Origin of the sequence: Pseudovibrio sp. Ad5, from assembly GCF_001623095.1 — a bacterium.
Taxonomy (GTDB): Bacteria; Pseudomonadota; Alphaproteobacteria; order Rhizobiales; family Stappiaceae; genus Pseudovibrio.
The window spans coordinates 1-57,671 of the sequence record NZ_LMCH01000003.1 but is presented as its reverse complement, the minus strand read 5'-3'; the positions used below and the strand labels follow the sequence as shown (position 1 = coordinate 57,671).

50 protein-coding genes (1 of these 50 running past the window's edge) are annotated in these 57,671 nt (G+C 51.0%); 32 read left to right on the top strand and 18 right to left on the bottom strand.

Annotated features, from left to right (window positions below):
- On the bottom strand, positions 1-76 hold the 5' portion of the coding sequence (locus tag PsAD5_RS01630; RefSeq protein ID WP_057466267.1) for a MarC family protein. 557 nt of this gene lie to the left of the window's left edge; the window shows 76 of its 633 coding nt (coding positions 1-76); the start codon lies at positions 74-76; the stop codon falls past the left edge of the window.
- A 408-nt stretch (positions 77-484) separates the two neighbouring features.
- Here PsAD5_RS01630 and gyrA point away from each other — a divergent pair, with 408 nt between their 5' ends.
- The 6 genes from gyrA to tgt all read left to right on the top strand — a co-directional run bounded on the left by gyrA (position 485) and on the right by tgt (position 7,787).
- The gene (gene gyrA / locus PsAD5_RS01625; RefSeq protein ID WP_373456212.1) at positions 485-3,208 is read left to right on the top strand and encodes a DNA gyrase subunit A; all 2,724 of its coding nucleotides are present in this window, start codon (positions 485-487) and stop codon (positions 3,206-3,208) included.
- A 315-nt stretch (positions 3,209-3,523) separates the two neighbouring features.
- Complete coding sequence (coaD, locus tag PsAD5_RS01620) at positions 3,524-4,027, top strand: pantetheine-phosphate adenylyltransferase (RefSeq protein WP_063290837.1); 504 nt, start codon at positions 3,524-3,526, stop codon at positions 4,025-4,027.
- Between the two features lie 199 nt (positions 4,028-4,226).
- A complete protein-coding gene (locus PsAD5_RS01615; protein ID WP_063290901.1) occupies positions 4,227-4,733 on the top strand; it encodes a peptidylprolyl isomerase in 507 nt (168 codons plus the stop codon).
- A gap of 55 nt (positions 4,734-4,788) precedes the next feature.
- Complete coding sequence (locus PsAD5_RS01610) at positions 4,789-5,250, top strand: peptidylprolyl isomerase (RefSeq protein WP_093521872.1); 462 nt, start codon at positions 4,789-4,791, stop codon at positions 5,248-5,250.
- A 273-nt stretch (positions 5,251-5,523) separates the two neighbouring features.
- Entirely contained in the window at positions 5,524-6,609 is a 1,086-nt protein-coding gene (gene queA, locus PsAD5_RS01605) for a tRNA preQ1(34) S-adenosylmethionine ribosyltransferase-isomerase QueA (RefSeq protein ID WP_063290836.1), read from the top strand.
- Positions 6,606-7,787, top strand: coding sequence for a tRNA guanosine(34) transglycosylase Tgt (tgt, locus tag PsAD5_RS01600; protein WP_063290835.1), 1,182 nt, complete (start codon positions 6,606-6,608; stop codon positions 7,785-7,787). Before queA ends, tgt begins: the two co-directional genes overlap by 4 nt.
- A gap of 56 nt (positions 7,788-7,843) precedes the next feature.
- Here tgt and PsAD5_RS01595 read toward each other — a convergent pair whose 3' ends face one another.
- Genes PsAD5_RS01595 through galU form a run of 3 tightly spaced genes read right to left on the bottom strand, consistent with a single transcriptional unit; the run spans position 7,844 to position 11,064 of the window.
- On the bottom strand, positions 7,844-9,130 hold the full coding sequence (locus tag PsAD5_RS01595; protein WP_063290834.1) for a nucleotide sugar dehydrogenase: 1,287 nt from the start codon (positions 9,128-9,130) through the stop codon (positions 7,844-7,846).
- A gap of 21 nt (positions 9,131-9,151) precedes the next feature.
- Positions 9,152-10,162: an NAD-dependent epimerase gene (locus tag PsAD5_RS01590; RefSeq protein ID WP_063290833.1), complete on the bottom strand. Its 1,011-nt coding sequence runs from the start codon at positions 10,160-10,162 to the stop codon at positions 9,152-9,154.
- Between the two features lie 17 nt (positions 10,163-10,179).
- On the bottom strand, positions 10,180-11,064 hold the full coding sequence (galU, locus tag PsAD5_RS01585; protein ID WP_057466274.1) for a UTP--glucose-1-phosphate uridylyltransferase GalU: 885 nt from the start codon (positions 11,062-11,064) through the stop codon (positions 10,180-10,182).
- 261 nt (positions 11,065-11,325) lie between these two features.
- Between galU and cysQ the strand changes: the two genes are divergently transcribed.
- From cysQ to eno, 6 genes are all read left to right on the top strand, one after another.
- Complete coding sequence (gene cysQ / locus PsAD5_RS01580) at positions 11,326-12,135, top strand: 3'(2'),5'-bisphosphate nucleotidase CysQ (protein WP_063290832.1); 810 nt, start codon at positions 11,326-11,328, stop codon at positions 12,133-12,135.
- A gap of 71 nt (positions 12,136-12,206) precedes the next feature.
- Positions 12,207-13,115 carry a sulfate adenylyltransferase subunit CysD gene (gene cysD / locus PsAD5_RS01575; RefSeq protein ID WP_057466276.1) on the top strand — a complete coding sequence of 303 codons (909 nt, stop codon included), beginning with the start codon at positions 12,207-12,209 and terminating at the stop codon, positions 13,113-13,115.
- A complete protein-coding gene (cysN, locus tag PsAD5_RS01570) occupies positions 13,116-15,041 on the top strand; it encodes a sulfate adenylyltransferase subunit CysN (protein WP_063290831.1) in 1,926 nt (641 codons plus the stop codon). It abuts the gene before it with no gap.
- 215 nt (positions 15,042-15,256) lie between these two features.
- Positions 15,257-15,847 carry a hypothetical protein gene (locus PsAD5_RS01565; RefSeq protein ID WP_063290830.1) on the top strand — a complete coding sequence of 197 codons (591 nt, stop codon included), beginning with the start codon at positions 15,257-15,259 and terminating at the stop codon, positions 15,845-15,847.
- Between the two features lie 488 nt (positions 15,848-16,335).
- Complete coding sequence (gene kdsA / locus PsAD5_RS01560; RefSeq protein ID WP_057466280.1) at positions 16,336-17,184, top strand: 3-deoxy-8-phosphooctulonate synthase; 849 nt, start codon at positions 16,336-16,338, stop codon at positions 17,182-17,184.
- A 190-nt stretch (positions 17,185-17,374) separates the two neighbouring features.
- Positions 17,375-18,649 carry a phosphopyruvate hydratase gene (eno, locus tag PsAD5_RS01555; protein ID WP_057466281.1) on the top strand — a complete coding sequence of 425 codons (1,275 nt, stop codon included), beginning with the start codon at positions 17,375-17,377 and terminating at the stop codon, positions 18,647-18,649.
- A 481-nt stretch (positions 18,650-19,130) separates the two neighbouring features.
- Here eno and PsAD5_RS01545 read toward each other — a convergent pair whose 3' ends face one another.
- The 4 genes from PsAD5_RS01545 to PsAD5_RS01530 all read right to left on the bottom strand — a co-directional run bounded on the left by PsAD5_RS01545 (position 19,131) and on the right by PsAD5_RS01530 (position 24,795).
- On the bottom strand, positions 19,131-19,787 hold the full coding sequence (locus PsAD5_RS01545; RefSeq protein ID WP_057466283.1) for a DsbA family oxidoreductase: 657 nt from the start codon (positions 19,785-19,787) through the stop codon (positions 19,131-19,133).
- A 105-nt stretch (positions 19,788-19,892) separates the two neighbouring features.
- Positions 19,893-21,134 carry a hypothetical protein gene (locus PsAD5_RS01540; protein WP_063290829.1) on the bottom strand — a complete coding sequence of 414 codons (1,242 nt, stop codon included), beginning with the start codon at positions 21,132-21,134 and terminating at the stop codon, positions 19,893-19,895.
- An 8-nt stretch (positions 21,135-21,142) separates the two neighbouring features.
- Positions 21,143-22,816: a class I adenylate-forming enzyme family protein gene (locus PsAD5_RS01535; RefSeq protein WP_063290828.1), complete on the bottom strand. Its 1,674-nt coding sequence runs from the start codon at positions 22,814-22,816 to the stop codon at positions 21,143-21,145.
- A gap of 116 nt (positions 22,817-22,932) precedes the next feature.
- Positions 22,933-24,795, bottom strand: a complete 1,863-nt coding sequence (locus PsAD5_RS01530; RefSeq protein ID WP_063290827.1) for an extracellular solute-binding protein — start codon at positions 24,793-24,795, stop codon at positions 22,933-22,935.
- A gap of 300 nt (positions 24,796-25,095) precedes the next feature.
- Here PsAD5_RS01530 and PsAD5_RS01525 point away from each other — a divergent pair, with 300 nt between their 5' ends.
- Positions 25,096-25,710 (top strand): invasion associated locus B family protein, encoded by a 615-nt coding sequence (locus PsAD5_RS01525; RefSeq protein ID WP_057466286.1) that lies wholly within the window; start codon positions 25,096-25,098, stop codon positions 25,708-25,710.
- A 114-nt stretch (positions 25,711-25,824) separates the two neighbouring features.
- Here the strand turns inward: PsAD5_RS01525 and hspQ are convergent, their stop codons facing one another.
- The 3 genes from hspQ to PsAD5_RS01510 form a co-directional block, all read right to left on the bottom strand.
- Positions 25,825-26,157, bottom strand: a complete 333-nt coding sequence (gene hspQ, locus PsAD5_RS01520) for a heat shock protein HspQ (protein WP_057466287.1) — start codon at positions 26,155-26,157, stop codon at positions 25,825-25,827.
- Positions 26,158-26,369: 212 nt separating this feature from the next.
- Positions 26,370-27,407, bottom strand: a complete 1,038-nt coding sequence (locus PsAD5_RS01515) for an HpcH/HpaI aldolase/citrate lyase family protein (RefSeq protein WP_063290826.1) — start codon at positions 27,405-27,407, stop codon at positions 26,370-26,372.
- Between the two features lie 203 nt (positions 27,408-27,610).
- Positions 27,611-28,504: a lysophospholipid acyltransferase family protein gene (locus PsAD5_RS01510; protein ID WP_063288783.1), complete on the bottom strand. Its 894-nt coding sequence runs from the start codon at positions 28,502-28,504 to the stop codon at positions 27,611-27,613.
- A 201-nt stretch (positions 28,505-28,705) separates the two neighbouring features.
- Here PsAD5_RS01510 and PsAD5_RS01505 point away from each other — a divergent pair, with 201 nt between their 5' ends.
- Positions 28,706-29,656: an AEC family transporter gene (locus PsAD5_RS01505; RefSeq protein WP_063290825.1), complete on the top strand. Its 951-nt coding sequence runs from the start codon at positions 28,706-28,708 to the stop codon at positions 29,654-29,656.
- On the opposite strand, the gene PsAD5_RS01500 is transcribed toward PsAD5_RS01505, so the two are convergent.
- Positions 29,653-30,915 (bottom strand): UbiH/UbiF family hydroxylase, encoded by a 1,263-nt coding sequence (locus tag PsAD5_RS01500; protein ID WP_063290824.1) that lies wholly within the window; start codon positions 30,913-30,915, stop codon positions 29,653-29,655. The two genes, PsAD5_RS01505 and PsAD5_RS01500, sit on opposite strands and share 4 nt — an antisense overlap.
- A gap of 271 nt (positions 30,916-31,186) precedes the next feature.
- Between PsAD5_RS01500 and PsAD5_RS01495 the strand changes: the two genes are divergently transcribed.
- The 15 genes from PsAD5_RS01495 (at position 31,187) to PsAD5_RS01425 (ending at position 48,484) form a co-directional block, all read left to right on the top strand.
- Positions 31,187-32,092 (top strand): DUF2182 domain-containing protein, encoded by a 906-nt coding sequence (locus tag PsAD5_RS01495; protein WP_063288780.1) that lies wholly within the window; start codon positions 31,187-31,189, stop codon positions 32,090-32,092.
- Between the two features lie 38 nt (positions 32,093-32,130).
- Positions 32,131-32,826 (top strand): CDP-alcohol phosphatidyltransferase family protein, encoded by a 696-nt coding sequence (locus PsAD5_RS01490; protein WP_063290823.1) that lies wholly within the window; start codon positions 32,131-32,133, stop codon positions 32,824-32,826.
- Positions 32,827-32,986: 160 nt separating this feature from the next.
- Positions 32,987-33,964: a quinone oxidoreductase family protein gene (locus tag PsAD5_RS01485; RefSeq protein ID WP_063290822.1), complete on the top strand. Its 978-nt coding sequence runs from the start codon at positions 32,987-32,989 to the stop codon at positions 33,962-33,964.
- 26 nt (positions 33,965-33,990) lie between these two features.
- Entirely contained in the window at positions 33,991-34,920 is a 930-nt protein-coding gene (locus PsAD5_RS01480; protein ID WP_063290821.1) for a LysR family transcriptional regulator, read from the top strand.
- Between the two features lie 116 nt (positions 34,921-35,036).
- Positions 35,037-35,390 (top strand): hydroxyisourate hydrolase, encoded by a 354-nt coding sequence (gene uraH, locus PsAD5_RS01475; RefSeq protein WP_063290820.1) that lies wholly within the window; start codon positions 35,037-35,039, stop codon positions 35,388-35,390.
- 4 nt (positions 35,391-35,394) lie between these two features.
- The gene (gene xdhA / locus PsAD5_RS01470) at positions 35,395-36,882 is read left to right on the top strand and encodes a xanthine dehydrogenase small subunit (protein WP_063290819.1); all 1,488 of its coding nucleotides are present in this window, start codon (positions 35,395-35,397) and stop codon (positions 36,880-36,882) included.
- A complete protein-coding gene (gene xdhB, locus PsAD5_RS01465; RefSeq protein ID WP_063290818.1) occupies positions 36,872-39,217 on the top strand; it encodes a xanthine dehydrogenase molybdopterin binding subunit in 2,346 nt (781 codons plus the stop codon). The genes xdhA and xdhB overlap by 11 nt, the downstream gene beginning before the upstream one ends.
- Positions 39,217-40,200, top strand: a complete 984-nt coding sequence (xdhC, locus tag PsAD5_RS01460) for a xanthine dehydrogenase accessory protein XdhC (protein ID WP_063290817.1) — start codon at positions 39,217-39,219, stop codon at positions 40,198-40,200. Before xdhB ends, xdhC begins: the two co-directional genes overlap by 1 nt.
- 51 nt (positions 40,201-40,251) lie before the next feature.
- Positions 40,252-41,844, top strand: coding sequence for an ABC transporter ATP-binding protein (locus tag PsAD5_RS01455; RefSeq protein WP_193778125.1), 1,593 nt, complete (start codon positions 40,252-40,254; stop codon positions 41,842-41,844).
- Positions 41,834-42,922, top strand: a complete 1,089-nt coding sequence (locus PsAD5_RS01450) for an ABC transporter permease (protein ID WP_057466297.1) — start codon at positions 41,834-41,836, stop codon at positions 42,920-42,922. The genes PsAD5_RS01455 and PsAD5_RS01450 overlap by 11 nt, the downstream gene beginning before the upstream one ends.
- Positions 42,915-43,844, top strand: coding sequence for an ABC transporter permease (locus PsAD5_RS01445; protein ID WP_082827144.1), 930 nt, complete (start codon positions 42,915-42,917; stop codon positions 43,842-43,844). The genes PsAD5_RS01450 and PsAD5_RS01445 overlap by 8 nt, the downstream gene beginning before the upstream one ends.
- 374 nt (positions 43,845-44,218) lie before the next feature.
- Complete coding sequence (locus PsAD5_RS01440) at positions 44,219-45,292, top strand: BMP family ABC transporter substrate-binding protein (RefSeq protein WP_063290816.1); 1,074 nt, start codon at positions 44,219-44,221, stop codon at positions 45,290-45,292.
- A gap of 118 nt (positions 45,293-45,410) precedes the next feature.
- A complete protein-coding gene (locus PsAD5_RS01435; RefSeq protein ID WP_063290815.1) occupies positions 45,411-46,592 on the top strand; it encodes a urate hydroxylase PuuD in 1,182 nt (393 codons plus the stop codon).
- Between the two features lie 4 nt (positions 46,593-46,596).
- Positions 46,597-47,133 carry a 2-oxo-4-hydroxy-4-carboxy-5-ureidoimidazoline decarboxylase gene (gene uraD, locus PsAD5_RS01430; protein ID WP_063290814.1) on the top strand — a complete coding sequence of 179 codons (537 nt, stop codon included), beginning with the start codon at positions 46,597-46,599 and terminating at the stop codon, positions 47,131-47,133.
- Positions 47,134-47,272: 139 nt separating this feature from the next.
- Positions 47,273-48,484: an ArgE/DapE family deacylase gene (locus PsAD5_RS01425; RefSeq protein WP_063290813.1), complete on the top strand. Its 1,212-nt coding sequence runs from the start codon at positions 47,273-47,275 to the stop codon at positions 48,482-48,484.
- A gap of 33 nt (positions 48,485-48,517) precedes the next feature.
- Here the strand turns inward: PsAD5_RS01425 and PsAD5_RS01420 are convergent, their stop codons facing one another.
- The 5 genes from PsAD5_RS01420 to PsAD5_RS01400 form a co-directional block, all read right to left on the bottom strand.
- The gene (locus tag PsAD5_RS01420; RefSeq protein ID WP_063290899.1) at positions 48,518-49,141 is read right to left on the bottom strand and encodes a LysE family translocator; all 624 of its coding nucleotides are present in this window, start codon (positions 49,139-49,141) and stop codon (positions 48,518-48,520) included.
- A gap of 177 nt (positions 49,142-49,318) precedes the next feature.
- On the bottom strand, positions 49,319-49,942 hold the full coding sequence (locus tag PsAD5_RS01415) for a LysE family translocator (RefSeq protein WP_063290812.1): 624 nt from the start codon (positions 49,940-49,942) through the stop codon (positions 49,319-49,321).
- 209 nt (positions 49,943-50,151) lie between these two features.
- Entirely contained in the window at positions 50,152-50,877 is a 726-nt protein-coding gene (locus PsAD5_RS01410) for a hypothetical protein (protein WP_208981902.1), read from the bottom strand.
- Positions 50,878-50,929: 52 nt separating this feature from the next.
- Positions 50,930-51,973 carry a MaoC family dehydratase gene (locus tag PsAD5_RS01405; protein WP_063290810.1) on the bottom strand — a complete coding sequence of 348 codons (1,044 nt, stop codon included), beginning with the start codon at positions 51,971-51,973 and terminating at the stop codon, positions 50,930-50,932.
- 17 nt (positions 51,974-51,990) lie between these two features.
- The gene (locus tag PsAD5_RS01400) at positions 51,991-53,394 is read right to left on the bottom strand and encodes an acetyl-CoA hydrolase/transferase family protein (protein ID WP_208988450.1); all 1,404 of its coding nucleotides are present in this window, start codon (positions 53,392-53,394) and stop codon (positions 51,991-51,993) included.
- 72 nt (positions 53,395-53,466) lie between these two features.
- Here PsAD5_RS01400 and PsAD5_RS01395 point away from each other — a divergent pair, with 72 nt between their 5' ends.
- Entirely contained in the window at positions 53,467-54,312 is an 846-nt protein-coding gene (locus tag PsAD5_RS01395; RefSeq protein ID WP_208981901.1) for an HpcH/HpaI aldolase/citrate lyase family protein, read from the top strand.
- A gap of 534 nt (positions 54,313-54,846) precedes the next feature.
- On the top strand, positions 54,847-55,863 hold the full coding sequence (locus PsAD5_RS01390; protein WP_057461165.1) for a zinc-dependent alcohol dehydrogenase: 1,017 nt from the start codon (positions 54,847-54,849) through the stop codon (positions 55,861-55,863).
- 94 nt (positions 55,864-55,957) lie between these two features.
- Here PsAD5_RS01390 and PsAD5_RS01385 read toward each other — a convergent pair whose 3' ends face one another.
- Positions 55,958-56,422, bottom strand: coding sequence for a MarR family winged helix-turn-helix transcriptional regulator (locus tag PsAD5_RS01385; RefSeq protein ID WP_063290808.1), 465 nt, complete (start codon positions 56,420-56,422; stop codon positions 55,958-55,960).
- A gap of 163 nt (positions 56,423-56,585) precedes the next feature.
- Between PsAD5_RS01385 and PsAD5_RS01380 the strand changes: the two genes are divergently transcribed.
- Complete coding sequence (locus PsAD5_RS01380) at positions 56,586-57,425, top strand: SDR family NAD(P)-dependent oxidoreductase (RefSeq protein WP_084405886.1); 840 nt, start codon at positions 56,586-56,588, stop codon at positions 57,423-57,425.
- Positions 57,426-57,671: the final 246 nt, after the last annotated feature.

Here is a 57,671-nt window from a genome sequence, read left to right as displayed (position 1 = left end):
AAATTGGAGCCAGGCCAATCGGGTCGATGGTGACAAACAGCATGGCAAATGCATTGATGAGGAACTCAATGAGCATTGCGCTTTACCTTGTATGTGGTTTAGCCCATCTTTGGGCGCTTTTACCCGCATTTCTGCGGTTCTTGAGAGGGCGCTACCAGACAATGTTGTATTTGGCAAGGGTTTGATAGGATTTTGCACTGCCTGCGTATAGCTTAGTATTTTTATGAGGAAGAGCGATGCTTTTGAGCAACGAAACTGTGTAGAAAGGCCTAGTAACCGGTGGTCGATGAGGCCGTGGGGTAAGGTAGTTGTTATTAGGTGTCTTTTCAGGGCTTGTGGCGTTTGGTTCTGCGGTTTGAATCGGCTATAAAGGCTAGGAATTCTGACTTAAAATTGATGAGAATAATCCTTGGCAGATCAGGACTTAAGTACACCACCAGGTGGCCTACCTAGCGACATTCGGCCCGTCTCTATCACAGATGAAATGAAGCGCAGCTATCTCGATTACGCAATGAGCGTGATTGTGAGCCGTGCGCTTCCCGATGTTCGTGATGGTTTGAAGCCGGTTCACCGCCGTATTCTGTATTCTATGCATGAAAACGGATATGAGTGGAACAAGCCCTATCGTAAATCCGCCCGCGTCGTTGGTGACGTTATGGGTAAATATCACCCACATGGTGATAGTGCGATTTATGATGCTCTTGTTCGTATGGCGCAAAATTTTTCCATGCGCCTGCCACTCATTAATGGGCAGGGCAACTTTGGCTCGGTTGATGGTGACCGTGCTGCAGCGATGCGTTACACAGAGTGTCGCCTCGAAAAAGTTGCTCAGACACAGCTTTCGGATATCGACAAAGATACGGTGAACTTCAATGAGAACTACGATGGCTCCGAGACGGAACCTGAAGTTCTCCCAGCACGCTATCCGAACCTACTGGTAAACGGTGCTGGCGGTATTGCTGTTGGTATGGCAACCAACATTCCGCCACACAATATGGGTGAAGTGATTGATGGCACGATCGCAATGATCGAACGCCCTGAAATCACTCTGCCAGAGCTGATGGAAATTATCCCGGGTCCGGACTTCCCGACCGGTGGTATTATTCTAGGCCGTGCTGGCATCAAATCAGCTTATGAGACCGGACGTGGTTCCGTTCTTATGCGCAGCCGGGTTGAGACGGAAGAAATTCGCTCAGGCCGTATGGCATTGATTGTCACTGAAATCCCTTATCAGGTGAACAAATCCTCTATGATCGAAAAGATCGCAGAGCTTGTTCGTGAAAAGCGGATTGAGGGCATCTCTGATATTCGCGACGAATCAGATCGTCGTGGCATGCGCGTTGTTATTGAGCTGAAGCGTGATGCGGTTCCTGATGTTATCCTGAACCAGCTCTATCGTTATTCTCAGCTTCAACAGAGCTTTGGCTGTAACGTGGTGGCTCTGAATGGTGGTCGTCCTGAGCAGCTTGCTCTGCAGGATATGCTGAAAGCGTTTATTGCTTTCCGTGAAGAGGTTATTGGTCGCCGGACCCGGTTCCTTCTGAACAAAGCGCGTGATCGTGCTCATGTTCTTGTAGGTTTGGCTGTTGCGACTGCCAACATTGATGATGTTATTCATCTTATTCGCACGGCACCTGACCCTGCGACTGCGCGCCGTCAGCTGATGGAGCGTAACTGGCCAGCGAAAGACATCGAGCCGCTGATCCAGCTGATTGATGATCCACGCTACGCTATTCAGGAAGATGGTACGTTCAAGCTTTCTGAAGATCAGGCTCGCGCCATTCTGGATCTGCGCTTGCAGCGTCTGACTGCTCTGGGCCGTGACGAGATTGGCGATGAACTCGACAAACTGGCGACGGAGATCAAGGATTATCTTGATATTCTGCGTAGCCGTGAGCGTATTCTTCACATCGTTCGTACCGAGCTTGAAGAAGTACGTGATGAGTTTGCGACACCGCGCCGGACAGAAATTACCGATGGTGGTGGAGATCTGGATGATGAAGATCTGATCCAGCGTGAAGATATGGTCGTGACCGTATCTCATACCGGCTACATCAAACGCGTTCCTCTGGACACCTACCGTGCGCAGCGTCGTGGCGGTAAGGGCCGGTCTGGCATGCGGACGAAAGACGAAGATTTTGTAACCCGTCTGTTCGTTGCCAATACGCATACGCCGGTTCTGTTCTTCTCTTCTCGCGGTATTGCTTACAAGATGAAAGTCTGGCGTTTGCCTCTGGCCAGCCCTCAGGCACGTGGTAATGCTTTGGTCAATATGCTTCCTCTGGAGCAGGGTGAACGCATCACATCTATTTTGCCGCTTCCTGAGAACGAGGAAACGTGGGCAGAGCTGGACGTGATGTTTGCGACCAAGCGTGGAACCATCCGCCGGAACAAGCTTTCAGACTTCGCTCAGATCAACAAAAACGGCAAGATCGCCATGAAGTTGGAAGAGGGCGATGGCATCGTCAACGTTATGACTTCGACGGAAGATGATGATGTTCTGCTGACGACCTCGTCGGGTATGTGTATTCGCTTCCCGGCAACGGATGTTCGTGTGTTCTCTGGCCGTAACTCCGTTGGTGTTCGTGGGATCAACCTTGCTGAGAGTGATCACGTCATCTCTATGACGATCCTTGGTCACTTCGAGTGCGATTCAGAAGAGCGGACGGCTTATCTGAAGCTTTCCCGTGCTATGCGCGGTGAGGAAGCAGAAGATAATGTGTCCTTTGAGGACGCGGGCATCTCCGAAGAACGCTTTAAAGAGATGGACGAGAGTGAAGAAGTCATTCTTACTGTTTCTGAAAAGGGTTATGGCAAGCGCACAAGCTCGTACGAGTACCGCACTACCGGTCGTGGCGGTAAGGGTATCGCGGCGATGACGGTGAATGATCGTAATGGCCGCCTGGTTGCGTCTTTCCGTAGTGAGGACAGCGACGAGATTATGCTGGTGACCGATGGTGGACAGCTGATCCGTTGCCCGGTTAACGGCATCCGCATTGCAGGTCGTTCGACACAAGGTGTGACTGTGTTCAATACCTCTGCTGAAGAGCAAGTTGTTGCAGTGGAGCGCATTAGCGAAGCTGACGACGATGAAAACGCTGACGTAGAAGGCGCCGTCGAGACCGGTGCAGACACCGAAGGAGCAGACGCAGAGAGCGCTGCTCCGACACCTGAGGGTGACGGTGGTGAAGCGCCAAGCACTGAGTAAGTGATGTAGATTCTAGAAAAAGGCGGGGCATATGCTCCGCCTTTTTTGTTTCTGGTTATTTCATTCTGAGAGAGGGAATTGCACTTTTGTGAGTGATATGGATTTTGCGACTTTCATTGTGCTTTTCTAGAAGCACGTCTTGGGTAGATCCAACTATCGATCCAATTCTGCATGATCTGTCCTAAATGGTATGGCCTAATTGTCAGAAATAGCTTGAAACGCATGGGTAAAATGAGTTCAATCTCGCCAAAGCCCAAAAGGTAAGTGTCATTTATGATGCTTATGGGGAGAGGCATTTGTGACGCGAGAGATTATATGAAGCGCATTGCACTTTATCCGGGGTCTTTTGATCCTATGACACACGGCCATCTGGACATTCTGGAGCAATCATTGGTTTTGGCTGATGAAGTGATTGTAGCTATTGGTATTCAGGCTTCCAAGGCTCCGTTGTTTTCCTTTGAAGAACGTGTGGATTTGATCCGCCTTGCTTGTGAAGAGCAGTTTGGTGCAGAAAATGCTGCTCGTATTCGTACAGTCTCCTTTACTGGGCTGGTAGTGGATGCGGCGAGAGAGCATGGCTCTAATATTCTGGTGCGCGGACTTCGAGACTCGACTGATCTCAATTATGAAATGCAGATGGCTGGAATGAATGGGGCGATGGCATCTGACATCAAGACCGTATTTTTTCCAAGCTCACCAGTGATGCGCCCCATTACGGCTACACTGGTGCGCCAGATTGCAAAGATGGGGGGAGATTACAGTTCGTTTGTCCCCAAGTGTGTTGAGGCTGCGCTTAAAAAGCGCTTTGAGATTGCTTAAAAACAACGCAACAGAAAAGACTGCCTATTTGATAGGGTTAGACTTTTTTAGCGCGTCGCGTTTATGTGCAATCACATAACACCCGCTAAATTTTGTTTTGTGTGCGTATCTCTTTTCGAAAGCCAATTGGGAGTTTGAGAGGTACGCCTTGGCTAAGACAAGGACAGAAATCTTGCTACGTATCCTGACAGCATGTGCGATGGTTGTGGGCGCATTTATGATGCCATTCACTGCTAGCGCGAAAGATCTTGAAAACACGATTTATCTGGACCTGAAAGACGGACGCGTTGAAATTGCGCTGCGTCCTGATCTTGCACCTGAGCATGTGAAGCGTATTAAACAGCTTACACGTGAAGGCTTTTATGATGGCATCGTATTCCATCGTGTGATTGACGGTTTCATGGCGCAGACTGGCGACCCAACCGGCACAGGCATGGGCGGCTCTGAAATGCCTGACCTGAAGGCTGAGTTCTCCAAGGCTCCGTTCAAGCGCGGTACTCTTGGCATGGCACGTTCCCGCAGCCCAAACAGCGCGAACTCTCAGTTCTTCATCATGTTCAATGATGGGTCCTGGCTTGATGGTCAGTACACTGTATTTGGTGAAGTGGTTTCCGGAATGGACGCTGTAGACAAGATCAAACGCGGCGAACCTGTTCGTAACCCTGATAAGATCATCAAAATGCAGGTTGCGGCAGACGCCAAGTAGAGGCTATGTCTGCACTCAGACTTATTCTAAGATAAAGGACAGTCCCGTGGCTGATATCAAAGATCCAGAAAACACACTGCTGCTGGAAACTACTCAGGGTAACGTTGTTATTGAACTGCGTCCTGACCTGGCACCTAACCACGTTGCTCGTATTAAAGAGCTCGCACGTGAAGGCTTTTACGACGGCATCGTGTTCCACCGTGTGATTGACGGCTTCATGGCTCAGACCGGCTGCCCTCAGGGCACAGGTACTGGCGGCTCCGGCAAGAAGCTGAAAGCTGAGTTCAACGATGCGAAACACGTTCGGGGCACATGCTCCATGGCTCGCTCTATGGATCCAAACTCTGGCGACAGCCAGTTCTTCATCTGCTTCGGCGATGCATCCTGGCTCGACGGTCAGTACACCGCATGGGGTCAGGTTGTTGAAGGTATGGACAACGTTGACAAGATCAAACGTGGTGAGCCTGTTTCCAACCCAGATAAGATTGTCTCTTTGAAGGTTGCTGCGGACGCTTAATAGCGAACGCACTGCGAATTATAAAAGGCTCGGCATTTTGCCGGGCCTTTTTGTTAGGGCTATGCAAATGGACGCAGCGCTCTTCTAAACAGGTTGACCTAAATCGCATCAAGGGGTATCTCCCTCTGGCTTCAATCGTTTGACTGCGGGACAGGTGACAGCAAGGCCTGCAGAATACAAACGGATTTGGCAATAATTCCAATAAGACAGCACGGAGATGGCGACCACATACTGTGCGGCGCTGATTTGCTGTTTTGTAAAACTGGATACCCTATGCTGGTTGATGATTTTGATTTTGATCTGCCACCGGAAAACATTGCGCTCCGCCCGGCAGTTCCGCGTGATAGTTCACGGATGTTGGTGGTGCGCCCTGATGGTGAGCAACTGCTGACAGATGATCAGGTGCTGTCTCTGCCTGATCTTTTAGAGCCGGGTGATGCGCTCGTCTTTAATGATACAAAAGTTATTCCGGCACAGCTGCTTGGCTTCCGCTCGCGCGATGGCGTGACGGCAAAAGTTGGTGTGACATTGCACCAGCGTGCCAGCGCGAAGGAATGGCGTGCCTTTGTTCGTCCAGCTAAGAAACTGAAAGTTGGCGATACTGTTCGTTTTGCTTTTGATGAGGAAAGCAAAGATACTGCAGAGTTTTCTGCTGTTGTGACTGAGAAGTCCGAGGCTGGCGATATTCTGTTTAAGTTTGACCGTTCTGCCGGTGAGCTGGATGCTGCGATTGCACAGGTGGGGCACATTCCGTTGCCGCCATACATTGCAGCTAAGCGGGCTGAAGATGATCAGGACCGCAAAGATTATCAAACCATCTACGCAAAATATGAAGGTGCTGTTGCTGCACCCACTGCTGGTTTGCATTTTACAGATCAATTGTTTGCTGCCCTTGAAAAACGCGGTGTTGAGAAGCACTTTGTGACGCTTCATGTGGGCGCTGGCACGTTTTTGCCAGTCAAAGCTGACAAGACTGAAGACCATAAAATGCACTTTGAGTATGGCGAGATCAGCGGTGTGACAGCTGCAGCGCTCAACGCTGTTCGTGCCCGTGGCAACAAAATTGTTTCCGTTGGTACAACTTCACTGCGCATTCTTGAGAGCTCAGTTTCTGAGGACGGCGTGATTAACCCGATTTCTCAGAGCACCGACATTTTTATTACGCCGGGCTATCAGTTCAAAGCCATTGATGCGCTGATGACCAACTTCCATTTACCGCGCTCAACGCTGTTTATGCTTGTGAGTGCGCTGAGTGGTATGGACGAAATGCGCGCTGCTTATGAGCATGCGATCAGCACTGGCTACCGTTTTTACAGTTATGGAGACAGCTCGCTGCTGTTCAAGAAGGCTTCCAAATGACCGAAACATCTCGTGAAACACAGCAGGGCACCAAGCCGTTTTCCTTCAAGCTGCTGAAAACAGATGGCATGGCGCGCCGCGGTGAAATTACAACGCCGCACGGCAAGGTTCGTACGCCTGCGTTTATGCCGGTTGGTACACAGGCGACTGTAAAGGCTATGTATCCGCAGCAGGTGCGTGATCTGGGGGCGGATGTTGTTCTCGGTAACACATACCATTTGATGCTGCGCCCGACTGCTGAGCGGATTGCCAAACTTGGTGGCCTGCACAAATTTATGGGATGGGATCACACGATCCTGACAGACTCTGGTGGGTTTCAGGTGATGTCTCTGTCTGGTCTTCGCAAGATGACCGAAGAAGGCGTAACCTTCTCGTCTCATCATGATGGGTCAAAGCATTTCATGAGCCCGGAGCGTTCTGTTGAAATTCAGGGCCTGCTTGGCTCTGATATCCAGATGCAGCTTGATGAGTGTATTGCTCTTCCTGCTGAGCGGGATGAAGTTGAGCGCGCCATGCAATTGTCTTTGCGTTGGGCTGAACGCTCCCGTGCTCAGTTTGAGAAGATGGGCGGCCCAGAAAAAGGGCAGGGCCTTTACGGTATTGTTCAGGGCGGGGATGTGCCGGATCTGCGTGTTGAATCAGCTCAGCGGCTTGCTGAGCTTCCGATGGAAGGTTATTCCGTTGGTGGTCTGGCCGTTGGTGAGCCTCAGGCCGTCATGCTGAAGATGCTGGAGATCACGACGCCTGCGATGCCAAAGGACAAGCCGCGTTATCTGATGGGTGTTGGCACACCAGAAGATATTCTGGAAAGTGTCGCGCGTGGTATTGATCAGTTTGACTGTGTGATGCCAACCCGTGCTGGCCGTCATGGTTTGGCCTATACCCGATTTGGTAAAGTGAACCTGAAGAATGCGCGCCATTCTGAAGATCCGCGCCCGTTGGATGAGCAATCCAACTGTGAAGCAACTTCCAAATACTCCCGCGCTTACCTACACCATCTGGTGCGTGTGAATGAAGGTCTGGCTGCGATGCTGTTGACCTGGAACAACCTTGCTTACTACCAGTACCTGATGCAGGGCATCCGTGATGCGATTGATGAAGGTCGATTTGAAGAATTCCGCCAGCAGACCAAAGAAGACTGGGCACGTGGTGACAGGGAGCCTTATGTTTGGTCATAGGGTTCAGTGAGTATAAAAACTACGAAGGCTTGGGCGTGTGAATGCCCAAGCCTTTTCTATAGGCGCCATAGAAGCACATGTTCTGGTGTCTTCTCTCTTTCCAAGAGGCCATGAAGATCGGCCACAAAGACTTTTTCTGCACTTAAGTACCGCTCCATCACATGCCAAGGTTCTTCGTTTTCGAAGAAAGCATGATGGGGGACAGCCAGAATAACTGCATCACAGTCACCTGGCGGAGTTTCCTGATAGAGTTCAACGCCAAAGTGCTCTTTCGTGTGTTCCGGATCGGCTAAAGGATCAACAGCGAAGATATGGGCACCGAAGCGCTCCAATTCTCTAATCAGGTCGATTACTTTGGAATTTCGCGTGTCAGGCACGTCTGCCTTGTATGTGATGCCTAAGATGGCAATGCGAGGTGGCATAGGGCGTGCAAGCTTTACGCAGCCTTGAATGACTTCTGTTGCAATGAACCTGCTCATACTTTCATTGGTTCCTCGTCCTGCAAGGATAACCTGAGGGGAGAAGCCAAGCTGATGTGCTTTATCTGTCAGGTAGTAAGGGTCAACGCCGATACAGTGTCCGCCGACCAAACCGGGATGAAATGGCAGGAAGTTCCATTTGGTTGAAGCGCCTTCAAGTACATCGCGTGTATCGATATCCATGGCATGAAACAGCATGGAGAGCTCATTCATGAGCGCTATGTTCAAATCACGCTGTGTATTTTCAATGACCTTTGCAGCTTCAGCGACTTTAATGGATGAGGCTTTGTAAACACCTGCTTTGACAATCTTTCCGTATAGCTCGGCCAGTGTTTCAAGTGCATCCTCTGAACTGGCTGAAACGATTTTGAGCAGATTAGAAAGCGTGTGCTTTTTGTCGCCGGGATTGATCCGCTCGGGTGAGTATCCAATCTGGAAATCCTTCTGAAATCGCAGGCCGGATTCTCGTTGCAAAAGGGGGATCGCGATCTCTTCGGTGGCGCCGGGATAAACTGTAGATTCGAACACTACAATATCGTTGGGCTTCATGAAGGCCCCAACGATTTTTGAGGCTTTTTTTATTGGGCCGAGATCAGGGCGTTTGGAGATGTTTATTGGAGTGGGGACAGCAACAATGTGGATCCGCGCCTGTCTGATATCAGGCGCGGAATACGTGAGCGTTAGGTTTTTGGAAGAAAGAGCCGTCTTGCTGACAGAGGCAGTTCTATCATTTCCCTCGAGAAGTTCTTGGACCCGGTGACGATCTATGTCGTAACCAATGGTTTTGATACCTGCATGCGCCAGCGCACAAGCAACAGGCAAGCCTACATAGCCAAGCCCGACAACTGAGACGATTTCTTCCATAAAATGGCACCTTGGGATGTCCTACACATTGTAGTAATCCCGATACCATTTGACGAAGTTTGCAACCCCTGCCTTTACGGAGGTTTGCGGTTTGAAGCCCGTTGTCTCAATCAGATCCGTAACATCAGCGAAGGTGGCTGCAACGTCTCCAGGCTGGAATGGTAAGAACTCTTTCTTTGCGGTCATGCCCAGCGCGTCTTCGATGGCGGCAAGATAGTCCATTAGCTGAACCGGATCGCTGTTGCCGATGTTGAAGACCTGATACGGTGCGCTGGAGGTCGCTGGATCAGCTGCTTTTCCATCCCAATCATCCGTACGTTTGGGCGGAAGGTTTGCAACCCGCACAATACCTTCCACAATATCATCCACGTATGTGAAATCACGGATCATATTGCCGTGGTTGAACAGCGGTACAGGTTTACCCTCCAATATGGCCTTGGTGAATTTGAACAAAGCCATATCCGGACGTCCCCAAGGACCGTAAACGGTGAAGAACCGTAGACCTGTGCAAGGGATGTCAAAGAGGTGGGCGTAGGAATGGGCCATGGCCTCGTTGGCTTTTTTGGTTGCAGCATAAAATGAAACCGGATGATTGCCGCCGCGATGTGTCGACAACGGCATCGTTTCATCGAGCCCGTAGACAGAGCTGGTGGAAGCATAGACCAGATGCTTTACATCATGCGCGCGAGCGCCTTCCAGTATAGATAAAAAGCCAGTGACGTTTGCATCGATGTAAGACTGAGGACTTTCCAGTGAGTAGCGCACGCCTGCCTGAGCAGCAAGGTGAATGACCTTTGTCGGTGCATGTTGCTTGAAGATGCGCATAACAGCTTCGGCATCTTCAAGCCTGATCCGCTCTTCTGTGAAATGGTTAGAGGATGTGAGGCGTTTCAGTCGCTCTTCCTTCAGCGTCACATCATAGTAGTCTGTGACACAATCCAGGCCGATGACATGATAGCCATCTTGTAACAGACGGAGGGCTACAGCGTTGCCGATAAAGCCGGCAGTGCCTGTTACAAGTACTTTTTCCATTTCACGTTTCCCGATACTCAGCTGGTTTTTACAAGAAGCTTGTCTAGCATTGGGCGTAGCTGAGCAGCCAGCTCCGAATCATCCAATGCATAAGCGACATTTGCCGACAAGAACCCTGAGCGAGAACCACAGTCGTATGTTTCTCCACGGAATTCGACGCCGTGGAAGTCCTGCTGGCCCATCAGTGTGAGCATGGCATCGGTGAGCTGGATTTCACCACCAGCACCGGTGCTCTGGTTTTCGAGAAGTCCAAAAATCTCTGGCTGCAGGATATAGCGGCCATTGATGTAAAGGTTTGATGGCGCGGTTCCTTCTGCTGGCTTTTCAACCATGCCGGTGATGGAGAAGGTGTCGTCAGTGCGTGGAGCATCCCGCTCGATAATACCGTATTTGTGTGTTTGATCCCACGGCACTTCCTCAACTGAGATGATATTGCCGCCATGGTTCTCATAGGCCTCTACCATTTGCGACAGGCAACCTTTTGGTGCTTTCATCAGCATGTCTGGCAGCAAAATAGCGAAGGGTTCATTGCCGATGATGTCGCGTGCACACCAGATCGCATGCCCCAGGCCGAGAGGTTCTTGCTGACGGGTAAAACTGGTTGTACCTGCGGAAGGGCGGATCTTTTCAAGAAGTTCCAACGCATGGTCTTTGTTTCTGCGACGCAGAGTTTCTTCCAGCTCGTAAGCAATATCGAAGTGATCTTCGATCACCTGCTTGTTTCTGCCTGTTACAAATACGATGTGCTCAATCCCGGCAGCGCGAGCTTCATCAACCACGTATTGGATGATAGGCCGATCCAGAATGGTCAGCATTTCTTTTGGAACGGCTTTTGTTGCAGGAAGGAAGCGGGTGCCCAGACCTGCAACCGGGAGAACAGCTTTTCGTATCGCACGTGTCATATATTTGAATTCCTTAGGTCAAGGAGATCGAAACAGTCATTTTCTTAGCACTTATCTGCAGCGAATTAGGCTCGTCAATGGTACCAAATGAATTTGTCCTAGGACATAATGCTTCGATTGCCCGAAATTTGAATTACTCATTCTTTAGAGATGTTCATTCGCAGTCAATTATCGCGAAATTGTGAAGCTCTCTTGTTTCTCCAGAACATGCTGTTTTAAAAGTTACTCCAAGATGAACAGAAAGCTATCAAGGGTGTAATTGTGATTGAAGGTTTTAAGCTTGCAGCGCTGGAAGCAGGGCAACGAATTCTGGGGATTTATGAGGAAGGCTTTCAGTCGGTGACCAAAGGAGATGGTTCTCCGGTCACAATTGCAGACCAGCAAGCTGAAGAAATTATCCTCAATCACCTGTCTGTTCTCTGCCCAGATGTACCTGTGATTGCTGAAGAAGCAATGGCAGCAGGAATTATGCCAGAAATCGGTTCCCGCTTTATTCTTGTAGACCCTCTGGATGGGACGCGAGAGTTCATCAGCCGGAATGGCGAGTTCACAGTCAATATTGCATTGATCGAGAACGGAACTCCCACCAAAGGCGTTATCTTTGCCCCTGTGACTGGTGAGCTGTTTTGGGGAGAGGTTGGGCAAGGTGCTTATCGATCAGAAGCCAAAGGACTTGAGCCGGGAAAAGCTACAGAGATGAGTTGCACGTTTTTTTCTAAAGAACTGCGGGTTCTGGCAAGCCGATCGCATCGCAGTGAACGGACCAATGCTCTATTAGAAAGATTGGAGAACTCATCGATTGTTGCTGCGGGTTCATCTTTGAAATTTTGCCGCCTGGCAGAAGGGAAAGCCGATTTTTATCCACGCATGGAGCCAACGATGGAGTGGGATACTGCTGCCGGGCAAGCGATCCTTTGTGCTGCCGGGGGAGCGGTTGTTGTCGAGGGGGGAGCGCCACTTGCATACGGCAAGCTCAAAACGCCTCAAGACAAGCCTTTCGCAAATCCGTGCTTTTTAGCAGTCGCGGACGAAAAAATTATTTCCCATTATGGCTTAAGGTCGGGTTGGTAAGCTTCGGCGCATCAATGCTCAACCGTTAAACTCTGGATCAAGACTTAACGACACGTCCTTTGGAGACCGTGATGGGCATTGATAGCCAGTCGCATTTGCGACGACTAGAAAACGAGAGCATTCATATTATTCGCGAGGTAGCGGCAGAGTTTGACAACCCTGTGATGCTTTACTCCATTGGTAAAGACAGCGCGGTGATGCTGCACCTTGCTCTTAAAGCCTTCTATCCTTCCAAGCCCCCATTTCCTCTACTGCACGTGGATACCACGTGGAAGTTTCAGGAGATGATCACTTTCCGTGATTACACGGTAGATAAGTATGGACTGGATCTGATCGTTCACACGAACGAAGAGGGCGTCAAAAACAACATCAATCCATTTGATCACGGCAGCTCCAATTATACGCACATCATGAAAACGGAAGCGCTGAAAGAAGCGCTTACGCAATACAAGTTTGATGCAGCTTTCGGTGGTGCGCGGCGTGATGAAGAAAAATCGCGCGCAAAAGAACGCGTTTTTTCGTTCCGTTCTGCGAGCCATGGTTGGGATCCTAAGAACCAGCGCCCGGAACTGTGGTCACTTTATAACGGTCGGATCGCCAAGGGTGAATCTATTCGCGCATTCCCGCTCTCCAATTGGACTGAGCTGGATATCTGGCAGTACATTCTGGCTGAAGGCATCGAAATTGTACCTCTCTACTTCTCTGCCAAGCGACCCGTGGTTGAGCGGGATGGCACTTTGTTGATGTTAGATGATGATCGCTTTCGTCTGGAACCAGGTGAGAAAGTTGAGCAACGGGATGTTCGTTTCAGAACTCTTGGATGTTATCCGCTGACTGGAGCTGTGGAATCCACTGCTGACACTCTTGAAGATATTGTGAGTGAGATGCTCATTGCGCGCACATCTGAGCGCAGTGGTCGCCTGATTGATCATGACAGCTCCGGCTCAATGGAAAAGAAGAAGCGTGAGGGGTATTTCTAAATGAACAAGATCGCGCCAGTGGCAGAAGCATTTGATCTGTCCACCTATATCAACTCACAAGAGTCTAAAAGTTTCCTGCGGTTTTTGACTTGCGGCAGTGTCGATGATGGAAAGTCCACGCTTATTGGTCGCTTGCTCTACGACACCAAGCTGATTTTTGAGGATCAGCTGGCAGCGCTTGAGAAAGATAGCCGCAAGCACGGAACTGTTGCAGACGAAATTGATCTTGCACTACTCGTGGATGGCCTTGAGGCTGAGCGGGAGCAGGGGATCACAATTGATGTTGCTTACCGCTTTTTCTCGACTGAAAAACGGAAGTTTATTGTTGCTGATACACCTGGGCATGAACAGTATACGCGGAACATGGCGACCGGGGCGTCAACGGCAGATCTTGCAATTTTGTTGGTTGATGCGCGCAATGGACTGCTAACGCAGACACGTCGCCATGCGTTTATTGCGTCTTTGTTGGGCGTGCGTCATGTGGTTCTGGCGGTCAACAAGATTGACCTTGTTGACTATGACCAAAAGCGGTTTGAAGAAATCAAGGCGGATTTTGAGAGCTTCTCATCTGGGTTTGATTTTGACAGTAGCGAAGTCATTCCGCTTTCAGCGCGTTTTGGTGACAATGTAACCACCAATAGCGAGAAACTCAGTTGGTTTACTGGTCCGACTTTGCTTGAACACCTTGAAAATGTTGAACTTGGTGAAGAGCACAGTGAAGCAGCGTTCCGTTTTCCAGTTCAGTGGGTGAACCGTCCAAATCTGGATTTTCGCGGATATAGCGGCACTGTTCGTGGCGGATCTGTTAATTTGGGTGATGAAGTTGTCGTTGCCCAGTCTGGCAAAACCAGTCGCGTTGAAAAAATTGTCACCATGGATGGTGATCAGCTGCGAGCTGATGATGGACAGTCGGTTACTCTGACCTTGGCCGATGAGATCGATATTTCTCGTGGCGATGTTCTGGCGCCGGCGCACTCACGACCTGATGTAAGTGACCAGTTTGCCGCTCATCTGATCTGGATGTCTGAAAGTGCAATGCTGCCGGGGCGTCCATACCTTTTGAAGTGTGGTACTAAAACCATCGGGGCAAGTGTTACTGAGATCAAACACAAGGTAGATGTGAACACGTTTGATCATCATGCGGCAAAGCAGCTGGCTCTTAATGAGATCGCATTTTGTAATTTGGCGCTTTCTGAAGCAATTGCCTTTGATCCATATGAAGCAAACCGGGATACTGGCAGCTTTATTCTTATCGACAGAATGACGAATGAGACTGTTGCTGCTGGTCTGATCTGGTTTGGACTGCGACGGGCAACTAATGTCCATCGTCAAGCCCTGGATGTGAACAAGAAAGCGCGTGGCGGTCTTAAAGGGCAGAAGCCTGCAGTTCTCTGGTTTACAGGGCTTTCAGGTTCCGGGAAGTCGACCATCGCGAATGCGGTGGAACAGAAGCTCCTGAGCCTAGGACGGCATACATATTTGCTTGATGGTGATAATGTTCGCCACGGTCTGAATAAAGATCTTGGATTTACCGATGCTGATCGCGTTGAAAACATCCGCCGAGTTGCTGAGACATCGAGACTCTTTGTGGACGCAGGGTTGATCACACTGGTTTCCTTTATCTCGCCATTTAAGGCTGAACGTCAGCTTGCTCGTGATTTGCTGGATACGGATGAGTTCTTTGAAATCTTTGTCGATACAACTCTGGAAGAGTGTGAAACACGTGACCCTAAGGGACTTTATGCCAAGGCCCGGAAAGGTGAGATTTCCAACTTTACCGGGATAGATAGCGCTTATGAAGCCCCTGAGGCTCCGGAACTGCATTTGAAAACCGCAGGGCGCACTGTTGAGGCTCTGGCTGATGAGATCGTCGACCGCTTGCTTAAAGATGGCTATATTGGCTCGGACAATACCTGGGTCATCTAAAGCACCAGTAAGTTTTTGGAATTTGAAGCCGGGGACGAGAGTTCCCGGTTTTTCAGTTTCAAGTGAGTGTTTTATCAGGCATGGTTTATGCTAATCTTTCCGAATTGCTCTAAGAATTTTTTACCAAGGTGAGACCTCGTAATTTTTCGCAGGGTCGATATCAGGTAGTTTCTCGCTGCGTTTGTGCTGTCATGGCAAAACAGTTGGAGGAATAAATGCCAAAGGCTCTCAAAAAATATAAGAATGTCAAAGAGTTCTTGAGCGGTGTGTCTGCTTTCCAGAAAGAAATGGAAAAGAAACATAAGCTCCCGGCTAAAGATGTCGCTAAATACGGCAAGTTGACGAATGATAAAGCGGCTGTCGAAAAGGCCTACATGAAACTCGTCGAGGATGAACCGAAGCTAAAGAAAATTTCTGCTGATATTGAAATAGGTCAGAAAGCCCTCAAATCTCTTGCGAAAGCGCAGGACGACTATATCAAGGCACATAATTTGGTGGAGCAAATCACCAAGGGAATGAAAACTTTGGAAGCTGAAGCTGGTGGAGACAAGAAAAAGCTCATTGGCGTTGAAAAGTATCAAAAACTTCGCCAGCATTTAGATACTGCGAACAAAGGTTATGATGCCGCTGAGAAGAAGATTGCTCAGGTGGCCACGCTCCAAAAGCAAGTTGAGCGGTTTCAGGATACCTATGAGAAAGAGCGAGACAAAATAGCAAAGAGTTATGGAGTTACCTTAACAACAGATGCGAAGAGTTTGATTGTTCTTATGGGGAAGACTGCCGAGATGTCTATGGTTATTGGATGACGCTGTTTTAGCCTGGTGGATGGTTCGCGTGGCTGCACAGTTTCTGATGGATCGCTTTTGTGTTGGCGCTGTTATGTTTCATTTAAGCTCAGTGTGGGCGGCAACGTATAGATTGGCCGGTTGCCACTCTTTCCAATTCAATATGAAGCATCAATGTGCTCATCAAAGAATGTGGTTTGAACCACAGGCTTTGGCTAGTGAAAAGGTCGCCATCCAAGTTGAGGCGCAGCACTCATCTACTCACAGATGAGATGCATTCTATGTAGTGCGTGCTGTTGTTAGATATGCATTGGACCAAGTAAGGCGGTGATTGGTGCTCCCCTATGAGCCTTAGGTATAGCATTCACGGACTTGGATGACTGGTTGCAAGACCAGCGTATGCCAAAGGTCTCTCTGGAACGCATCGCATCGTTCCTGCTCTTGTAATTTGGAGCCAAAGCGCCTAATCAACTTTTGGATTATATTCACGCCTTTAAGGAGATCTCTTCGTGTCTCAACCAAATTCAGAAGTTTCAGTTGGAAACGCTGTCTTTTCAAATGATAAGCCGTTTTCTCTTATTGCTGGACCATGCCAGATGGAGAGCCGCGCACATGCCATGGAAATGGCTCAGGCTGTCAAAGAAATTGCAGAAGAACTGAATATAGGTTTGGTTTTCAAAGCGAGCTACGACAAGGCGAACCGGACTAGTCTGTCTGCCAGCCGCGGTATGGGCATGGCCAAAGGTCTGGAGGTTTTTGCGGAAATCAAAGAAACCTACGGCTTGCCGGTGATTACCGATGTGCATGAGCCAAACCATTGTGCACCAGTTAGTGAAGTTTGCGATATTTTGCAGATTCCAGCTTATCTGTGCCGCCAAACTGACCTTCTTGTTGCTGCCGCTAAAACTGGCAGAGCATTGAACGTGAAGAAGGGGCAGTTTCTCGCGCCCTGGGACATGAAAAACGTCATGACCAAAGTGGTTGAGAGTGGCAACTCCAATGTGATGCTGTGCGAGCGTGGCGCAACATTCGGCTACAACACACTTGTTTCAGACATGCGCGCTCTGCCGATTATGGCGGACATGGGTGCCCCTGTGGTGTTTGATGCAACTCACTCTGTACAGCAGCCTGGCGGCCTTGGTGGCACATCTGGTGGGCAGCGCGAGTTTGTTGCAACACTGGCACGTGCGGCTGTTGCCGTTGGCATTGCAGGCCTGTTTGTGGAGACGCATGACGATCCTGACAACACCACGTCATCTGATGGTCCGAATATGATCCCTCTAAACCGACTCAAAGACTTGCTGCTGTGGCTGCAAGAGTTTGACCGGATCGCGAAAAACGGAAGTTTTACGCTTTAGATATTTCACGGCACCTAAGGAAAGTGACACAATACTGCGTTTTTACGTAGAGGTGCGACAAAATACATTCGTTTATTCCCAAGGATTTACAGAAGGGTACGGTCTCTTCTCTTCCTTGGGGGCAGTACCTCGGGTAAAAGCTCTTAGAGCCAAAATTCCACACTCTACAAGTACATTGGAGTACTCTTAGATGACTGCTATCATCGACATTATTGGTCGCGAAATCCTTGACAGCCGCGGCAACCCAACTGTTGAAGTTGATGTGCTTTTGGAAGACGGCTCCTTCGGTCGGGCTGCAGTTCCGTCCGGCGCCTCCACTGGCGCATTTGAAGCTGTTGAACGCCGCGATGGCGGTGAGCGTTACCTTGGCAAGGGTGTTGAGGACGCTGTAGAAGCTGTAAACGGTGAGATCTTTGATGCTGTCGGCGGTATGGACGCCGAAGACCAGATCAAAGTTGACCGTGCTATGATCGAACTTGACGGTACCGAAAACAAAGGCCGTCTTGGTGCAAACGCTATTTTGGGCGTTTCTCTTGCTGTTGCGAAAGCTGCTGCTGAAGCGGCTGCGATGCCACTTTACCGCTATGTGGGCGGTTTTGGTGCACGCACGCTGCCAGTTCCGATGATGAACATCATCAACGGTGGTGAGCATGCTGACAATCCAATCGATTTCCAGGAATTCATGATCATGCCAGTGGGCGCAAGCTCTCTGCGTGAATCTGTTCGCATGGGTTGTGAAATCTTCCATACGCTCAAAAAAGGTCTTTCCGCTGCTGGCCACAACACCAATGTGGGTGATGAAGGCGGTTTTGCTCCTGGTATCGGTTCTACTGATGAAGCGATCGGTTTCGTTCTGAATGCTATTGAGAAAGCTGGTTACACCCCTGGTGACGACGTGATGCTTGCATTTGATGCAGCTTCCACCGAGTTCTACAAGGATGGCAAGTATAACCTGAAGGGCGAAGGCAAAATCCTTGGTTCTGATGAAATGGTTCGCTACCTTGAAGATCTGGTGAGCAAGTACCCAGTATTCTCCATCGAAGACGGTATGGCTGAAGAAGATTGGGATGGCTGGAAGTCTTTGACCCAAGCGATCGGCAACAAGTGTCAGCTGGTAGGTGACGATCTGTTCGTGACCAACTCCGAGCGTCTTGCTCGCGGCATCAAAAACGACACTGCAAACTCCATCCTCGTGAAAGTGAACCAGATCGGTTCCCTGACTGAGACCATGGAAGCTGTCGATATGGCGCACCGTGCAAGCTACACTTCTGTCATGTCTCATCGTTCAGGTGAAACCGAAGACAACACCATTGCTGATCTGGCAGTTGCATTCAACTGTGGCCAGATCAAAACTGGTTCTTTGTCCCGTTCTGACCGTATGGCTAAGTACAACCAGCTTATCCGTATCGAAGAAGAACTGGGCCTCCAGGGCGTGTTTGCTGGTCGTTCTATCCTGCGCGGATAAGACCTTCAGCATTTGCTTGAAATTAAGAAAGCCGGTCCATTTGGGCCGGCTTTTTTGCTTTCTACATCCTGATGAAAATGCCGTACAAAAAGGTTCCGACTTTGAATATGAACCACCCTGCAAACAGATAACCCCACATATACGGGACGGCTAGGAATCCCCATGCCGCCATCAGACCGAGATCATACAAAGAGTGCCCAATATCAATCCCATAAATGATGCAGGGGCTTATACCTTTCGATGAAAATGAACAGTCAGTGCTCGAACTAATCACGAAGAGTGCTGCAATACTTGCAAGCCAAATGGCAATGGGAGTTAGTAGCAGCGCGATGAAAGTCCTAAGGCTCATGCATGCAAGGTTATACCTGCAAGCAAAACAGAGCCACTATTGAAATCCAGCAGTTGAATATGTGGCTTTGTTGTTGCGCTTGGAATTTATCTTCAGAAGCTCGTTGAGCGCATAAAGACGCGGCTACTTCTTTTAATCGCCAGTTTTTGTTTCCTCGGCGTGGCGGATTGCTGCTGCGAGTGTTTCGGGATTTTCTGCTCCTGCCACTGCAAAGCGGCCATCTATGATGAAGAAGGGAACGCCTGTTACGCCAATTTCATGAGCACGGACCACATCTGCTTCAACTTCTTTTACGTCCTGATCTGTATTCAGTAGATCAGAAACGAGTTTGCTGTTGAGGCCTGCGCGTTCGGCGGCGTTGGTCAGGACTTGTTTATCGGTCAGGTCAGCGCCTTCTGTGAAGTAAAGCTTGAACAGCTCTTCGACCATCGCGTCCTGCATGCCTTCAGAACGGGCCCAGCGGATCAGCCGGTGGCTGTCGATTGTGTTTGGGGATTTCGTGATTGCCTCAAACTTGAAGTCAATTTCTTCTGCTGCACCGGCATTGCTTACCTGAGCGTAGATCTCTTTTGCCCGTTCAGCTCCACCAAACTTGTCTTCAAGATATTTTTTGCGATCTTTGCCTTCTTTGGGAAGGGTCGCATCAAGTTGGTAGGGGTGCCATTGAACTTTTACGGTGCTGTCTGGTAGCAGCATCAAGGCTTTCTCCAGTCGGCGTTTGCCGATGAAGCACCATGGGCACATGACATCGGAGATAACATCAATGACAATCGGGGCAGTAGTAGACATCAGTATTCTCAGTTATGGGTTTGTCGCGTTAGCTCTACAATCTATCAGGAATATCCGATAGTTTTCCATGAAAACTCTCACAGTTTCGTGAGGAGGTGGAAGAGCTTATCCGTTGCCCAAGCCTGTGGTGCGTACCATGACGAGCACGCGGTTGGAGAGCTGTTCCATGCCTTTTTTGCTGCGTAGAACGGCGACAGGTCCACGGCCTTCAATGTTAGCAACGAAGTCTTCATCACGGCAAACGGCCATTGCTATGGAAAGGACAGTTCCGCTCCAGTACATTTGATGCTGTGCAAATGCTTGAGGATTGCTGCCAGTGAAACGTTCTATGAGTTCAAGAAGATTAAGTTCGTAGATGGACTCACCACGGCGTTTTGTGGATTCTTCCAAGAGTTTCAGGTAGTTGAGATATTTTTGTTCGGAAAGGAAATCATCATTATCCTGACGTGCAAGCCATTGGCTGGAAACAGTCAGGATTGCATCGGTCAAACGCTGGCGTCTGCCCGCGCGCAAGGCGCTGATGATATGACCCGTGAGCGCTTTATCTGAGACCTCACCGAGCAGGACATCAGTTGCACCTGCTGAATAGAGAAGGTGTGCGGACTCCTCGTCAATGCTATGGGCAAGTATGGGCAAGTTGAAATATCGTGGATCAGCTCGCAGGCGCTCAATCTCTTCGCAAGCTTGCCATGCGGGCATGTCGATCAAGACAGCTTCAAATCGGCGCGCTGTCAGATAATCCTCTGTCATATCGGAGGAGAAACCGCTGACGATTTCTACAGGCATATCCAACAGAGCTTGTGTGCGTCCAAAGTGCTTGCCAAACCCGGCAACGAGTAGTCCCGCAGATTTTAGCGGGCCGAATTCGATCTTATACTCTGGCAATGGACCAAATAGGCCACGGCGCAGGCGCGCTTCCTCAGCTCTGTTGGCAAGACGCCTCAAACCGGCAATGCGTGGCAGCAGAACATCTGGTGGTATTGCATCACTCACAGTTGCGCTTGGCTTTAAATCCAGCGGAACAGGCGCACTGCCACTTGTAATAATAAGAAGTGGAACTTCGACACCGGGACCTTTTCGGAATTGCCTAATGGTTTGCGTGAGTTCATCTAGCTCAGGAGGATTATCTTCCTGCCAGGGCAAAAGAATGCATATGGGAAGAACGTTTGCACCCTGTAGCTCGTCAATAAGCTGTGCGCTGGTTCGAACTGCGACCAGACGATCAGATAGCACGGTCAAAGGCTCCAACATATCAAAGACATGATTTTGCACCGGTGCGATCAGCAGGATTTTGCCCCAACTGGAATCGTGCGTTTCAGTCTCTAATGGTTGGCTATGATCGGCCATTCATCCTCTCAGGCAACCGCTTCCACCGGTTTTGGCTGGGAGCGTCTGGTCAATTTCTGTCGGTCTACAGTACCACCTTCTGTCATTGGCAATGCGCGGAGTGACAGAATTCTATGTGGCATCATTGTCAGGCTGACGCGTGATGCGTCGAGGTAGGCGTAAAAGGCTTCCACATCAACGAGAAGGCCTTCTGACGGTACCACCGCGACCATAAGGCGTGCACCCATTAATTCATCTTCTACCAGAAAAGCAGCCGCTTCTTTTACCCCCGAGAATTCACTGTATATTTCGTCGAGACGTTCCAGCTCCAGCAAACCGGGCGCTTTTTGACCGGGCGTTCCAAAGCCATGAATTGCTCCAGTAACGTTATGTACGCCAACAGGGATCTGAGTAATCAGCCCATGTTCATTTTGCTCGTTGCTGAAGAATGTCAGATGAGATTCGTTGGTCGGCCAATCTGCATCCGGGACCATCGCACCCTTGAGTTTGAGGTGGTATCCGGGCGCTGTTGTCGAAACTCCCTGTGAATATTCCTCATTTATTTCAACGGGATCAATATTAATAAGGCACGGGCCGTGGGTGGATGTGCTTGGGGCAAACTGATTGCCCGGAATGAGCGGGACAGGCTCCTCAGAGGTTCCTCGCAAATGTGCCACCAGTGCATATTCATCCAACACATGGAGGTCTGTTACGATGCCTTTGGCTTTGTATTTGGCAGGTGTTGGAGAGGTGATTGCCCATGTGGCAACGGTGTTTGTTTTCCAGCCTTCCAAGGCCCCATCGATGTGAGACGCAAGCGGTCCAGGGGTTAAAATATAATTTGCCTCAATGGAGCGTGCGTGATCCGTTAATGTGGATAAAGCATGTGGATGGTGGAGATGCAGCGTCCCTTCGCTCAGTAGCCACGGGACCAAACCGGCGCCAATTCCGGTAATTCCGCACAAAATATACGGCAGCAAAATCCGCGCACCCGGCTCTAGTCTTGTCTCAAGAAACGGCATGAGGCCTGTGGAGACCCAGTGGTTATGGCTGCGCGGGATTGGGCTGATTTCGGACCCAGAGTGAACCCAGGTGAGTGTGGCGACGTGATTGGCAGGTGCGCCGTCCCGTTCTACCACCGGCTCCGGGAAGGAATCCCCACTCTCAGCCAGCATGGGTGCCATATCGATGAGGCCGTCGGGAATGTCGCTGCCGAGGCCAAAAACGAAACGCAGAGAGAAAAAGTCAGCGGCAGCGTCGCGCGCTTCTTCGCCGAGCATGCGGGTTTCAACGCGATCTGCTGTGATCAGTGCTTTGGCATCTACTGTGCTGAGTGCGCGTAAAATCTCAGAGTGGCGCCAGTGCAGCGGGAAGGGGGAAACAATCAGGCCAGCTCGCAGTGCTCCAAGAATGCAAAGAACATTATCGACTGTATTGGGAGATTGGAGGCCCAAAATGTGGTCGGGTTCCATCCCTACAGCTGCGAAGAAGCCAGCAATTCTGCTGATTTCCTGCTCTGCTTCGGCATAGGTCAGGTGGCGTGGCTTGCCGCCTGTCCATGTTTCTCTGTCGGGTGCATCGACCAATGCCAAGCGGTTTGGATGTTTTTGCGCAGCACGCCGGAACAGCATATCAAGAGTGATATTGCCCCAAACTCCAGTTGTGCTGTGGTTTGCAATGGCATCGGTATTTGACAGTATCATTTAAGGTAAGTCCGCTAAGCGACTGAGAAATTAGAGATTCGACAAGTTGGTTAATAGACACTTTTGTTGAGTAGGCTGCCTTCATCAAGAACGCAGCCTAATTTTTATGTGTTTATCTACTCTTTAGGTGCATCCCACCAGTTGTCGAACTGCATGCCGTAAAGCGGTGATTGGGCTGGATGCTCAACGGTTGTCCATCGTGCAACCCACTCAGCAGGGGCGTGATAGAGTGGAATTGCGTAAAAGCCCGAGATCAGAACACGGTCAAATGCGCGGACTGCGGCTACAAACTCCTCACGGGTACGGGCCGCGACCATGGCATCGATCAATGCATCGATTACAGGTTCTTTTGCGCCAACGATGTTTCTGGAGCTCTTGGTGTCTGCTGCCTGAGATGACCAGCGCGCATATTGCTCACCACCGGGAGAAAGGGAAGCAAACCAAGTGTTGAAGAGGGCATCAAACCCAAAAGATGCGCGGCGTTCTTCGAACTGGGCGGCGTCGACGGTTCGCACTGAGATTTCGATGCCCAGAAGTTTGGCTGTGCGCTGCAATGCAAGCGCGACTTTCTCTTCGTCCTGAACGCGTACAAGAATTTCAAAGCTGAGCTGCTCGCGGGATTTTGTGTTGATCAGTTTGCCTTGATCAAGTTTGTACCCTGCCTGTTTGAAAAGGCTCAGTGCGTCGCGTAATACCTTGCGGTCACGCCCTGACCCATCAGCCTCGGATGGGCGCCATGTTCCTGCCAGAACCTCGTCTGTGACCACATTCGGGTATGGTTCAAGAAGTTTCTTTTCCAACTCGTTCGCCGGGCGCCCAATGGAGGACAGTTCAGAGTTGTCCCAATATCCGTCTGTACGTTTGTACAGTCCGTTGAAGAGGGTTCTGTTGATCCATTGGAAGTCTAACAGCATGCCAAGAGCTTGGCGGACGCGTTTGTCAGAGAACTTGGGGTGACGGGTGTTGAACGCAATGCCGGTCATGCTCGGTGGCGTGCCACGTTCAAATACGTCTTTGACAACCTTGCCTTCTTCAAATGCAGGAAAGTCACCCGCATTCTCCCAAAGGCTTGGATTGCCATAGATGAGCGCTTCCGTGTCACCTTTGCGGAACGCTTCCTGCAAGGCGTTATAATCTCTGAAGTAATCAACGGTCACTTCATTGAAGTTATCGAAGCCGATTTTCTGTGGCAGATCTTTTGCCCAATAATCGTCGCGGCGTGTGTAGGTGGTGCGTCTACCGGGGTCGATTTCAGAGAAAATGTAAGGGCCGGTTCCGATTGGCGGTGTCAGCGTGGTGTTGCCGAACGTTTCAGGATCAGTTGTGCGGCTGTTGAAAATAGGGGCCAGAGCAATGAGCAGTGGAAGCTCACGGTCGCTGCCATCTTTAAAATGCAGCTTTACGGAATGTGCCCCCGTTTTTTCGAACTTGACGACTTTGCCATACCAGCGTGCATAAGGCGGGCGGCCATGATCGCGGATGGTTTCAAGAGAAAAGATAATATCGTCAACGGTTAACGGGTCACCGTTGGAAAATTTTGCTGCAGGATTCAGACGAAATTCGATCCAGTTCCGCTCTTCTGGCATCCGCACAGCTTCAGCAAGGTGTGCATACAATGTGAATGCTTCGTCATTGGTGCGAAGAAGGAGGCTCTCCAGGATGAAAGAGCCCATCTGACGCTCTTTCATGCCGCGTGCGGATGTCCATGCTCCTTTGAGAGCAAAGGAATTGAGACTATCAAATGTACCTTGAACGCCGAGAGAAAGGCGACCGCCTTTAGGAGCTTCCGGGTTTGCATAGGGCAGGTGAGTATAATCTGCTAGTAACGCAGGTTTCCCATGCATTGCAATAGCATGGCTCCAAGGAACAGTATCCTGAGCCAGTGCAGTTGAACAAGCTAATGTTGCCATACCGGAAATGACAACAAGCCCTTTCGTAAAATTGTTTATTCCATTCACATAGGATCGGAATTTGGTCATTCGAATTTCTCCTAGGGCGTCCGCAGAAACTAGCAATAATACGATTCTGAGGAAATTTCAGCCTACGAGGCTTTGGAAAAGGACAGTAACCACCCCAATCTATAGGTGGAAAAATGGTTCCGAGGCGTTTAAAGAGTACATAAGTAGCATTTAACAGAAGCGTTGCCTTTTTTTCAGCTCTGTTCTGAGTATGCTTGGCGCCGAACAAGCAGTCAAAACACTGTTGAACTTAAAAAATGGTTGCTGCGTAATTGCCGGAGGCATCGTTTTGCACCGGATCAAACTTTGAGGAAATTTGGGATGGCCGTTAATTTTAAGGGCGTTCTGACTGGTGGGATTATTGCAGCAATGGCCGCTGTTGGCTTTGCAGGCACCAGTGTTGCACAGAATGCACAGGCAGACGATGCTTGGGTGAAAGTTTGTAACACTGATCCTAAATCCAAGAAAGAATTTTGCCTTATCACACAAGAACTGCGCACGGACACAGGCCAGTTCCTAGCTCAAGCTGTTGTGCGTGAAGTGACCGGCGAAAGCCGCAAGTTGCTGCACCTTGCTGTTCCTCCAGGAATGCTGATTCAGCCTGGTCTTCGTGTACAGGTTGATGGTGGCAAACAGTCTGAAGCTAAATATACAATTTGTTTTCCAAACGCTTGTATTGCCGAGATGGTTATTGATGACACCTTCATCGGTGGCCTGAAAAAAGGTGGCAAGCTGATCATTACTACGTTGAACCAGCAGGGTAAGGCACGTCCATTCGACCTTACTTTGAAAGGGTTCACCCGTATTTATGATGGTGAAGCTATTAAGCCTGAAGAACTCCAGGCAAAGCAGGAGCGCCTGCAGTCTGAACTTCAGAAGCGTGCTGAAGCCGCTCGTCAGAAGCTGATTGAGCAGCAGCGTCAAGCAAACCAGTAATTTGGTTTTCGCGTTAAGAATTAAAAACCCCGAAGGAATTTTCCTTCGGGTTTTTTATTGATTTGATGACTTTGAAAAGATGCGGTTTCCATGAAGATAATTCAGGAACCTGTTTTAATGAATTTCCACATCCTTGACGATGTAGTCTCCATCGGTGGTCTCATCAAAAAACTCATCGACCTGCGGGTGTCTCACAGGTTCGCCACTGTCGTCTTTTTCCAGATTCTGCTCCGAGACATAAGCAATGTATTCACTCTCAGCGTTTTCAGCGAGAAGGTGATAAAAAGGCTGGTCCTTGCTTGGGCGTGCTTCTTCGGGAATTGACTCCCACCACTCTTCTGTATTGTCAAATGTGGGATCAACGTCGAAGACTATGCCACGGAACGGGTACAGGCGGTGACGTACGACCTGTCCAATTCTGAATTTCGCGGTTCTAATTGTCTCCATAATCCACCAAGCTTTCGAAGATACTGTATCTTGTCAGGGCGCCTTAAAGGTCATGCCATGCGCTTATTGTCAAGCTATATAGCGCAGCAAAGAGGCGAGAGGCAGCACAAACCGATCAAAATGTGACGTTTGGGGATGAATAGCTCCTCACATTTCATTGATATGCACATCCGCATGGTTGAAGAGTGGCGCCGACCACTCTTCAGGATTGATTATTGGAAAGATTCTGCCAAATCCGGGTCTTTTGAGATGACCAGATCAGCTAGGTCACAGATCACCTTTGCCTGTTTCCACGTCGCGTCATCCTGCATTTTCCCGTCCAGCATCACCGCGCCGGTTCCATCCGGCATTGCTTCCAGAATCCTGCGAGCAAATTTCACTTCATCTGGCTCTGGTGAGAAGACTGATTTTGCAATGCCAATCTGGCTTGGGTGCAATGTCCAGGTTCCAAGACAGCCCATGAGGAATGAGTTGCGGAACTGGGCTTCACATGCGGCTGGGTCGCTGAAATCTCCGAAAGGTCCGTAGAAGGGTTTAATGCCTGCAGCAAGGCATGCATCTACCATTTTGGCTACAGTGTAGTGCCATAAGTCTTGCTGGTAGCGTGTGCGTGGCGCGTTGCCGTCGGCATCTGCAAGTACCTGATAGTCAGGATGACCGCCGCCAACGCGAGTTGTCTTCATGCCGCGGGAGGCCGCGAGATCTGCTGGGCCGAGGCTCATGCCATGCATGCGCGGGCTGGCTGTGGCGATGGCTTCTACGTTGTTGACGCCTTCAGCCGTTTCCAAAATGGCGTGGATCTGGATCGGTTTTGTCACACCTGCCTTGGCTTCGAGCTGAGCGAGCAGCTGATCCAGATAGTGAATGTCCCATGGGCCATTCACTTTTGGCAGCATAATCACATCAAGCTTGTCACCGCAGCGGGTCACGATTTCGGTAATATCATCCAGAACCCATGGGCTTTCCAGCGAGTTGATGCGCGTCCAGAGCTTTGTGGTGCCAAAGTCACTGTCGTTGGCCATCTGGATGAAGCCTTCGCGGGCATTGAGCTTTTCGTCAGCTGGGATCGCATCCTCCAGATTGCCGAGAATTACATCTACTTGTGAGATTATCTGCGGGATCTTTGCACGCATCTTTTCGATATGCGGGGGCACGAAGTGGATCATGCGCTCCAGTGCGACAGGCGGCTCAGCAAACGGTGTTGGGGCACCAATGGCCAGAGGCTTATAATAGGAACGATAGGTTTTCATCTGGCTAGCTCCCTCCCGAGCCGAAATTGAAATTCAAAGGGGAGTATACAGAATATTGTGCGGTGCAAAATCAGCTCTTTGGGCTAAGTCCTGAAGCGGTCAGCCTTTCGTTAGAACTGATTGTAGGGCTTTAGCTTTTGCCGGAGCGTGTCTTAAATCTAAACCAGCTCCGGCATTTGTGAGATACACCGTGGGGGAGCTGGCTAAATCCACTTCTTCATGATCCACATCCATTGGGATGGTTCTTCGCGGATCCATTCTTCGAACTGATCGTGTACTGCCTGCGTTGTGGTGATTGCATCTTGTACACGGTCTTTGGTGCGAGCAACTGGGATTTCTTTGGCAATGATGTCGAAGCGGGAGCCTTTTTTGCGGCGAGCAACCACAGCGATGAGGCGCTTGTTCATGGTGCGGGCGAGGGCGGCTGGAATGTGCGTTGCTGCTGACGGTTGTTTGAAGAACTCAATTTTGACACCGCGATGGTCGCGTACGTCTGCGACGAAGGCAACGGAGCCCTTTTTACGTAGGATTGAAATGATCTTTGTGCCGGTGTCGTGGCCTTTGCAAAACAGGCCAAGCTTATAAAGAAAATTGCGTTTTTCGACCAAATACCCTTCAGAATAAGGGTTCTTCAGTTTTTGATAGACACCAGCGAGCGGGAGACCAAGTTCCTCGGCTTTGTCGGAGACAACCTCCCAGTTGCCGGAGTGCATGGTTACAAGAACGGCGCCTTCACCAACAGAGGGTTCAAAGACCTCTGGATTTACGTAGGTGACGCGGCTCGGATCCTTGTGGATTTTGGAAAGTAAAACGGTTTCAGCAGAGACCCGACCAAGGTTTTCCCACATATCCCGGATAATTTTATCCGCTTCATTGAGCGTCATTTCCGGATAGGCGGCCATGATGTGCGCTTTGGCACGGGCATGCCTATGGGTCATGGGGGCGATCAGACGCCACATGTTTCCCATGAAAGCGGAGGACCAATCCAGCGGCATAGAGCGCAGAATTCCGCCGATAAATCTTAGAGCCAGCCATTCAGCTCGAAAGCTGAGCTTCTCGCGACGTGTCAGTGGGCGACGGGATTTTTTAGCTTTCATATTGGCCTTTGGGCGGATGGAGCTTTCCAGTTCCGTTTACTCGCATACTATAGTGTCGTAGTTGCCGGTATGCCAACCTCTGTAGAATGGCTATATACGCTCAACTCGGACATGGTGATTAGCCAATCAGCATTTCAAAAGCAACTCATTCTCCAGTTGGATGCGGAGAACACTAAAAAATTGCATGGGGAAATGGTTTAGATGCTCAATGTTGTTAATTTGGCAATGCCATTTTTCTTGCTCATCTTCCTAGGGTTTGTTTCTGGTCGCGGTGCGAAACTCTCACGAGAGGGTTTGTCATGGATGAACTTTTTCGTGATCTATCTGGCTCTGCCTGCGCTGTTCTTTCAGTTGCTCTCTGAAACGCCGCTGGAAGAACTTGCCACTTTTGACTTTGTCGCAGCGACCACATTTTCCACCTTCGCCATGTTTGTGCTGGCTTATGCTTTTGCGCGCTTCATATTGCGCGGCAGTATTGGTGAGGCGACTGTGCAGGCACTGGTCGGTTCCTATTCCAACATTGGTTACATGGGACCGGGCGTTACGCTTGCTGTTCTTGGGGCAGGGGCGGCGGTGCCGACGGCTTTGATCCTGTGTTTTGATACAATCTTGTTGTTCATTCTCGTTCCCATGATGATGTCGATTGGTGGGGCACGGAACATTAAGTTTGGGCCTTTGGCCTTTGAGATTTTCAAGAAGATCATCACTCACCCGTTTATTCTTGCAGTGTTTGCGGGCATTCTGGCTGCTGCAATAGAGTTCAAGCCACCTGTTGCACTCGACCAGACCATCTCGTTTTTGCGACAAGCTGCGGCACCTTGTGCATTGTTTGCGATGGGGGTGACGATTGCCTTGCAGCCAAGCCGGAGAACGGCGAAGGAACTGCCAGTCCTGTTGCTTATCAAGCTGGTGGTGCACCCAATCCTTGTATTTGTGCTGCTGGAGTGGATTGGTGGCTTTGACAGTCTGTGGGTCTCAACAGCTGTTCTCATGGCGGCATTGCCGCCGGCTGCGAATGTTTATGTGCTAGCTCAGCACTACTCGAGCTATGTTGAGCGCGCGTCTACAGCTGTGCTTTATGGAACGTTGGCATCTGTTATTACGTTGCCAACGCTCATTTATCTCATTCAATCTGGAATACTGGTGCCTTAATCGTTTTGTGCGCGCATCAATGTTGGCAGGCTCCAGGATGGAGCGATGCCTTCACGCATCAGCAGACGACGTACAAGTGGGATTCTGGAGGCTGTGTAGAGCCCCAGAGAACGCAACATCTGAACAGGCAAGGCATCAGTTAGCAAAGATCTGTTAAGCAGGTCTACGGCGGTTGTGCGGCTGATCACGTCTGCTTTGCGGCTGCGATCATACTTCTGCAGCAGCTCAACCGAACCCATATCTGCCTTGGTGTGCTTTGCGTTGGCCAGCAGTTCTGTCGCAACGGCTACATCGCGCAGAGACAGGTTGAGACCCTGGGCTCCGATTGGCGGGAAGGCGTGGGCTGCTTCGCCCATAAGCAGTGAGCGATTGCCACTCATGTGAACGGCTGTCAGGCCGGAGAGTGGATAGACCTGCCTGGGGCTTGCCAGTTTAAGCGAGCCCAGAACGAACTTGCTGAGTTTTTCCAGTTCGGCTTCGAGAGCTTCGTCCTTGTAGTTGTTCAGCTCTTCGGCGCGTTCTGGCGTTTCCACATAAACAAGGGAAGAGGTCTTACCTGGCAGCGGGACCATGGTGAATGGACCGGTGTTGCGGTGGAACTCGGTAGAGATGTTGTAATGCGGCAGGTCGTGTTTGAGGTTAAGAACGAGTGCCGCTTGCGGATACTTCCAGTTCTTTGTCTCAATGCCAGCGGAGCGGCGAACCACAGAATTTCGACCATCTGCGCCGATAACGACATGACAGCTGATGTCTGGCGTATTGCTCAGTTCAATGGTGGCTTTATGATCATTGCTGCTGACGTTTTTGATCGTGTCTTCGACAAGTTCAATGAGCTCGTTGTTGTTCACAAGATCAAACAAAACCCGGTTCAGATCCTTGTTGAGGATGTTGTAGCCGAAGGCAGGCAGGTCCAGTTCTGAGGCAGAGAATGTGGTTTCAGGTGCACGTAAAAGACGATCAGTGCCGTCGATCAGACGCATCTTTTCCAGTGGCGTAAACGCTGAACGCAAGTCTTTCCAAATGCCAATGTTATCCAGAAACTGGCGGGAGGCATCCATCAGGGCGGTGGTGCGGGCGTCGTTAAGGTTGACTGGCGGGCCGATCAGCACAGTTTCCAGCCCATTGCTGGCAAGGGCAAGGGCGGCGATCATGCCAGCCGGGCCTGTGCCGATTACAGCGCAATCGTAGCTCTTTTCCTGCGACGGCGTGAGGTTGTTGTTTTTGCCTTTGGTGCTGTCTGCTGCAAGATTGGCTGCCATTTTTTCGTTCCGCATTTTGTTTGCGTTCTATTACCCAAGTATCTAGGGGATAAAACCTATCGGTTTCAAGGTGCCGCACGCGGATAGTCCCCTAGTGAAAGCGGAGAGGTCTCGTTGCGCCAGCTTCATCATGTCGCAGGTTCCAGTTTAGATTTGAACTAAATCAATGTCGCATTGGGACTATTACTGGTCTATTAGAGAAGCTGCATAAATTGCGCCGGTTCCGGAACCGCAGAGTTTCGGCCCGTCCTGATTGATTTTGAGGTTGGTTATGTCAGTTACCAGTCCGAAGACGGATTTACAGTTGTCCTATCGGCTCCCGTACATTGTGCTGGCTGGTGCTGTGGTTTTGGGCTGGGTTTATCTGGCGGCCATGGTTATCGACATGATCTCTCGCATGGATATGGGCGAGATGGGCCCGGGCATGGAGTTGTTCAATCAGTTCAACATGTTCAAAGGCCTGCCGGAACATGTGCGTGTTCAGCTTGCCTCGCTGTGTTTGCCATTGGCTCAGGAAGCGTTTGGGATGCCAGCGCTGGTGAATATGGGCCTTTACGACTATTTTCTGCTGTTTGTGATGTGGTTCATGATGGTGCTCGCCATGATGTTGCCGACTGCTATGCCGATGCTACAGACCTATCATGAAGCGCGTGGTGGCAAGGCTATTTATGTGGTGGCTGGCGGGTATCTGGCTATCTGGGTTGCGTTTTCCGTTGTCGCGACCGTTGCTCAGGGCGTGCTGCACGAGCTGGGGGTGATGAGCCCGATGATGATGCCGGTGTTTTCTACACTGACGATTACAACTGTTATTGCAGCCGCGATCTATCAGTTTACGCCTGCCAAGCAGGCTTGTCTTGACCGGTGCCGGACGCCTAATGTTGCATTGGCCCTGCATTCCGGTGAGCAAAAGCAAAGTGCCTTCCAGTTTGGAATCGAGCAAGGTTTGTACTGTTTGGGGTGCTGTTGGGCACTCATGGTGCTTATGTTTGCAGTGGGAATCATGAATATTATTTGGATCGCGCTGCTTGGTCTCATAATGACACTTGAAAAAAAGAGCAAAACACCGTTTACAAGCTATGGAATAGGTATCGCACTTCTGCTATGGGGCGGTGCAAACATCTATTTCGCTCGGGCGGACTTACCTCTTATTGAAGTTTTGGGCGATAGATTGTTCTAAGTGGTACCTTCACTTAAAGAATAACAAAGGACCCAAAGTTGACCGGTCAGACCAACTCCCGGCTGTTCCTCATTCACATCCTCACCGCATTTGGGGCCCCCATTGCGTTGCTTGCGCTTGTCGCTGGAGCGAACGGCAATCTGCCTATGATGTTTTTCTGGCTCTGGGTGGCACTTGTTGTCGACGGGCTGGATGGTCCTTTAGCACGTAAATATGACATTCAGAATCGCCTGCCGCGCTGGAGCGGCGTTATTCTGGATTTGGTGATTGATTACGCGACCTACGTTTTCCTGCCTGCTTTCGCGCTATACCAAAGCGGCCTTCTCTCAGAGTTCTGGGGACTTTTGTCTGGTGCTGTCATTGTGTTTACCGGCGCGATCTACTTCGCTGACGGCAACATGAAGACAGAAAGCGGTGGCTTTCTTGGATTCCCTGGTGTCTGGAATATGGTGATTGTTGTGCTGGTTGCACTGCAGTCTCCGCCATGGATCATCATCGGCATGGTGGTACTGTGTTCTGTGCTGACGTTTGCTCCTGTTGAGTTCGTCCACCCGGTGCGCACCGTCAAGTGGCGGCCGCTGACCCTGGGCATTCTCATTGTGTGGAGTGCTGCACTTGCGGTTGCACTTTATCAGGATTTTATTATCGATAACTGGTTGTTTGCGCTGATCACGGCAACGAGCCTTTATCTGTTTTGCGTTGGGGCTGTTCATCAGCTGTTTCGTAAGATGTGATTCTCGATAAGTGAGTTTTTTAAAAGCCCGGCCAATTGGTCGGGCTTTTTGTTTTGGTACCTGCATTTCTCAGAGTGGAGCATGGTTTTCCCAAAGGTGCTTGCAAGTTAGCGGCATTCTGTCCAAACTCCGCCTCCAGCTTTTGTAAGGGAAAATCCATATGGTCTTTGCTGTTCGCGTTGAAAAAACTGGTGATCCGTCCGTTCTGACACACGTGGATGTGGACCTGCCTGATCCGGGGCATGGAGAAGTTCGGATCAGGCACACTGCGATCGGGCTCAACTTTATTGATACCTATTTTCGCTCTGGCCTTTATCCGGCACCAAATGGTGTCCCGTTTATTCCTGGCAATGAGGGGGCAGGGATTGTTGTTGCGCTTGGGCAAGGCGTAACCGGGCTCGATCTTGGAGACCGTGTAGCATATGCAGGACCGCTGGGGGCTTACAGTGAAGAGCGTAATATTCCTGCCAGCGTGCTTGTGAAGATCCCTGAAGGTGTGAGTGATGAGCAAGCGGCGGCTTTAATGTTGAAAGGCATGACCGCACGCTACCTGCTGCGCGAGACCTACAACGTGGGAGCGGATACGACCTTGCTTTACCACGCAGCGGCTGGCGGTGTCGGGCTTATTGTTGGTCAATGGGCGTCGGCCCTTGGTGCAAGGGTGATCGGGACAGTCAGCTCGGAAGAAAAAGCCCGGCTGGCTCAGGCCAATGGCTATGAATATGTGATCAATTACAAGAGTGAGGACTGGGTAGCGAGAGTGCGTCAGATCACTGATGGGCGCGGCTGTGATGTGGTTTATGACAGTGTGGGCAAGGATACATATCCTGCATCGCTGGATTGTCTTCGTCCTCGTGGGCTTTGGTGTTCTTTTGGTCAATCGTCCGGGCCACTGCCTGAGTTCAACATGGCCATCCTGTCTCAGAAAGGCTCACTCTTCGCGACGCGTCCGACGCTGTTCAACTACATCGCGGAGCGATGGGAACTGGAAGAGACGGCTGGAGACCTGTTTGCTGCTGTGGCTGACGGGACAATTAATATTCAGATCAACCAGCGTTACAGCCTGAAGGACATTGCGCAGGCGCACTGCGATCTGGAAGGGCGTAAAACCACCGGTGCAACAGTGATTATCCCTTAAACACGTTTGAAGGATTGGGAGGATTGATGGATCGGTCGCGGTATCTTTACGGCCCAGCGCTTCGTTATTTCGCAGCGGCTGCGGAAGAGAATTCCATTCGGGCGGCGGCGCGCAAACTCAATGTGGCGTCCTCTGCAGTGAACCGGCAAATTCTTACGCTGGAAAAGCAGCTTGGAATGGAGCTGTTTGAGCGCGTGGGGCGCACGATCCGTCTGTCTTCAGCAGGTGAAATTCTACTGGCACATATTCGGCGGACACTGTCTGATCTGGAAGCGACCGGTGCGGAACTGGATGCGCTTAAAGGTCTTCGTCGCGGTGTGGTTTCCATTGCAACGGTTGAAAGTGTGACCGAAGCACTGTTGCCTGAGGTGATTGCGCAGTTCCACAAGGATTACAGCGGCATTCATGTGGATGTACAGGTGATGGGGGCTGAGCGAGTTGCGCAGGCGGTTGAGAAGGCAGAGGTGGATGTAGGGTTCACATTTGAACCACCGGATACCGATGCGCTTAACATCACCTACAAGAAGGCATTGGAGATTGGGGCAATCATGGCTCCGACGCATCCGCTGGCAGGAGAGACGCAACTTAGTCTTGCACAGTGCTTTGAGTATCCGGTTGCCATGCCAGCGCGCGGGATCTCTATTCGTGCCCGGCTGGATGTGGCGCTTTCTCACAGTTCTATTGGTGGGCACAGCAGTGTGGAGGCCAATTCTCTTCGCTTTATGAAACATCTGGTGCGCTCTGGTGAGATGGTGGCGTTTCAGACGGTCATTGGTTTGGAAGAAGAATTGGCGAGCAAACGGCTGCTTTTCAAACCGCTTGTTGATGAACAGCTGACACGCGGCCATTTTTGCGTCATCACCTCGTCGTTGCGCGGGCTTGCACTGGCGCCAGCGATTTTTCTTGAGCAAGCAGAGGCAAGATTGGAGAAGATTTTGCCTAAAGTTGATGCCTAAATGGCATCATGTATGACACTTTTTTGTTCTTTTGTTATCATAAATAGTCGTGCACTCTGTAGTTTCACTTAGATTCTGGCATCTATTGCAGTTGCCATTTGAAAGACGAGGCAACTATGGGGCGATTGACCACCCACGTTTTGGACAGTGCTCAAGGGACACCTGCAGCAGGGCTGCGGGTTGAGCTGGTTCGTATCGATGGGGACAGCTTCTCCAAAATCGGTGTGTTTTCGACCAACAATGACGGGCGTGTGGATGGGCCGCTGCTGGAAGGTGAGAGCCTGACTGCAGGCACCTATGAACTGCAGTTCCATGCTGGTGACTATTTGCGGGCTGAGGGTATTTCTCTTCCAGAACCTGCGTTTCTTGATGTGGTGCCAATCCGCTTTGGTATTGCGGATGTGAGCAGCCACTATCATGTGCCGCTGCTGCTTTCTCCCTTTGGTTACACCACCTACAGGGGGAGCTGATTTGATGCGCACGGCAATCCGCTTCCTTCGTAAAGGCCAGATCGTCGAATTGGATCGTTTTGAGCCGACAACCACTTTGCTGGACTATCTGCGTCTGAGTGAACGCTCAACGGGCACCAAAGAAGGCTGTGGTGAAGGGGATTGCGGTGCCTGCACCATTGCGCTTGGGCGTTTGCGTGACGGCAAACTCATTTATGAGCCCGTGAACAGCTGTATTCTATTGCTCGGCCAGATTGAAGGCTGTGAGCTTGTGACAGTTGAAGATCTGGAAGGGCCTGACGGATTGCACCCTGTCCAAAAGGCGCTTGTAGAGCTTCATGGATCGCAATGCGGTTTCTGTACGCCCGGTTTCGTGATGAACCTGTTTACACTTTATCATGCGAATACGCCGGGTCTGACACGGCAGGATGTGAACGCCTGGATAGCGGGCAATCTGTGCCGTTGTACCGGATACCGACCAATCGTTGACGCAGCTCTGGAAGCGTGTCGCGATGGCTTGAATGACGTTTTTGCTGCGCGTGCAACGGAAACAGAGAGTAAACTCGCTGCTCTTCAGGATGCGCAGGATATTCATGTGGGCAATGACGAGCGGTTCTTCTTTGCTCCGAGCAGCTTTCAGCGCTTGCTGGAGACCTATGGTGAGCATCCGGAGGCTACGCTTGTTTCTGGTTCTACAGATGTTGGGCTTTGGGTCACTAAGCATCTGCGCGACCTGCCGAAGGTTATTTTTCTTGGGCGCGTGAATGGTCTGAGCACTTGCTATGAGGATGAACAGGGTATCCGGCTTGGTGCGGGTGCGTCTTATGCGGTTGCTAATCCGTTTCTGAAGTCCATTGATTCTGACCTTGAGGTGGTGATCAGCCGGATTGGTTCAAAGCAGGTGCGGGCATCGGGGACCGTTGGCGGAAACATCGCAAACGGATCGCCTATCGGGGATATGCCTCCGATGCTGATTGCTCTTGGTGCGGAAATTGAGCTGCAGAGCAATCGTGGGCGACGTACCTTGCCGCTGGAGAGTTTTTTCATTGACTATGGCAAGCAGGATATAGCTGAGAACGAAGTGCTGACGTCGATCAGTGTGCCTCGTTTGAGCGCAGATGAGCAGTTCCGGGCCTACAAGATCACCAAGCGCTTTGATCAGGATATCTCTGCAGTGATGGCTGCGTTCTGTCTGACGGTGAAAGACGGTGTTGTGGAGCGTGCGCGCATGGCATTTGGTGGTGTTGCAGGCATTCCAAAACGTGCAAGTAGCGCTGAAGCGGCTCTGGTTGGTGCGTCGTTGGAAGACCCAGGCAGTTGGCAGGATGCGTTGAATGCTATTGAGAGCGAATTCGTTCCACTGACTGACATGAGGGCCTCCAGCACCTATCGGCGTGATATTGTGCGAGGGCTTTTAGAAAAAGCCTTGCTGGAGATATCTGCTTCATCCTCGCAAAAAACGCGTGTCCACGGGCAACGTGAACTGGTTGAGGGAGGCGCTCATGTCAGCTGATCTTCTTGAAAAGACAGAGGCAGGCACCTCGACCTCTCAGGTCGTGGGAAAATCCTACAAGCATGACAGTGCAGAAAAGCATGTGTCTGGAACTGCTACATATATCGATGACATGATTGAGCCCTACGGCACGCTTCATGTGGCGCCGGGGTATGCGTCCAATGAAGCGTGTGGCCGTCTGACGACAATCGATCTGAGTGCTGTCAGAGCAGCCCCCGGTGTTGTTGCGGTGCTGGAAGCTGCGGATATTCTCGGTGTGAATGATTGCTCTCCTGCGATGGGAGATGATCCGGTCTTTGTATCAGATCGCATCGCATTCCATGGGCAGCTGGTGTTTCTTGTGGTGGCTGAGAGCCGTTTACAGGCGCGCAAGGCTGTTCAACTGGCACGAATTGAAGTTGAGGCTGAAACGCCGCTGGTGAGCGTCGCTGATGCTCTCAAAGCAGAGCAGAAAGTCTTGCCGGACTATGAGTTTCGCCGTGGGACACCGGAAGCCACTATGGAACGGTCTGCGCACACGGTGAAAAGCAGTTTTGCGCTGGGTGGGCAGGAGCACTTCTATCTTGAAGGGCAAATGGCCTTTGCTGTTCCCGGTGAAGATGGTGATATGCTTGTGCATTCCTCCACGCAGCATCCAACTGAGGTTCAGCATACCGTTGCTAAAGTGCTGGGTGTTGATGAGGCGGCGGTGACCGTTGAAGTGCGCCGGATGGGTGGTGCATTTGGCGGTAAGGAATCTCAGGCCAACCAATGGGCTGCACTGGCGGCTTTAGCTGCAAACGCTACTGGTCGTCCATGCAAATGTCGGTTGGACCGTGACGACGATATGATCCTGACCGGGAAACGTCATGATTTTCTGGTTGATGTGGAAGCGGGATGTGATGCATCCGGCAAGATTGAAGCGGTTCAAATCAACCTGAATTCGCGCTGCGGTCATTCAGCGGATCTGTCGCTTGGTATCAATGATCGCGCGATGTTCCATGCGGATAACAGCTATTTCTATCCAGATGTTCTCATAGCTTCCAAGAGGCTGAAAACAAATACGGTTTCTAATACAGCTTTCCGTGGTTTCGGTGGCCCGCAAGGGATGTTTGCGGCGGAGCGGTTGATGGATGCGATTGCGATCAAGATGGGGCAAGACCCACTTGATGTACGTAAGGCGAACTTCTATCGCGAAGGTGAGAACACCACGCCTTATGGGCAGGCGGTTGATGAACACGACGTGCTGGCCGCGCTGGTGGATGAGCTGGAGGAAAGCTCCGAGTATCGTGCGCGCCGTAAAGCTGTAGACGCGTTTAATGCTGAGAACACGATCCTGAAGAAAGGGATCGCGTTGACGCCGGTGAAGTTTGGTATTTCGTTCACGCTGACCCATCTCAACCAAGCGGGTGCACTGGTGCATCTTTATCGGGATGGTTCTGTGCACCTGAACCATGGGGGCACAGAAATGGGGCAGGGCCTCTATCAGAAGGTTGCGCAGATTGCAGCGACTGAGATGGGGGTTCGCCTTGAGAAGGTAAAAATTACTGCAACCAACACCTCCAAGGTGGCAAACACGTCGCCAACAGCCGCCTCGTCCGGTACGGATTTGAACGGTATGGCAGCGGCGATTGCTTGTCGTGAGATTGTTGGACGTCTGAAAACCTTTGTAGCGCAGCATTTCGAGGTGTCTGAGGAAGACATCGAGCTGGTTGATGACCAGATGTTGATCAGCGGGAAGCCGAAGCTTTCCATCAAGGAGCTGGCTCAACTTGCTTACGAACACCGCATTCATTTGTCTTCTTCAGGGTTTTACAAAACGCCGAAGATTATCTGGGATCGCGAGCGGGTAAAGGGACGTCCATTCCTTTATTTCTCCTATGGGGCCTCCTGTTCTGAAGTGGTGATTGATACATTGACCGGAGAGATGAAAGTTGAACGGGTTGATGTGCTTCATGATGTAGGCAAGTCGCTCAATCCGGCGCTGGATATCGGTCAGATCGAAGGTGGCTTTGTGCAGGGTATGGGTTGGTTGACCACGGAAGAGCTGTGGTTTGATGATGCGGGCCGACTGCGGACACATGCTCCGTCTACCTACAAGATTCCGACGGCCACTGATGTGCCTGAGATTTTTAATGTGGCGCTTTATGAGAGTGATGGAAATCCGGAACCAACAATTTATCGCTCCAAGGCAGTTGGGGAACCGCCTTTGATGCTACCGATCTCGGTTTTCTGCGCGATCAATGATGCGGTTGCGAGCCTGAACAAGGGTGTTTTACCGACACTAGATGCACCTGCAACGCCTGAAGCGATTTTGAAAGCTGTTAAAGCGATCAAGTTCGGAGAGGAGGGCTGATGCGGGTTTGGGGTGAAGTTTTGTCTGCTCTTGATGCTGCTGGCCAATGCGTGCTGGTGAGCATTTTGGATGTTGCTGGATCATCCCCCCGTGAGGTCGGAGCACGCATGGTGGTGCGACCGGATATGTCGTTTAAGGGAACCATCGGTGGTGGCCGTCTTGAGTACGATGTTTTGCATGAAGCTGTTTCATTGATGGGAAATGGCGGGGTGGCCTTCCAGACGCGCTCATACGCGCTTGGTCCAGACCTTGGGCAGTGCTGCGGCGGGCGGGTTGAAATCGCATTTGAGCAATTTCACCTCAATTATCGCGGTCGTGCACAAGATTTTTCCACACAAGAAGGGGTGGGAATTTTTTCAACGACTGCAAATGCTTGCAGCTCCGGCCCCCTTGAAAGGCACGTATTACCCCCTGCAATGTGCAGTGCAGATTCCGCAGAAATTGTTTTAAATCAAGGCAAACTGACCGAGAGGTTCGGGGAGGATAGGCCTCACCTGTATCTGTTTGGTGCAGGGCATGTTGGCAAGGCTTTGATGCTTGCGATGGCCCCTTTGGGCTTTCAGATCAGTTGGATTGATGAACGGCGTGAAATTTTTCCTAAATATGTACCTTCCAATATCCGCTGCATTCATCTAAATGAGCCTCAAGTCGTCGTAAAGAACCTTGAGCCGGGAAACTATGTCATCGTAATGACCCATGATCACAAGCGTGATCATGCTATAGTAGATGCCGCTGTTCGTAGAACCGATCTGGCATTTATTGGATTGATAGGCAGTGCAACAAAGCGCGCGCGAACACTTAAACGGTTCAAAGACTCCGGAATATCGGAGGCGCAAAGCAAACAGCTTGTTTGTCCGGTCGGAATTACTGAGATTAAAAGCAAAAAACCGTCTGATATTGCAATTTCCATTGCTGCTCAACTTCTAGTGGTGAAAGAGCAGCAAATGAGCAATGCTCAGGGAGGTTTTCGTTTTGCTTCTTAGGTTCAGGGAGAACATCTTGATCTAATTTTGCTTGGGGGAACGGGTAACACGATGGAAAACGAGCAGAGGTCTGACCCGGTGACAGGGGGCGAGGATCTCATAGAAGCCAAGGGTATTACCAAGCGATTTGGTGACATTCTAGCGAACGACAATGTCGATCTCGTCATTAAGCAGGGTGAAATTCATGCTTTGCTGGGTGAAAACGGAGCGGGTAAGTCCACGCTCGTAAAAATTCTCTACGGCGCTCTTGAACCGGGTGCGGGAGAGATCCTGTGGAAGGGAAAACGGGTTTCAATCTCGAACCCTGCGGCTGCCCGCAAACTGGGCGTTGGCATGGTGTTCCAGCACTTCTCCTTGTTTGAAGCGTTGAGTGTGGTTGAAAACATCGCGCTGGCCTTGCCTAAAGGCGAAAAAATCGAGGCACTTTCCAGACGTATTACTGAGGTTTCCCAAAAGTATGGCCTGCCTCTGGATCCTGCAGCACTGGTTGCGGATCTGCCGGTTGGCATCCGTCAGCGTATCGAAATCGTGCGTTGCCTTTTGCAGAACCCCAGTCTCATCATCATGGATGAGCCTACGTCTGTATTGACCCCGCAAGAAGCGGATCAGCTTTTCATCACCTTGCAGCGCCTCGCCTCAGAAGGGTGTGCGATCCTTTACATCTCTCATCGTCTGGAAGAGGTGAAGAAGATCTGCCACAACGCCACGATCATGCGTCATGGCCGTGTGGTGGGTGGGTGTGACCCGGCTGAAGAAACACCGGCTAGCCTTGCCCGTATGATGGTCGGCGGCGATGTACATGATATCTCTGCCGGTGCGACTGAGGCTCAGCCGGGTGATGTGATGCTCAAGCTGCGCAATCTGTCTATTCCATCGGATGGTGCGTTTGGCATTGAGCTGAAGGACGTCAATCTGGATTTGCGCGGCGGCGAGATTGTTGCTGTTGCCGGGATTGCAGCGAACGGCCAGAGCGAGTTGTTTGATGCGATCTCTGGCGAGACGCAGGTCAAAGATGCTTATGCGGTTGAAATTTGCGGTGTGCCGGTTGGCAAGCGCAAGATCAATGACCGGCGTTTGCTGGGCTCTGCCTTTGTGCCTGAAGAGCGCTTGGGTCATGGTGCGGTGCCGGGCTTTGTGCTTTCTGACAATATATTGCTGACGCGCTATAAAACTGAGCCGTCATTGATCAAGCACGGCATGCTTAACCAGAAGCTTGCAACTGAAATGGAAAAGCGCATCACCGTTTCCTACGATGTGCGTATGTCTCATGATAATCCTGAGGCTCGTTCTCTTTCTGGCGGTAACCTGCAAAAGTTTGTGGTTGGCCGCGAGCTGGACCGTGTGCCGAAAGTGCTGGTGATTAACCAGCCGACATGGGGCGTTGATGCAGGCGCTGCAGCTTTGATCCGTCAGGCGATCATTGATCTGGCCCGAGGTGGTTCTGCTGTTCTGGTGATTTCCCAGGATCTTGATGAGATCTACGAGCTTTCTGACCGGATTGCGGTGATCTCTCGTGGTGAGCTTTCTGTCGCCGAACCAGCTTCTGAAATGACGCGTGAGAAGATCGGTCTTTTGATGGCGGGTATGGGTGAGGGCAAGTCTGCTTCCCCTGCAGCAAACGCGGGAGAGACCCATGCGCATTGAACTTGAAAAACGGGCTGAGCATTCTCAGCTGATGACTGTTGTTTCGCCGCTGATTGCGATTGGGCTTACGCTTGTGTGTGGCTCTATTTTGTTTGTCAGCATGGGTTACAATCCGATTGATGCGCTTTATGCCTATTTCATCGAGCCCCTGACAACCAGCTGGTCCATTGAAGAGCTGCTGGTGAAAGCAGGTCCGCTGGTGCTGATCGCGGTTGGCCTGTCTGTCTGTTTCCTGTCCAATTCCTGGAACATTGGTGCTGAAGGTCAGTTCACCATGGGTGCGCTGGCTGGATCCATTATTCCGGTACTGTTTTACGACTTTACCAGCCCTCTGGCCCTGCCTTTGATGGTGCTGATGGGCATTTTGGGCGGTATGGCGTGGGCGTCTATTCCGGCGTTCCTGAAGGTGCGGTTTGGGACCAATGAGATCCTGACCAGCCTGATGCTGGTTTACATCGCGCAGTACATTCTCGACTTTCTTGTCCGTGGTCCATGGCGTGATCCAGAAGGTTTCAACTTCCCGGAAAGCCGGATTTTTGATGCGGCACACGTGCTGCCGAAAATCGGTGAAGGACGACTGCATATTGGCATGATCTTCGCCATTCTGGCTGTTCTGGTGGTTTGGTGGATGCTGTCTCGCACGCTCAAAGGCTTTGAGATCAAGGTGATGGGTGAGACACCGCGTGCTGGCCGTTTTGCTGGGTTTTCCAGCAATGGGGTTGTCTGGTTCGGTTTCCTCGTTTCCGGTGGTTTGGCTGGTCTGGCTGGTATGGCGGAAGTCTCCGGTTCTATTGAACAGCTGACGCCTGTTATTTCTCCTGGCTATGGGTTTACCGCGATTATCGTAGCGTTCCTTGGTCGTTTGAATCCTGTTGGAATTCTGTTTGCCGGGTTGTTGCTTGGGCTTTCCTACATCGGCGGCGAGTCTGCTCAGGTCAGCCTTGGTTTGACTGATAAGGTGACGCGTGTGTTTCAGGGCATGCTGCTGTTCTTTGTGCTCGCCTGTGACACGCTCATTCTTTACAGATTCAAGATTGCTTCCAGTGTGAAAAACATGAAGGAGGCAGGCAATGTCTGATCTTTCCATGATTGAGGCTGTACTTCTGACCATCATCACCGCGTCTACGCCGCTGTTGCTTGCTGCTATTGGTGAGCTTGTGGTGGAGCGTTCAGGTGTGCTCAACCTTGGTGTTGAGGGGATGATGATTGTCGGCGCTGTGATGGGTTTTGCAGCGACACAGGCGACTGGTTCTCCTTACATCGGCATTGTGGCGGCCATGATCTCCGGCGTTGCCATGAGCCTGTTGTTTGGCTTCCTGACGCTTAATCTGATGGCAAATCAGGTGGCGACAGGCCTTGCGCTGACTATACTGGGGCTTGGCCTTTCCGGTATGGTTGGAGAAGCCTTCATCGGTCAGCCGGGTATCAGCCTGAAACCGATTGCTATTCCAGTGTTGTCAGGCATTCCATTCATTGGGCCGCTGCTCTTTAATCAGGACGTTCTGGTTTACGCTTCTTATGGTCTTGTGATTGCGGTTTACTTTGTGCTGTTCAGGTCTCGTACGGGGCTGATCATCCGTGCGGTTGGCGACAATCACGGTTCAGCGCATTCGCTTGGATACTCCGTTATTCAGGTGCGTTACTTGGCTGTGATGTTTGGCGGGGCGTGTTCTGGCCTTGCAGGCGCTTACCTTTCACTCATTTACACTCCGCAGTGGGTTGAGGGCATGACAGCGGGCCGAGGCTGGATTGCGCTGGCTCTGGTGGTGTTTGCAAGCTGGCGCCCGGCGCGTGTGCTGATTGGGGCTTATCTGTTTGGTGCTGTTTCCATTTTGCAGTTCCACGCACAGGCCGCTGGCATTGGTTTGCCGACGCAGTTGATGTCTGCGCTGCCGTATCTGGCAACTATCATTGTGCTGATCATGATCTCGCGTAATAAGACACTTGCCAAGGTGAATACACCTGCCTGTCTTGGTAAGCCCTTTGTGCCTGATCGCTAATAAGAACCTGATTTGACCGACGCGCTCATAGTAGACGTTGGTCAAATTGTAAATATTTCGACCTTCGTATACATGGTGGGTCGGAGATATAGATAACAGAGATTTAAATATCTGAGTGAATATGAACTTATTCACGGCTGCAAAATTTGCGGATTTCTGCACGCGCACGAATAAACGATCGCAAATATTTGCGAGCGAAAACAAAGCAGAAAAACAACTTGTGGGCGCACAAATGCGCAGAACGGCCTTCGGGTTTGTTCCTATCGTGTTTGCTTGGCGCCGTCGTTCATCTGGTTCTCAATGGTGTGTTCCGCCGCGCTTATTAGGGTGTTGCGTGGCAGGAATGCAGGTTAACCTATAAAGGGGAGCGCACAATGCGCACTATCTTCAAGCTTGCTGCAACTGCTGCAGTTGCACTTGGTCTTTCCGCAGGGGCTTCAAATGCTGCTGATCCACTGAAAGTGGGTTTCATCTATGTTGGTCCAGTTTCTGACCATGGCTGGTCTTACCAGCACGATCAGGGCCGTCAGGCGATTGAAAAGCACTTTGGCGACAAAGTTGAAACCACTTACATTGAAAGCGTGCCAGAAGGTGCGGATGCTGAGCGCGCGATTGAGCGTCTGGCTCGCTCCGGTCACGAGCTGATCTTTACAACGTCCTTTGGTTACATGAACCCAACCTTGAAGGTTGCGCGCAAGTTTCCGAAAGTGAAGTTTGAACATGCAACTGGCTACAAGCAGGCGAAGAACGTTTCTTCTTACGGCGCTCGCTTCTATGAAGGTCGTTATGTGCTTGGTCAGATCGCTGCAAAGGTCTCCAAATCCGGCACTGCTGGCTACATCGGTTCTTTCCCGATCCCTGAAGTTGTGCGTGGCATCAACTCCTTCATGCTGGGTGCACAGTCTGTGAACCCGGACTTCAAGATCAAGACCATCTGGGTGAACTCCTGGTATGATCCGGGCCGTGAAGCCGATGCTGCAAAAGCGCTGATCGATCAGGGCGTTGACATCATGGTTCAGCACACTGACTCCCCAGCGCCTCTGCAGGTTGCTGAAGAGCGTGGCATCATGGGCTTTGGTCAGGCATCTGACATGATCAAGTTTGCGCCTAAGGCACAAGCAACTGCGATCATCGACGACTGGTCCGCTTACTACATTGCCCGCGTACAGGCAGTGATGGACGGCAACTGGAAGGGGCAGGATACCTGGGGCGGTCTGGATGTCGACATGGTTCACATGGCGCCGTTCACCAACATCCCGCAGGATGTTGCAGAAGAAGCTGCCAAAACTCTTGCTGCAATCAAGTCTGGTGAGCTGAAGCCATTTACCGGCCCAATCACCAAACAGGACGGCTCTGAGTTCCTGAAAGCTGGTGAGAGCGCTGAAGATGGCGCACTGCTTTCCATGAACTTCTACGTTAAAGGCATCGACGACCAGCTGCCTGAATAAGCTCCAAGCTTGTTTTCGGAGAGCGCCACATTTTTTAACGGTGCTCTCCGCTGATTTCAGCAGTGGGGGTTTTCTCCCGCTGCCCACTCATTTCAATTGAACTTAAAAGAACAAGACAATGACAGCCACTTTCCTTAGTGAATGGCTCAATCTGCTTTTCCGCTGGTTTCACTTGATTGTGGGCGTGGGCTGGATTGGGACCTCTTTTTATTTCATCGCTCTCGACCTTTCCTTGCGCAAACGGGAAGGGCAGGCAGAGGGCATTTTTGGCAGCGCCTGGGAAGTCCATGGCGGCGGTTTCTACCATGTTGAGAAGTTCATGGTGGCACCGAAAGAGCTGCCGAAAGACCTGATGTGGTACAAGTGGGATGCTTATCTCACCTGGGTTTCAGGTTTTGCTCTTTTGAGCGTTCAGTACTACTTCAACGCAACAGTTTATCTCATTGACCCTGAGGTCATGAAGCTTTTGCCTGTTGAGGCTGTCGCAATTTCCATCGCCTCTCTTGGGCTTGGCTGGATCATTTATGATCGCCTGTGCCGTTCGGCGATTGGCAAGAATACACCTTTGCTGGCCGTGTGCCTTCTGGTGATCATTCTGGGTGCGACCTATGGGTATTCTCAGGTGTTTTCAGGACGCGGGGTTCTCATTCACGTTGGCGCGCTGATTGGCACGTTTATGGCCTTCAACGTGTTTATGGTGATTATCCCGAACCAGAAAAAGATTACCGCAGACCTGCTGGCAGGGCGTAAACCTGATGCCGCGCTTGGCCTGATTGGCAAGCAGCGCTCGGTTCACAACAATTACCTGACATTGCCGGTTCTTTTGATGATGGTGTCCAACCACTATCCATTGCTGACGGGGCATAGCCAACCTGTGCTGGTTGTTGCGCTTATCCTGGTGATGGGTGGTATGGTGCGCCACTTCATCAATCGTCATGATGCGCATGACAACTTTGCCAATTTCTGGTGGGCCTTGCCTACGGCAGCCGTCAGTCTGTTTGTAGCTCTCATTGTGACACAGCCTGCCAAGATTGGTGGTGGACATGGTCCGATCCCAGACAGTGATGTGCTGGTGATTGCGCAGACCCATTGTGCGGCCTGCCATAGTGCGACGCCAACCAATGAGGCTTTTAGCGAAGCGCCTAAAAACATTGAGCTGGACAGCATTGCTGATCTGCAACGCTATGACAGCCTGATCATGGCGCAGGCGGTGCGGTCCTCTGCCATGCCACTTGGCAATGAGACAGGCATGACCAAAGAAGAGCGTGAAATTCTTGGCGCCTGGTTGCAGGGGCATTGAGGCCATGGTGACTTATTCTCTGGATGAGGTGAACCGGTTTTCGCTGGACACCTTTGTCGAGGTGTTTGGCGGGGTTGCGGAGCACACTTCCTGGGTTGCGGCTGTTGCCCAGCGAGATGCACCTTTTGCCTCTCGTGATGCGCTGATTGAGGCGTTTGCTAACGCTCTGCAACATGCGGATGAAGACGCGCAGCTGGCGTTAATCCGTGCACACCCCGACCTTGCAGGCAAAGCGGCGCGTGCCGGTGAAATGGCTGATGCCTCTGTGAATGAACAGTCCGGCGCTGGACTGGATCAGCTGAGTGATGCGGAATATGAGCAGTTCACCCAGCTTAACGGTGCTTACAAATCCAACTATGGCTTCCCCTTCATCTTTGCGGTGAAAGGGGCAACCAAGCATCAGATACTGGAGGCCTTCCAGCTTCGCTTGCAGAACAGCGCGAAAGATGAGTTCGCGGAGGCTTTGCGACAGATCTGCCGGATCTTCAGCTTCCGGCTGGAGGATCTGGTGGTAGATGAACAGAGTGCTTGCAGTTCCTGATCCTTGCCGGAAAGTGCTTACTACAGTTACGTAAGGGGCAATAATCCACTGGAACATGAGGGGCTGCATGACAAGATGCTTGCAACCATCACCGTTATCTATTGGATTAATGCTACTGTAAAATTCAAGGGGAGCATTCATGAAGGCCGCGATTGAAAACCGGTTTGCGGAGCAGGTCGACTTCCTGCGCGAATTGGTCAAGGTGCCAAGCGACAACCCGCCAGGGGATACAGAGCACCACGCGTTGCGGACTGCTGAGCTGCTTGAAGGCCTTGGCTTTACCGTTGAAAAGCACCCTGTTCCAGAACCATTTGTGCGCCAGAACGGCATGGTCTCTGTGACCAATTTGATCATTCGTGAAACGTTTGGCGACGGGTTTGGTCCAGTGATTGCTCTAAATGCACACGGTGATGTTGTTCCTCCGGGGGAAGGTTGGACCAAAGACCCTTATGGCGCAGAGATTGAAGATGGTGCTTTGTATGGGCGCGGAGCTGCAGTTTCCAAAGGAGATTTTGCCACCTACGCGTTTGCGCTTTTAGCTCTGCGTGAGTATGCGGATGAGCTGGAAGGCTCGGTTGAACTGCATCTGACGTATGATGAGGAAGCCGGCGGGTTTGTTGGGCCGAAGTGGTTGTTGGAGCAAGAGCTGACCAAGCCGGACTATGCGATCTCAGCAGGCTTTTCTTATGCAGCAACAACGGCTCACAACGGCTGTTTGCATATGGAAGTGATCTTCCGTGGCCGTCAGGCACATGCTGCGATGCCAGAAAGTGGTGCGGACGCCCTGCAAGCTGCAACGCCTGTTCTCACAGCGCTTTATGAGGAACGCGAAAGGCTCAAGTCCATTCAGAGTGAACAGGATGGCATTGGATCACCTCAGATCACTGTGGGCCTGATCTCAGGCGGCATCAACACCAACGTTGTGCCAGAGCGCGTCTCGCTGCGCGTTGACCGGCGTTTGATTCCCGAAGAAAACGGGGAACAGGTGGAAGAGCAGCTGATTGAGCTGATTGAAGCTTTGGTGCCGAAAGATTGCGGTGTTGAGGTGGAGTGTCGGCGCATTATGATTGCTGAGCCGCTGCGCGAGTTGCCGGGTGCAAAAAAGCTGGTGGAAGCGTTAAAATGGCCTGCCAAAGAGGTTTTGGGCATTGAGCTGAAAAGCACGGGCGCTCCGCTTTACACCGATGCCCGCCATTATGCTGAGGCCGGTATTCCAACAGTGCTTTATGGTGCAGGACCGCGTTCCATTCTGGAAGCCAATGCTCATGGGGCGGATGAGCATTTGCAGCTTTCGGACTTAAAGGCAGCTACGATTATTGTCGCAGACGCCTTGAAAACACTTCTTCGATAGATTGTGAAAAGCCCGGTAATTCCGGGCTTTTTATTAGCCTACGCGACCAGACAGAGCGGTGAAGATGCCTGCACCCAGAAGGCCTGTGCCGCCAACTTTATTGAGGCGCTTGAGTGTGTTTGGTCCGTTGACAACTTTGCGCAATCCGCCCGCCATGGTCACCCAGAACACTGTGTTCACACCGCCAAGCGTTACGAAGGTGAGGCCCAGAATGAAAAACTGGGTCAACACAGGCTGGGTTTGGTCAACAAACTGAGGCAGGAACGCCACGAAGAACAGCATGCCCTTTGGGTTGAAGGTGGTGACCAGCAGGGTGTCTCTGAAGATTTGGAAAGCCGGAACCTGTGGCATCTCAACTTGTGTAGATGGGCCGGAATTGCTGCGCCACATCTTAATGCCGATATAGATCAGATAAGCTGCACCAAAGTATTTCATGATCTGGAAGAGTATGACGGAGGTTGCCAGCACTGCACCAAGACCAGCAAGAGCTGCTGTAATGGCAAACAGGTCCCCTAACATCACCCCAGTGACAGAGGCAACTGCAGCGCGTTTGCCCTGACTAAGGCTGTAACTGACGACCATCAGGACGGTTGGCCCGGGTATGATCAACAGTAGGATACTTGCCGCGGCAAACGCGATCCATGCTTCAAATGCCATGGTGTTCTCCGGAAAGGCCTGATCGATCATGAACAGGTGATGAGTTGAAAGGCTTTGAGCTGATATCTCAAAGTGTGCAGCAGATAAGAAGCTTACCCATGTAGATGCTGTTTGGGTAGAGGTCGGCCTTTGAGAAATACTGGAGAGACTTTGAGTTCTTGCCACTGTCTATGAGTTTTATGGAAACTTTCCTGACAGCGCGATGAATAGCCCGGCACTCAGCAGACCGGTGCCTCCGATCCTGTTGAGACGTTTTGCGCATTTGCCTCCGGTGAGCATGGCACTGCAACTGCCTGCCATGGAGGTCCAGAACATGGTGTTGATGCCACCGAGGACCACGAAGGTTGTTCCCAGCAATATAAACTGCGGAATGACTGGAATCGTGTCCTCTACAAATTGCGGGAGAAAGGCGACGAAGAACAGCATGTCTTTGGGGTTGAAGGCTGAGACCAGAAACGTATCTCTGAAAATTTGCAGGCGGGTCGTTGCCACAATCTCCATTTGGTCTTTGAGGACAGATTTCCTGCGCCACATGCTGACGCCCAGATAAATGAGGTAGGTCGCGCCCGCATATTGCAGAATGTCATAGAGCAATGCAGAGGTTGAGATGACGGCGCCAAGTCCGGCCAATGCGACCGAGACCAGTAAGATACTCCCCAAACTAACGCCCAGGGCTGAGGCGACAACCGCCCTCAGGCCCTGGCTGATGCCATAACTGGAGACCATAAGGACTGTTGGTCCGGGGATGATGAGTAAGATGATGCAGGCAAGGACGTAAGTCAGCCAAACCTCGATGGCCATGGCTTTTCTCCTAAAACGATGTGTTGCACAGGAGAGGTAGGGGCGAATTGTGACCAAAATTCTGCGGGTGTGATGACGAAATACAACAATGGAAACAATTATTTACATACAACAATGGAAACAATTATTTACGCCTCACATTTTATTGCAGGAGGCAATGGTGTTTGATGAAAGTTTGAGCGATTGGGTGTTGTTGCTCGCACGAGAGCTCAACTTGATGAGAATGGTTTGACCCAGACTGTCAGGTTTCCGCAGCTTTCAAAGCCTGCCTGCATGGCACAGTGGAGCGTTTCATCGCGTGCATAGCCGACTACGGGTGTTGATGGTTGCCATGCTTGCAACAGGCTCGCCATTTGTCTGAAGTCTTGAGGGGACAGTGCACCAGCAAAGATGTTGGAGAGGCCGGTTGAGTTGTCAGAACTGTTTCCGATGAAGCTCTTGGTGTACTGTCCCGCCTTCCCAAAGCCCCAGAAGGTCATGCTCGGATTGGTGAGAAGAGCAGGTGGAAACATTCGCCGGTCTGTCAGGTTGCCGCTTGCCTTCCATTCTGTCTCCCAATGCTCCAATTGCTGAGCCGTTTTTACCTGCTCCCAGCCTGACGTGTCTTCTATGATCGTCTCAGTGAGGTGAAACCAGCAGGCATCGAATAGCTTATTGAAACCAGATTGCTCCAGTGGAAGGTCGGCAAGACTGTCTTTGACATAAAAATCAAATGTTGCAGTGCGCGTGAGGTCATTGATGAGTTCAGGTTTTGTTGCCGGGAGGCAGGTCACGATGCTGGAGTAAAACGGAAGGGGCGGCACAGTTGTGTGAAACAGCTCCTTGGAGCGCTCATAGGGAATGCCATGGGCTTCAAACATATGCTGATAAAGATCTGCATTGTTTTCAGCGGCTTCCAACTGCCATGCGGCTTTGCTCATGATAGCTGGTTTCACGTGTCATCCATCTTTTACACAAGAGAGGATCATAGGAGAATGTGGTGTGGGATCAATAGCCAGCGGCTGCGTATGGACCTCCGCCCTGACGGTAGACGAGCAGGGTGCGGGTGTAGGAGAGGGCCTCGGTGCCGGTTTGATCGTGGGCGACGGTTTTTATGGTCAAAATGCCTTGGTCTGGTCTGGAACGGCTTTCTCGCTTTGCCAGGACTTCGCTTTGCACTTTAAAGCGGTCATCTGCATAGAAATGACGAGACAGCTTTGTATCGGTCCAACCCAGATTGGCAACCACACGGCCAAAGGTGGTTGTGGTGGCGGCGGTGACCAACGAGAGGACGTGCAGTTCTGATGCTGGCAGACGGTCTCTGCCGTAGACCTCCCGCGCGAACTCATGATCACGGTAGAGTGGGTGCCATTGCATGGTCTGGACGGCGTGACGGAGCATGGAAGACGAATGGAGTGTGATGTCCGGGCTGTGCTCGAAGACCTGACCTGCTGCGAACCCCTCAAAGTAGATGCCTGTTGTTTCCTGTAGGGACCCATCCTCACGTTGATAATAGGCCAAAAACCAAGGGTTACTGCTAGAGTTGGGAAGGTTGCCCCAAACCGGATGCTTGCCTTTTTTGAAGATGCTGACGGTGTATGTGAGGTTGGCGACCTCAACACCTTTCTGATTGGTGCTGGAGGCTTTTACGGTGACGTTGCCGGTTTTATCTTCGCTCTCCTCCACTGCGATGATTTGGCTACAGCAGTAGAGCGTGTCGCCATCGAAGATAGGCGCAGTCATGGAGATGTTCTCAAACGCTGTGATGCGGTCTTTTCTGGCGAAGGTCTTCCAGCTCATGCCGAAGATCTTTTGCAGTGTCAGCGTGGAGACGACGAGAGGTTTCCTGAACTCCGTCTGCGCTGCGTAATGAGCATCATAATGCAGCATTGCAGCATTGAAGGTGTCCAACGCTTCCTCTGCATTTTCCTGCTGAGAAACCGTCATGCCGGGACGATGGTGAAAGATCTGGCCCACGGAGAATTCTTCGAAGTTGAGGCCGTAAATCTCCAGAAAGCGATTTTCCGAGAATTGAGCGTAGGCTGAATACATGATGGGCTCCTTTCAGCCTAGTAGATGGTCAGGTTTTTGGCTTCTTCGCGCAGCTCATCGCGAAATTGCGGGGCGGCGAGCTCAATGAGGGCGTGGGCGCGCTCTGAGGTGGACATGCCAAACAGGTTGGTGCAGCCGTACTCTGTGGCCACATAACTGACGTCATTGCGCGGGGTAGTGACGATGTTCTGCAGGCGTGGGACAATCTTGGAGATACTGCCGTTTTTCGCGGTGGAATGGGCTGCCAGCACGGCAATGCCTTCTTTGGAGCGGAATGCACCGCGGACGAAGTCCAGCTGCCCACCGCTGCCGGAAATCTGACGCCAGTTGATGGATTCTGAGGCCACTTGGCCGAACAGATCAATCTCCACGAAGGAGTTTACGGAGACCATCCGGTCATTTTGGGCGATGATGTGCGGATTGTTGACGTAGTGCGCTGGATGACAGGCCATGGTGGGGTTGTTGTCGAGATAGGCGTAGTAGTCGGGAATGGAGAACAGCGCGATGTTAAAAACGGTGTGCCCGACATTGAGCTGTTTATACCGGTTGGATACGTTACCGGCCTGTATCAACTCGAACAGCGTATCACCCAGCATTTCTGTGTGAATGCCAAGATCAGATTTTGTCTTCAGGCGTTTGCCCACTTCATTCGGGACACCGCCAATGCCGAGCTGAATGCAAGCGTGATCTGGCACAAGTTCAGCAACAAATTCTCCAATCTTATGGTCCTCAGGGCTTGTCGGTTTCTTCGGCAGGACCATGAGGTCGCTGTTGTGCTCAATAAGGGCTGAGACCTGAGAAATATGTACGAGCCCAGACCCAAAGGTGCGTGGCATATTTTGATTGACTTCAACGATAATCTGGCCAGCTTCAAACGCCAGGGGGATGGACATGCTGCCATCCACTCCAAAGCTGAAATAGCCGTGCTCGTCCATGGGAGAGACCTGAAACAAATGCACATTGGGCTTGCCATGACGGGAGAAAACACCTTGTGCATACAGGCTAAAATGCTCTGGAAGGTAATGCGGGATGATCAGATCCGGATGGGTCTGTCTTAACTCCTTGGCGTGATCAGCAAGTTGACGAAAACTTCCTCCTAAAAAGGGGCAGAGCAGCTTGATCTGTTTGAGGACATCGACATTTGAAAACTGATCGACAATCTCTTTGCGCGAGCGGAGCAGGTAAACATCTGGTGTGCTGCTGAAGTATCCGGCAGCAGCAGCCTCGCAAAAGGCTTGGGTAAGGCGAGGAGGGGTTCCGCAATAACACCCGAAGGTGATCAGCTTTGTATCTCTTGCAAGCGTTTTTATCGCCTCATCTGCGCTTATCAGTTTTTGTTGATACAGCTGATCAAAGTGGTCTGCAGGCATGCGGTTATGTCCGGGGTCCATCGTCAAAGAGATCAGCTTGATCCTATCCATTTTCAGGAAATTAATTGTTACTGATCTACATTCTGACTCAACGGCATCAATGGATTAAGTTGGAGTTCCGGTGTGAAGAGCCTGTTATTCTTACCTGCAGATAAAGCCCACCTTTTCCCGAAGGCGACAGCATCGGGAGCAGGGTGTGTGGTGCTTGACCTTGAAGACGGTGTTTCTGAAAAGCAAAAGCCAGCCGCTAGAGATCTGCTGCGCGGCCTTCAAGATGAGATCCGCGAGCATGAGGCCTGTGAAATCGGCATTCGCATCTCATCGATGAGCACGCCGGATGGACTGGAAGATGTGCTGTGCCTGCTGGACCTGGCGCACCTGCCAGACTGGATATTTCTGCCCAAATGTGAAAGCCCACGTGATCTGGAGCAACTGGATCATCTCCTTCACGCACATCCTGGCAAAGAGATGGTACGGATTTGCGCATTGCTGGAAACGCCAGCCGGACTGTCCAACGCAGAAGCGATTGCCTCAACCCATGCGCCGCTTCACGCATTGGCTTTTGGGTATGCAGACTATACGGCAGAAACAGGTGGTACTATGGGCTGGAACAGTCTTGTGTGGCCCCGTGGACAGTTGCTGAATGCAGCTGTGCAGAACCATCTTTGGGCCATTGATGGTGTGTTTCTGGACTTCAATGATCCTGAAGGACTTGAGGATGAAGCCCGCAATGCGCGAGATATGGGATATAACGGTAAGTTTGCTATTCATCCTTCTCAAGTCAGCGTTGTCAATTCGTGCTTTGAACCCAGTGATGAGGAAGTTCAGTGGGCCTTGAATGTGCTTGAAAAGCAAAAGGATACGGCAGGACAAGGCGCTTTTGTTGTTGATGGCAAGATGGTCGATGCACCTGTGATTTTGCGTGCAAGACGTTTGCTTGGCCTGAGTGATGGTGATGATCATCCATAGTATGAACTAGCTGTTAGATACTTAAGTATTCAAATGATACAATACTTATAATTGCTATATTTAGATCGAATAATAGTAAGTAATTCCATAATCTACCTTATGCATACATTTGATTTATACTTGGTATTGCTAGGTGGAGGCAAGTGTTTTGTGGTGTTGCATGGAGTAGGGGGAGAGTGGCTAGTCTCCGCTCGACTCATGACGATGAAATGATCTCAGGTGAAATCGCCTAAAAGCTACGTAGTTAGCCTAAGTTGATGAATTTGTTTCACTTTACGGAAATGTATGTCCTTGAATACACCTGATTGTCGTCCGCGGGTTTTGTATTAAAGAACAAGCCTTTTTAACTTTGAGTGACCGGCGAGAAACGTTGTTAACCGCGCTTGCATCCTTGAAATATCATCTCTTTTATACTTGGCTGGAGGTTTGTTAGGCTCGGGTTGAATGCTGGTGCTGCATACCTGCATTTGCAAAATTTAGCTTTCCCTGTATGCATCTGGGCCGCTGCGGCCCGAACAGGTCAAGGAGCCCGTCATGTCTATGATGAGAGCGGCCGTTGTGCGCGAGTTTGGTGCACCGTTGGACGTGTGTGAAGTTGAAAAGCCTACAGTAAATGATGACAGTGTTCTGGTGAAAATTGAGGCCACTGGCGTGTGCCACACCGACCTTCACGCTGTTGAAGGTGACTGGCCAGTCAAGCCGACACCAGCCTTTATTCCGGGCCATGAAGGTGTGGGCATTGTGGTTGAGAAAGGCCGGAATGTCACTTCGGTGAAAGAGGGGGATCGCGTTGGAATTCCCTGGCTGCACACCGCTTGCCGCTGCTGTCGTCACTGTGTTGATGGCTGGGAAACTTTATGTGAAAGCCAGCAAAACACGGGTTACAGCGTCAATGGCAGCTTTGCAGAATATGCTTTGGCAGACCCGAATTTCGTCGCTCATTTGCCGAAGGAACTTGAATTTGCACCAGCAGCACCAATCCTGTGCGCAGGTGTAACCGTTTACAAGGGGCTGAAGGAAACGGAGACAAAACCGGGACAAACGGTTGTGATTTCCGGTATTGGCGGTTTGGGGCATCTGGCTGTTCAGTATGCCAAGGCCATGGGCTTGCATGTGATTGCGGTTGATATTGCAGAGGACAAACTGGAGCTTGCAAGATCACTTGGTGCGGATATGACGCTGAATGCCTTCAAGTGCGATCCGGTGGCTGAAGTGCAAGCTGGCGGTGGTGCTGAGGGCGTGTTGGTCACAGCAGTGGCTGGCAAGAGCTTCCAGCAAGGTGTTGGCATGTTGGCACGTGGTGGCACTATGAGCCTTGTTGGTTTGCCTCCTGAGGACTTTCCACTCAACATCTTTGATATGGTGCTCAATCGCAAAACATTACGTGGTTCCATTGTGGGTACGCGAAATGATCTGCGGGAGTCATTAGAGTTTGCTGGTGAAGGCCAGGTGGCTGCGCATTACACCACAGAGCCGCTCGACAACGTCAATGACATCTTCGATCGTATGCGTAACGGCAAGATTGATGGTCGTATTGTGATGGACTTTTAAGGCCTGAGAAGACGAATGAATGCCGCAGATGCCAAATCTGGTTCTGCGGCATTTGCTTGTCTAAGCGTACCTGGTGAGATCGTTAGCACCTCGCTCATAACAGGTCGGGATGCGCTCCAAGTTTCTCCAGCAGGCGGGTCATCTGGGCACATTCTTCTTCAGAATACACCTTGCTCAAAAGCGGATAGGCGACATTCGCCATGGCGCTGAGAGCCGTTGCGAGTTTGCTTTCGCCTTCCTCTGTGATGTTGATCAGGATAACCCGTTTATCCTCTTGCGAGCGATGCCGCGTGACGAGGCCTTGCTTCTCCAGCCGGCCGATGATCTTTGTTGCGCCGCCTTCGGTGAACATCAGAGCGCTGGAAATATCACTCATCCGCACTTCGCCTCCTGATTGCTGGACGCGTCCAAGAAGCTCTTTTTCTGACAAGGTCAGATCACACGCCTCAGTCACTGCCGTTTGTAGCTTCTGTCGAAGGCGAGCGGCTTGCTGCAACAGCAGATGCGCTGTCTGAATGGTTGCCTTTTGGGATTCTGGGGCGAAATCAAACTGAGTCATCACGTATCCGAGGTGTTACAAATAATACTTGACTGGATTACTAATCCAGTCAAGTATTATGGTCAATCAATCTTGACCGACTGTAAACAAGGATAAAAAAGTGTCCATAGGCCTCACCCCATCTAAACCTCCAAAATCCAGTGTTTTGCGCCTTTTACGGTGTATGTTTCGTCAGGGGGCGAGAACCCGTATTTGTCCTCCTGGACCACGACTTGACGGAAAAACTGTTCTGATAACAGGCGGATCAGCGGGTGTCGGCGAGTATGTTTCCCGCGGATTGATTGCACGAGGCGCCAAGGTTGTGTCTTTGTCCCGCGGCATCTCTCAGGGGAATAGAGGGGACTCAGACCTCCAGCAAGTTAAGTGTGATCTATCATGCTTGCAGTCTGTGGCGGATGCAGTTGGTAAGGTGGGGAACCAGAAAATTGATATATTGATCTGCAACTCGGGTGTTATATTGCATGATCACAAAATGGCCTCGGACGATATTGAAATGACCTTTGCAGTCAATGTCTTAGGTCATCATTTGCTGTATCGACTCCTGATGGAGCAAGGCAAGTTTGCGGAGGATGCACGTATTGTGATGACATCGGGAGACGCCTATATCATGGCTCAAACCTGTGATGTGAACCCGCTAAACTACTCAAGCAACAGGGTTTATGGTGGCAGCAAACTGGGTAATTTATGGCAGATGCGGGAGCTCACAAAACGCTATCCGGCTCTCAAGAGCTATGCTGTTCATCCCGGGGTTATTTTGAGCGGTTTTGGTGGGTTTGCTGAGCAAGGCGGGCTTAGAAGCTGGTTGGCCCAAAGACTGCTGATATCAGAAGAGCTCGGGGCGCAGGCTGCTCTTATTGCAGCTACGCAAGATGTTCCCAGCGGGACTTATTGGCACAACGTCTGGGGCCTTATGGATTTGCCTGATGGAGATGCCAGCATGGATCAGCAAAAATCAGCGGCTCTTTGGAACCAACTCGAACAGCTTACAGAAGCTTACTTTTGATTGCCTAAAGGCCGTGTGCCATGCCTGAGAGCTTCATCATGCCAATATCGCAGACATGGTGAGCGGACATTTTAGAGGCGCGAAGGACACAGATACCTACGCACAGGCCGTATATATAATGTTGCAACCAAGCAGAAGTGGCGGGTGGGGCGCAATGCAGGAATGTCATAATGGGTAGGGCTTTACACCTTGCTGAAGCGCTCTGGCCCTGACGGACGGAGACCCCAAATATCGCAGGACGACAGG

Excerpts from the sequence above, each read along its gene's own strand:
- gyrA (WP_373456212.1), top strand. The coding sequence starts at position 485 with ATGAAGCGCAGCTATCTCGATTACGCAATGAGCGTGATTGTGAGCCGT.
- coaD (WP_063290837.1), top strand. The coding sequence starts at position 3,524 with ATGAAGCGCATTGCACTTTATCCGGGGTCTTTTGATCCTATGACACAC.
- PsAD5_RS01615 (WP_063290901.1), top strand. The coding sequence starts at position 4,227 with ATGGTTGTGGGCGCATTTATGATGCCATTCACTGCTAGCGCGAAAGAT.
- queA (WP_063290836.1), top strand. The coding sequence starts at position 5,524 with ATGCTGGTTGATGATTTTGATTTTGATCTGCCACCGGAAAACATTGCG.
- tgt (WP_063290835.1), top strand. The coding sequence starts at position 6,606 with ATGACCGAAACATCTCGTGAAACACAGCAGGGCACCAAGCCGTTTTCC.
- PsAD5_RS01595 (WP_063290834.1), bottom strand. The coding sequence starts at position 9,130 with ATGGAAGAAATCGTCTCAGTTGTCGGGCTTGGCTATGTAGGCTTGCCT.
- PsAD5_RS01590 (WP_063290833.1), bottom strand. The coding sequence starts at position 10,162 with ATGGAAAAAGTACTTGTAACAGGCACTGCCGGCTTTATCGGCAACGCT.
- galU (WP_057466274.1), bottom strand. The coding sequence starts at position 11,064 with ATGACACGTGCGATACGAAAAGCTGTTCTCCCGGTTGCAGGTCTGGGC.
- cysD (WP_057466276.1), top strand. The coding sequence starts at position 12,207 with ATGGGCATTGATAGCCAGTCGCATTTGCGACGACTAGAAAACGAGAGC.
- cysN (WP_063290831.1), top strand. The coding sequence starts at position 13,116 with ATGAACAAGATCGCGCCAGTGGCAGAAGCATTTGATCTGTCCACCTAT.
- PsAD5_RS01565 (WP_063290830.1), top strand. The coding sequence starts at position 15,257 with ATGCCAAAGGCTCTCAAAAAATATAAGAATGTCAAAGAGTTCTTGAGC.
- eno (WP_057466281.1), top strand. The coding sequence starts at position 17,375 with ATGACTGCTATCATCGACATTATTGGTCGCGAAATCCTTGACAGCCGC.
- PsAD5_RS01545 (WP_057466283.1), bottom strand. The coding sequence starts at position 19,787 with ATGTCTACTACTGCCCCGATTGTCATTGATGTTATCTCCGATGTCATG.
- PsAD5_RS01540 (WP_063290829.1), bottom strand. The coding sequence starts at position 21,134 with ATGGCCGATCATAGCCAACCATTAGAGACTGAAACGCACGATTCCAGT.
- PsAD5_RS01535 (WP_063290828.1), bottom strand. The coding sequence starts at position 22,816 with ATGATACTGTCAAATACCGATGCCATTGCAAACCACAGCACAACTGGA.
- PsAD5_RS01530 (WP_063290827.1), bottom strand. The coding sequence starts at position 24,795 with ATGACCAAATTCCGATCCTATGTGAATGGAATAAACAATTTTACGAAA.
- PsAD5_RS01525 (WP_057466286.1), top strand. The coding sequence starts at position 25,096 with ATGGCCGTTAATTTTAAGGGCGTTCTGACTGGTGGGATTATTGCAGCA.
- hspQ (WP_057466287.1), bottom strand. The coding sequence starts at position 26,157 with ATGGAGACAATTAGAACCGCGAAATTCAGAATTGGACAGGTCGTACGT.
- PsAD5_RS01515 (WP_063290826.1), bottom strand. The coding sequence starts at position 27,407 with ATGAAAACCTATCGTTCCTATTATAAGCCTCTGGCCATTGGTGCCCCA.
- PsAD5_RS01510 (WP_063288783.1), bottom strand. The coding sequence starts at position 28,504 with ATGAAAGCTAAAAAATCCCGTCGCCCACTGACACGTCGCGAGAAGCTC.
- PsAD5_RS01505 (WP_063290825.1), top strand. The coding sequence starts at position 28,706 with ATGCTCAATGTTGTTAATTTGGCAATGCCATTTTTCTTGCTCATCTTC.
- PsAD5_RS01500 (WP_063290824.1), bottom strand. The coding sequence starts at position 30,915 with ATGGCAGCCAATCTTGCAGCAGACAGCACCAAAGGCAAAAACAACAAC.
- PsAD5_RS01495 (WP_063288780.1), top strand. The coding sequence starts at position 31,187 with ATGTCAGTTACCAGTCCGAAGACGGATTTACAGTTGTCCTATCGGCTC.
- PsAD5_RS01485 (WP_063290822.1), top strand. The coding sequence starts at position 32,987 with ATGGTCTTTGCTGTTCGCGTTGAAAAAACTGGTGATCCGTCCGTTCTG.
- PsAD5_RS01480 (WP_063290821.1), top strand. The coding sequence starts at position 33,991 with ATGGATCGGTCGCGGTATCTTTACGGCCCAGCGCTTCGTTATTTCGCA.
- uraH (WP_063290820.1), top strand. The coding sequence starts at position 35,037 with ATGGGGCGATTGACCACCCACGTTTTGGACAGTGCTCAAGGGACACCT.
- xdhA (WP_063290819.1), top strand. The coding sequence starts at position 35,395 with ATGCGCACGGCAATCCGCTTCCTTCGTAAAGGCCAGATCGTCGAATTG.
- xdhB (WP_063290818.1), top strand. The coding sequence starts at position 36,872 with ATGTCAGCTGATCTTCTTGAAAAGACAGAGGCAGGCACCTCGACCTCT.
- xdhC (WP_063290817.1), top strand. The coding sequence starts at position 39,217 with ATGCGGGTTTGGGGTGAAGTTTTGTCTGCTCTTGATGCTGCTGGCCAA.
- PsAD5_RS01455 (WP_193778125.1), top strand. The coding sequence starts at position 40,252 with ATGGAAAACGAGCAGAGGTCTGACCCGGTGACAGGGGGCGAGGATCTC.
- PsAD5_RS01450 (WP_057466297.1), top strand. The coding sequence starts at position 41,834 with ATGCGCATTGAACTTGAAAAACGGGCTGAGCATTCTCAGCTGATGACT.
- PsAD5_RS01445 (WP_082827144.1), top strand. The coding sequence starts at position 42,915 with ATGTCTGATCTTTCCATGATTGAGGCTGTACTTCTGACCATCATCACC.
- PsAD5_RS01440 (WP_063290816.1), top strand. The coding sequence starts at position 44,219 with ATGCGCACTATCTTCAAGCTTGCTGCAACTGCTGCAGTTGCACTTGGT.
- PsAD5_RS01435 (WP_063290815.1), top strand. The coding sequence starts at position 45,411 with ATGACAGCCACTTTCCTTAGTGAATGGCTCAATCTGCTTTTCCGCTGG.
- uraD (WP_063290814.1), top strand. The coding sequence starts at position 46,597 with ATGGTGACTTATTCTCTGGATGAGGTGAACCGGTTTTCGCTGGACACC.
- PsAD5_RS01425 (WP_063290813.1), top strand. The coding sequence starts at position 47,273 with ATGAAGGCCGCGATTGAAAACCGGTTTGCGGAGCAGGTCGACTTCCTG.
- PsAD5_RS01420 (WP_063290899.1), bottom strand. The coding sequence starts at position 49,141 with ATGGCATTTGAAGCATGGATCGCGTTTGCCGCGGCAAGTATCCTACTG.
- PsAD5_RS01415 (WP_063290812.1), bottom strand. The coding sequence starts at position 49,942 with ATGGCCATCGAGGTTTGGCTGACTTACGTCCTTGCCTGCATCATCTTA.
- PsAD5_RS01405 (WP_063290810.1), bottom strand. The coding sequence starts at position 51,973 with ATGTATTCAGCCTACGCTCAATTCTCGGAAAATCGCTTTCTGGAGATT.
- PsAD5_RS01400 (WP_208988450.1), bottom strand. The coding sequence starts at position 53,394 with ATGGATAGGATCAAGCTGATCTCTTTGACGATGGACCCCGGACATAAC.
- PsAD5_RS01390 (WP_057461165.1), top strand. The coding sequence starts at position 54,847 with ATGTCTATGATGAGAGCGGCCGTTGTGCGCGAGTTTGGTGCACCGTTG.
- PsAD5_RS01385 (WP_063290808.1), bottom strand. The coding sequence starts at position 56,422 with ATGACTCAGTTTGATTTCGCCCCAGAATCCCAAAAGGCAACCATTCAG.
- PsAD5_RS01380 (WP_084405886.1), top strand. The coding sequence starts at position 56,586 with ATGTTTCGTCAGGGGGCGAGAACCCGTATTTGTCCTCCTGGACCACGA.